Origin of the sequence: Paenibacillus artemisiicola, assembly GCF_017652985.1 — a bacterium.
GTDB classification, from domain to species: Bacteria; Bacillota; Bacilli; order Paenibacillales; family Paenibacillaceae; genus Paenibacillus_Z; species Paenibacillus_Z artemisiicola.
In genome coordinates, this window is the sequence record NZ_JAGGDJ010000025.1 from 1 (window position 1) to 57464 (window position 57464).

The following is a 57464-nucleotide window of genomic DNA, read 5'->3' on the forward strand; positions in this document are numbered from 1 at the left end:
TCAAGATGAGATTTCCCAGTATGTAAGACCCCTTGAAGACGACGAGGTAGATAGGTTCGAGGTGGAAGCGCAGCAATGCGTGGAGCTGACGAATACTAATCGGTCGAGGGCTTATCCAAGGTACATCTTTTCAGCTAAGCAAGACCCTTCGCAAAGGTTCGTATCCAGTTTTCAGGGTGGCAAATACCTGAATTGAATATTATTCCCTGATAGCTCAGTTGGTAGAGCACTCGACTGTTAATCGAGTTGTCACAGGTTCGAGTCCTGTTCGGGGAGCCATTAATGGAGAGCTGTCCGAGTGGTCGAAGGAGCACGATTGGAAATCGTGTATACGTTAACCGCGTATCGAGGGTTCGAATCCCTCGCTCTCCGCCAGATAAGGCCCGTTGGTCAAGTGGTTAAGACACCTCCCTTTCACGGAGGTAACAGGGGTTCGAGTCCCCTACGGGTCACCATTTTGTCCAAATTGTTCAAAAAAGACTTGCATTGAGCATGACTGATAAGCTATAGTATTACTTGTCGCTCAAATGCGGAGGCTTAGCTCAGCTGGGAGAGCATCTGCCTTACAAGCAGAGGGTCGGGGGTTCGATCCCCTCAGCCTCCACCATAATAGTAACATTAATAATGACGCGGGGTGGAGCAGCTCGGTAGCTCGTCGGGCTCATAACCCGAAGGCCGCAGGTTCAAATCCTGCCCCCGCAACCAATTTACCTTCGGTTTACTACCGAGGACTAGCCTATAATGTGGAGCCGTGGTGTAGAGGCCTAACATGCCTGCCTGTCACGCAGGAGACCGCGGGTTCGAATCCCGTCGGCTCCGCCATTATAACCATGTCAGGCTCGGTAGCTCAGTTGGTAGAGCAGAGGACTGAAAATCCTCGTGTCGGCGGTTCGATTCCGTCCCGAGCCACCATTCAGACAAGCTATGAACGACGCATCAATTGCCGGTGTAGCTCAATTGGTAGAGCAACTGACTTGTAATCAGTAGGTTGGGGGTTCAAGTCCTCTCGCCGGCACCATTCTTGGAGGATTAGCGAAGTGGCCAAACGCGGGAGACTGTAAATCTCTTCCTTCCAGGTTCGGTGGTTCGAATCCATCATCCTCCACCACTTTATTATTTAGGGGCATAGTTTAAAGGTAGAACAGCGGTCTCCAAAACCGTTAGTGTGGGTTCAATTCCTGCTGCCCCTGCCAATTTCATAAGTTGTATGGCGATCGTGGCGAAGGGGTTAACGCACCGGTTTGTGGATCCGGCATTCGTGGGTTCAAGTCCCATCGGTCGCCCCATTTCAACTTAAATTTCAAAAGTGTTGGGGATTAGCCAAGCGGTAAGGCAACGGACTTTGACTCCGTCATGCCTAGGTTCGAATCCTAGATCCCCAGCCATTTTATGCGGAAGTGGCTCAGCGGTAGAGCATCGCCTTGCCAAGGCGAGGGTCGCGGGTTCGATTCCCGTCTTCCGCTCCATTTTTTGTCTGGCGCCATAGCCAAGTGGTAAGGCAGAGCTCTGCAAAAGCTTTACCCCCAGTTCGAGTCTGGGTGGCGCCTCCACCATTTTTTATTTTGTGCCCTTAGCTCAGCTGGATAGAGCGTTTGACTACGAATCAAAAGGTCAGGAGTTCGAATCTCTTAGGGCACGCCATCAAATAAGCCGGTGTGGCGGAATGGCAGACGCGCGCGACTCAAAATCGTGAGGGAAACCGTGGAGGTTCGAGTCCTCTCACCGGCACCAACTTGTGAAATCAAAACGCTTTAAAATAAACGTTGATCGGTCTATGCCGATCAACGTTTTTGTTTTATCTTTAGATGGCTGCGTGCGACAGGCTTTACTGACCCTTCATAAGATCTTGCTATTCGGCGCTTTCCTTTTCCTGTAAAATGAAGAGGAACTCGATATTATCGTCAAGGGAGCGCGCGTAGGTGCAAGCAGAAGCGACTGTAAGTCAAACCGATGAAACGTATCAAGCCTGTCCGTCATGCGGCAGGCGCATCCCGGCACATGCGAACTATCGTTCCTGGTGCGAGTGCGGATGGAATTTGGAGCCGTCAGACCAGGACGCGCCCCAAGGTCGTATTGAGGCGACGTACCTCAAGCTTGGCCAGCGTATAGGCAAGAAATTGCTGCAGGACATGATACAGGATTCGGATGCGCAGGGGAAGTTATTTAGAGGCAGGCTGCTGACGAACCTGTTCTCGGGGCTTGTCCATGCCGTGACGGCGGCTCTGTTGATAGGCTGTTGTTACTTGATCGTCAAGGGCATGCAAGGTTATTACTTCTTTTATTTGCTGGCAGCGGTGGTGGCGTTAGCCGTTTGGTTCTCCATGCCTCGCATTCCCAAGCTTTCCTATGACGGCATTCTGCTGTCCCGACAGGAATACGCCGCGCTTTATGCGCTCGTCGACGAAATTTGCGAAGAGATGCGGCTGCCGCGAATCGACGGCTTGATCCTCGACCATCGGTTTAATGCTTCGTATGCGCAAGCGGGCTGGCGCATGAAACGCTACGTAACGCTCGGGTTGCCGTTGTTCGGGATTTTGGATCGGGAAGAAAGGATCGCCCTGATCGGGCATGAGATCGCGCACGGGGTCAATCGCGATGCGCGTCGCTCTTTCTTCACGTTATCCGCTTACCGTACGCTGATTCGATGGCATGACCTATTGAATCCTCAAGATTCGTTAATCTTGGAACGGAACTGGGCGGTATTCCTTTCAAAAAACGTACTTAAGCTGTTATCCTACATTCCGCTGTACATGGCCGTCGGTTTCATTCACCTATATTATTACGAGTCGCAGCGAGCAGAATATTTGGCGGATGCGTTGAGCGCGGAGATGAGCGGTACCGAAGCGATGATGCGTCTTAATGACAAGCTGTACGGCGAACAGACGTTCAGTATGGCGCTGCAGCGGTATGTGCTTAATGGGCAGCAAGGCAGCTTTTTCGAGGCCTATAAAGCGATAGCGCTAGCAATGCCTGAACGCGAACGAGAACGAATTCGCCGCGTGGAACTGCTGGAAGGCTCCAGACTCGATTATACGCATCCCCCGGGCGCCTACCGGATTCAGTTTCTGCAGCGGCATTATCGGTCGTCGGCTAAGGTCGCTCTAACCGACGAGCGATCGGACCGGATCGAGGCCGAGCTCAAAAAGGCGGAGCCTCGAATCGAAGCGAGGATGATTCAGGATTTTCAGGCGTCGCTCTACTAAGCATTCATAACCTCTGCCTGTGAAACGGAGCGTCTCACGGGCTTTTTTTTGTAGGATTTGGCAGGGGCGGCCAGCCTGCGCGAAACAGCGGACCTGGCGGGTTTCTCGAGTCGTAGACGCGTTCGGTCTAAGGGTCTGCGAGCACCCCGCCTGAGGTCTAGGGTCAAATACCGTCGCGGGTCCGTTTTGGGAAATCCGAAAACAACCTAGAATAAGGACATAAGCAAGAAACGAAACATCCGCAAGACCAGTACGTAAAGCAAGGAAAAGCGAAAAACGAAAGGCGGTGACAAAACATGGGGAAAAATGCACTGGGCGCATTCTTGGTCGTCATTGGCGGTTTGATGGTGATGAAGTTTCTCGGCATTCACCTGGGCTGGATCGTCGGCCTGCTGATGCCGTTCATCCTGATCGGCCTCGGCGTGGTCGGCGTTCGCAACAACAGCAAGGTGATCGGTTCGATCCTGATCGTCGTAGGCGGTCTGATGCTGCTGCCGAAACTCTTCGGCCTGCTCTCGCTGCTGATCGCGATCGGCTTGATCGTGTGGGGCGTGGCAATGTTCAAAAATCGCGAGAAACGCGTCTAAGGCTAACGGCACTAATCGTCATTGAACGTTCGGAACGAAGGAGGATCAGGCAATGAGCATTATGCGGAGAGTAAGGGACATGACGGTCGCGACGCTGAACGAGCGGTTGGAGAAAGCCGAAGATCCCGTCAAGCTGATCGACCAGTTTCTCTGGTCGACGCGGGAAGAGATCATTCAGGCCGAGAAGCTGTACCAGCAAGTGAACGGACACGGCAATCATTTGAAGGCCCAGTGGCTGCAAGCGGAGCAATTGAAGGAGAAGCGCGAGCAGCAAGCGATCATCGCCCTTAAAGCGGGCGAAGAGCACGTCGCCCGCATCGCGCTGATGGAAAAGGCATCGAGCGAAGAGCGCGCCACGCAATACCGGGAGCTTTACGAGCAAGCGGCGCAGAACGTCAGAGAGCTGGAAGAACAGCTTCGGGAGCTGCGCAGCGAATATCAGAGCGTGTACGACAAGCGGGAGTATTTCGCGGCACGGATGGAGTCGCTCCGTCTGCAGCAGCGGCTGAACGAACGTTATGCGCAAGGCGGCGTGTTCAACAATGCGCCGGGTCAGCAATCGGCCGGCATCTTCCGGCGGCTCGACGACCGCCTGAACGATATGGAACTCGAAGCGCGCAGTCTGCGCGATCTCCGCAAAGCCGGGCAGGAATGGGTGAGCGGAGCAGGACAAACGCTGCAATCCAGCATTGAACGCGAAATGGAGCAATTGAAGCGGAAACTGCAGCAGGAAGGATGGAAATCGCAATGAAGAAGCTGTATCGATCGCGACGCGACAAGAAGCTGTTCGGCCTCTGCGGCGGGCTCGCCGAAATGCTGAACGTGGATGCGACGCTCGTTCGGATTCTCCTGATCGTCGTCACGGTCTTTACGAGCGGCGCATTGATTCTGGTATACGTTTTGGCCGGTCTGGTCGTACCGAAAAATCCTTACGATTTCGGCGGCGGATACGGTCCCGGCGCCGGCGGATTCGGCGGCGGCTGGAGCAACAACCATCACAACGGTCATTTCGGCGGCAATCACTTCGGCGGGCACAACAATTACGGCCAGGGCAGCACGTACGGCAGTTCGTACGACGGCGCATCCGGACCGAGCTGGCAAAAGCCGCCCGCTCAAACGCAGGCGACCCCGCCTTCCAATATCGATGCCATGATGGAAGACCTGGAGAAACGCGCATTGAAGAAGGAAATCGAAGAGCTCCGCGCAAAACTGGCTAAACACGAGAAGGGAGATGTTTAACAATGAGTATTTTCAAACGGATGAAAGACATGACGAAAGCGTCCATTCACGAACTGCTCGATAAAATGGAAGATCCGGTCGTCATGCTGAACCAATACCTGCGCGACATGGAGGCCGAGATCCACGCGGCGGAACTGACGGTCGCGAAGCAAATGGCCAACGAGCGCCGCATGCTGCAGCGGTTGGAAGAGGCGACGAGAGGCGGCGCGGACCGCGAGGCGAAAGCCGAGACGGCGCTCCGTTCGGGGCAGGAAGAGCTGGCGCGCAAGCTGCTGGAAGAGAAGCTTTTCTTCGACCAGAAGACGGTCGAATTCACGGAGCTGCACGCGAATGCCAAAGCGCAAGCCGAAGAGCTGATGGGTCAGCTGCACGGCATGAAAGACGAGTACTACCAGCTCCGCAACAAGCGCAACGAGCTCGCCGCCCGCGCCCAAATGGCGAAGGCGAAGAAGCAAATGGCGCAAGTCACCGCGGTGCACACGATCGAAAGCGGCAACGCGTCGCGCGGCTTCGGCCGGATGGAAGAGAAGATCATGCAATTGGAAGCGGAGGCGGACGTCATGCGCGTGCCCTTCAACTCCTACAACCGTCCGGCATCGGCGGCACCGGTCGATCCTTCGAAGCAACTCAAGGTGGAAGAGCAGCTGCAGGCGCTCAAAAACCGGCTGAACCCGCCGTCCGCCGAATAACGCTTGGCAACATACGTCCATGCGATGTGCCTTGGTCGATGCGCTTCAACGGCATCGGCCACTGGCATGTTTTCGCGCGTTCATACATAGGGAGGAGGAACGGCCATGAGCGAACGAACGCCCGAACCGGAACGCGAAGAGGCGCAAGAACAGAACGACATGTTGACCGCGCCCGTCAAACGGAGCGAAACGCCGGTCGGATTTCGGGGCCAAGGGCCGGATCCGCAGATCCCGGCTGAAGCGAAACGCAAAAACGCGGCGGAAACCGTGCTTTGGCTGTTCGTGATTTTGGGTATAAGCGTGCTGGTGCTCCAGGGCACCGGATACGTGAAGCTGTTCGCGCTGCAAAGCAAGGCGGCCTTGATCGGATTATCGGTCATTGCGGCTGCGCTCGTGCTCGCGGCGGTGTATAGTTATCTACAGGGGATGAAGCTCCGCGCGGCGCTGAAACGGCTGGCCGAGCAGCAGCGGCGCAAACGCCAGCGCGTGACGCTCCCGGCGGAAGTCAACGAAGACGATGCCGAAGAAACGCTGTCCGCGGAAGACGAGGCGTGGACGGAGCAGGTCCGGTTCACGGCGGTCATCGAGGAGCGTCAGCGTCTCGCGCGCGAGCTGCACGATGCCGTCAGCCAGCAGCTGTTCGCCATCTCCATGACGGCGACCGCGGTCAGCCGCACGCTCGAGAAGGACTGGGAACGCGCCAAGCGGCAGGTCCAGCTCATCGAGGAGATGGCGTCCGTGGCGCAATCGGAAATGCGCGCGCTGCTGCTGCATCTGCGGCCGGTCCACCTGGACGGCAAGCATCTCAGCCAGGCGCTGCACGGGCTCGTGGACGAGCTGAAGCAGAAGGTGCCGATGGCGATTACGCTGGAGGCCGACGTGGCCGTGAAGCTCGGGGCGGAAGCGGAGGATCATTTGTTCCGGATCGCCCAGGAGGCGCTGTCCAACTCGCTGCGGCATTCCAAAGCGGACCAGCTGAACATTTATTTGCAACAAGCGGGGGCGTACGTACGATTGACGGTGCAGGACAACGGCGTCGGGTTCCACGCCGAGGAGAAGAAGCAGACGTCGTACGGCTTGCTCACGATGGAAGAGCGGGTAAACGAATTGGGCGGCTCCATGAAGCTCATCACGTCGCCGGGCAACGGGGTCGTCATCGATATTTGGGTGCCGTCGGCAGCACCGGATGGAGGAGGAATTTCACCGAATGGAAGCGATCGAACGAATGGACAGCATCGAGCAGCCTATTAAGGTCTTGTTGGTCGACGATCACGAAATGGTGCGGATCGGGCTGGCGGCCGTGCTGAATACGGAGGAAGGCATCGAAGTCGTCGGGGAAGCGAGCAACGGCCAAGAGGGCATTCGCCTCGCGCAGGCGTACCGGCCGGACGTCGTGCTGATGGATCTCGTCATGGAAGGCATGGACGGCGTGGAGACGACCCGGCGGCTGCTGGAGCTGTATCCGGACTGCAAAGTCATCGTGCTCACCAGCTACCTGGACGACGGGAAAATGTATCCGGTCATCGAGGCGGGCGCGTTCAGCTATCTGCTGAAAACGTCGCGCGCGAACGAAATCGCCGAAGCAATCCGCGCCGCGTCCCGCGGGCAATCCGTGCTGGAGTCGCAGGTGGCGGCAAAAATGATGAACCGGTTCCGCCAGCCGAAGCCGGACAACGCGAAGCCGCTGCACGACCAGCTGACCGAGCGCGAAATGGACGTGCTCAAGTGCGTGGGCCGCGGCTTGTCCAACCAGGAAATCGCGGATGAGCTGTACATCGGCATCAAGACGGTCAAGTTCCACGTGACGAATATTTTCGCGAAACTGGGCGTGGAAGACCGGACGCAGGCGGCGATTTACGCGCACAAGCACGGATTGGCGGAGTAAGAAAGGCTGCGGGGAGCAACCCCGCGAGAGGCAGTATATTTCCAGCCTTCGGTTTTTATGGACGGCTGAAGCCGCCGGCGGTGTCGCGTCGAATCTGCGGATGAAATCGAGAGTGATCGGTTGCGGCGAAGGCAGGCGGATGAACCCGCGAGCGATCGGTTGCGGCGAAGGCATGCGGATGAACCCGCGAGTGACCGGTTGCGGCGAAGGCATGCGGATGAACCCGCGAGTGAGCGGTAACGGCGAAGGCAGGCGGATGAAATCGCGAGTGATCGGCTGCGGCAAAAGCCGGCGGTGGTGAAGCGCATGGAGGGTTGCGGCGAAAGCAGACTGCAACCGAGAGATGGCGCGGTAGGAAAGGGCCCGAAAGGAGCGCACGGACGAACGTGAGCTGTTTTCGGGCCCTTTTTAGCGCTCGCGGGCAGGGATACGCGCGAAGACGGCTTGCGCGATGGCGTCGTCCTCCGCGAGGTCGTAGACGGGGACGGCGATCGCCGGCCTTAGGGCGGCGGCTCCCGGCCAGACGACGGCTAGCAGCGGGTTCGCGAGCATGAGCAGCTCCCTGTCCTCCGGCGAACGCAGCAGGATAAGCTTGGGATGCTCGGCCTGCTTGAAACCTTCGACCAGCACGACGTCCAAATGCCGCATATGCGCGAGTAGCACGGACAGCGGTTCGGGGCCTTTGCTGAGGATCGCACTGCCTGACAAGGAGCTAATCGCGGTCATGTCGGCGCCGGCGGCCTGGTGCTTCCACGTGTCCGTGCCCGGCCGGTCCATGTCGAAGTCGTGGACGTCGTGTTTGACGGTGCCGACGCGATAGCCCGCGTGCTTGAGGCGCGCGACGAGCTTGGCGGTCAAGGTCGTTTTGCCGCTGTTCTTGTATCCGACGAGCTGGAGCACGAACGGGATGCGGTCCGCCGATGTCCGGTCGGGAAAACGGTCGAGCATGCGGGGTCTCCTTTCTAGAACGATGAGGATGGCGGTCCGCCGGTCGTCGGGAAGGTTCATAAAGCGTATCCACGGCCCGGCCGGATTCTGCTACAATGATAAGAACATGATAAGCACCCGTGACGATCGTGTAAAGGATTGGGCCGAAGTCGAGGGATGAACCGCGTTCGGAACGGCTCGAGAGCCGGCACGGGCAAGGAATGACGGAAACGAAAAAGTCGGACAGGCGGATGGACGCAAGGTGTGCCGCGTTCGGAACGGCTCGAGAACCGGCACGGGCAGGGAATGACGGAAACGAAAAATCGGACGGTCGGATGGACGCAAGGTGTGCTGCGTTCGGAACGGCTCGAGAACCGGCGCGGGCAGGGAATGACGGAAACGAAAAAGTCGGACGGTCGGATGGACGCAGCGTGTGCTGCGTTCGGAACGGCTCGAGAGCCGGCGCGGGCAAGGAATGACGGAAACGAAAAAATTCGGACGGTCAGATGGACGCAGGGTGTGCTGTGTTCGGAACGGCTCTGATCGTCGGTGGTATGGGAAGCGAATGAACGAAAATCGTCGGGCGGATGGACGCAGCGGAGGTCGCATGAACGAGAGGCAGGAGGAGGCGCGGTTTCGCAGGCGCGCCGTGAAAGTAGACGACGCGATGGAGATGGTCATCGCGGCGGCCGTTCCGGGGCGGCGGGAAACCGTGCCGCTGTGGGAGGCCGGGGGCCGGCGGTTGGCGGAGTCGGCGGCAGCGACGACGGACTGGCCGCCTTTCGCGCGGGCCGGACTGGACGGATTCGCCGTCCGCAGCGCGGATACGGCGCTAGCGTCGCCGGGCTCGCCGGCGATGCTGCGCGTCGTGGACGCCGTCGCCGCCGGCGAGATCGCCTCGGCGGACGTGGCGCCGGGCACGGCCGTCCGCATCATGACGGGCGGCGCGGTGCCCCCGGGGGCGGACGCCGTCGTCATGCTGGAGCAGACGGCGGACGCCCGCCTGGACGGGCAAGCGGCGGTGCGGGTGAAGAGCGCCGCCCGGCCCGGCCAGAACGTCGCGCCGCGGGGCGAGGAGTTCCGCCGCGGAAGCGTGTTTGCGGGGCCAGGCGAGCTGCTGCGGCCGGGCCATGTGGCGCTGCTCGGCACGTTCGGCTATGCCGCCGTGCCGGTGTACGCGCGGCCGCGCGTCGCGGTGCTCGCGACCGGCGCGGAGCTGTTGCCGGTGGAGGCGCCGCTTGCGCCGGGGCGCATCCGCGACAGCAACAGCGCGATGGTCGCCGCGCTGATCATGCAAAGCGGCGGCGTGCCGGTCATGCTCGGCCGCGTGCCGGACGAGCCCGAAGCGGCGGCGCGGGCCGTCGCGGACGCGCTGGCGCGATGCGACATGCTGATCACGACCGGCGGCGTGTCGGTCGGGGATTACGACGTCATGGCGACGCTGCTTCGCGGCCTCGGGCCCGTGGAGGCGGCGGCTGAAGGAGAAGCGCAGCAGCTTCAGCCTCAGTCACGGCTGTCGCCGCAGTTGCCGCCGGACAGCCGGCTGCTGTTCAACAAAGCCGCGATGCGCCCGGGCGCGCCGACGTCGGCCGCGGTCGTCTCCGGCAGGCTGCTCCTCGCCTTGTCGGGCAATCCCGGCGCCTGCTTCGTCGGCTTCGAGCTGTTCGCGCGGCCCGCGATCGCCCGCCTGCAGGGGGCATCGCCGGAGCAGGCGCGGCCGAAGCAGGCGACGGCCAAGCTCGTCGGCGGCTTCGCGAAAGGAAGCCCGCACGAGCGATTCGTGCGGGCGCGGCTCTACGCCGAGAACGGCGTGCTGTACGCCGACCCCCTCGCGTTCGGCAAATCGAGCATGCTGGCGTCCATTCCTTCCGCCGACGGGCTAATCCGCCTGAAACCGGGCGCGTCGGGCGCCGCGGAAGGCGAGATCGTCGACGTCATCCTGCTGTGACGCTACAGCACGGCATCGACCCGCAAGCCGTTTAACGCCGACGGCATCCGCGGCGCGGAGTCGGCGCCAGCATGCTGGCGTCCATTCCCTCCGCCGACGGGCTGATCCGCCTGAAACCGGGCGCTTCGGGTGCCGCGGAAGGCGAGATCGTCGACGTCATCCTGCTGTGACGCTACAGCACGGCATCGACCCGCAAACCGCTTAACGCCGACGGCGACCGCGGCGCGGCATCGGCGCCATATTGGGCAAAGGCTAGAAACAAGCCGCCGTTCAGATCGAGCAGCGCGTCGAGCGGCCGACGCCGCCACCCGTCGATCTCGTCCGCCAGCGCGGCGGCAAAACCGCCCGGCCCGGCGATGCGCCGCAGGCTCTCCGCCATCTCCGAGGCTCCGAACGACGCGCGCAGCTCGGCTTCGTCCACCCGCCACGCGCCGGCGGACGAGCGCCGGAATCCGGCTGCTCCGGCGCCGGCCTGCGCCAGGACGTCATCGATCCGCCGCATCGGCTCCGGAAGAAGGGCGCCGCCGGCGCGGACGTGCAGTTCGCGCAGCGCGTTGGCACCGGCGGCCACCCGGTGCAGCCGTTCAGCCAGCGGAGCGAGGTCGCGCTCGACCCTGACGTTGACGCGGGAGCCGAAGGCCGCCGCCTGCTCGAGATCCAGGACGGCGCCCAGGCGCGGGAGCGGCACCGCATTGGAGCCCGAGACCTTCGCGGCGCCGTCGTCGATCGCATAGACGGCATCGGAAGCGGGCCGCGCGATCCGGCCGATGCCGAGCGCGTTGACGAGGCTGCTTCCCGGCTCGTCCGTCGGCTCGAACGCGTTCGCCGTCCCGGTCGCCGAGGCGGTCAGCGCGAGGCGGACGAACCCCTCCAGCGGAGCCTCCTGCATGGCGGCCGCGACGCCGGAGCACGCGGCATGGACGGCATCGCGCAAGCGCAGCGCGACGTCCGCGTTCGTATCGCCGAGCCGGACCGCGATCGTTAGCGCGGCCGCCGCCTCGGTTGACCCGCGGCGGATGCGCAGGCCATGCTGGCCGGGACGGACCACGGACGGCGCGTCCGCGACAAGATCGAACCCTAGGTTCAACTGGGGCCGCGCGACGGAATGGATGCGGACCTCGAAGCGGCCGGTCGCCGCGCCGGGCTCGGCCCGGCCGACGGCCGCGCCTTCCGCGGCGACGATCCGCCGCGAATCCGGCCGCGACGGAAACCGCTGCGTCAGCGCCTCAAGCGCCGCGCGGAGCTCCCCGGCTTCGCGCAGCCACGCGGCGGCATGCTCGGCGGCCGCGCGCAGCGCCGCTCCGGCGCCGCGCGGCAAAGCAGCCGGCAAGTCCAAGAGACCGGCCGGTTTCGCGCGTTTGACGGACGCGGCCTTGCCTCCTTCTTTTCCGCGGTGAGGATAGCCTTCCTCCCATGCATGCGGATACATCGCGTATCGTTCCAACGGATAAATCGGCTCGTCATTCGGGCGAACGGCCTCGCTGACGGGCGAAACGGCGTAAGGCATGACCAAGGACATCGCCTCCGGCAAAGGATTGTGCTATGCTAAACATAGCAGATTACACGGCAATAACACTAGACGCTTACGAGAAATTTCTCCTCGGAAACGGGGCCAATTCGAGCCATTCCGCGATAACCCTCCCGGCTCGGACCGCATGATCCATATTGTTTCAAGACGCATGTCCCTAACACAGGCGCCGAGCGGACTCGGACAAGCCGTCCGCATGCGAATGCCCGAGTCCGCGGCGGCAGGCTCGGGCGGCGCGAAGGTTTGTTTAGATGAGCAGGAACAGGAAGGCGAGCGCGGCCAAATCGAACGCGAGCACATCGCCGCCGAAACCAAAGCCTCCGTACCAGTCGCCGTAGTAGCCGTAGGGGTCGTAAGGGTAATAGGCCTGCGTCTGCGCGGCGCCCGTCGTCTTGGACTCGGCAGCTGCGGCGGCTTTCCCCTTTTTCTGCTTTTTGCTCTTCTGATTCGTCACCTTGCCTTTGTGGACGCCCGAGGTCGCCTGTCCGCCGAGGCCGCCTTGGCCGTCGGCAGTCGCGGGACGCTCGTTCAGCACGATGCGCCCTTCGTGGCAGCGGCTCAGGATGCCGTAATGGCGCTGTCCTTCGTTCGTCACTACGCAGACGGGCATACCGCAAAAGCGTTTGATATTCTCCTCGTGAAGCGGATAAATTTGTTCCATCGCTTAGTTGACACCTCCCCTAAGTAGACCTGTGACAGTGTATTCACCCAGAGGCGGATGCGTATGGATATTTACCCAAATCGCCCCGCAAAGAACGGGCACAAGGAGTGGATCACCGATGGCAGAAGGGTCCATGACGCCGGTCCCCATCCGGAAAACGAAGCGCGGGCGGCGCCCGCAAATCGGCGTGCTTGCCGCGCTTCTCGTGCTCGCCGCTGCCGCCGCGTGGGCGATCCTGCGGGGAAACGGAGACGACGGCGCGTCCGCCGGGCCGCTGCGCGCGGATTTCGAAACGGTGTGGCGCTGGAGCGACGCGGCATACGCCGGCGGCGCGGGCGGGGCCGCATGGTCGTTTCGCTGGGACGGGGCTGCGGACCTTAAGGCGGCGAACGATTTCGCCTCGGCGCTGGGCTTCAAGCTGAGCGGCCGCTTGAACGCGGACGGCGGGCCGGTCGACGTCGTGGCGTCCGATCCCGACTATAAGCTGACGCTGTGGGTGCGCTCGCAGCCGGCGAAGGACGGAGCGCGCCAGGGCGATCCCCGGTATGACGTGGTGCTGCTGCTGGATGCGGCGGGTCAAGCGGAACGGAGCGTCATCGGCGCGGGGATCGCCAGGGTGGAGAAGGCGATGCGGGCAGCGTCGGACCTGGAGCTGCGCGGCGGATTCACCGTCAAGGGCCGGCCCGCGGCGGAGGGAGCGGGCGCGCGCGTCGCGAAGGCGGCGGAGGCCGAGGAAACGGAAGCCTACGACGACGGGAACACCAGCAGCTTGACGTACTACAGCGGGGCGCTCGGAAGCCGGGTGCTCAGCGGTTCGAAGCCCGTGAACCTGCAGATCGCGGAGTCGCGCGGCACGCCCCGGACGGGGGCGGAATTAATTATCGGCGTTCCACTCATAACCGGGGATTATACGATGCAAGCTAAGTGAGCGCCCCCCAAGCGGCACGTGGGTTTTTCGCCCGGGACGAATAGCTTCTCCAAGCCCGTTATGCTACACTACATTAAAACGACGCGTGTCAGCGGTGCCAAAAAAATACATAGAAAGAATGAGGGACATGACCGACGTGAGCAAACACGATTCCATCGCCGCCGAAGGTGCGGTATATTATTTGTTCGGCGCGACCGGCGACCTGGCGCGCCGCAAGCTGTTTCCCGCGCTGTTCAGCCTGTATAAGGAAGGCAAGCTGGCCGAAGACTTCGCCGTCGTCGGCCTCGCCCGCCGGCCGCGCACGAACGAGCAGTTCCGCGCGGACCTGCTGGAGTCGATCGGCGAATTTTGCCGGTACAAGGCGGACGATTCGCAGCAGTGGGAGCGATTCGCCTCGCATTTCGTATACATGTCGCTGGACATCAACAACGTCGACGGTTTCCGCGAGCTGGCCCGCCTGACGGCGGACTTGGACGTCAAGTTCGACATTCCGGGCAACCGCCTGTTCTATCTGGCGCTCGCGCCCGAGCTGTTCGGGCCGGTGTCGTTCAACCTACGCGACGGCGGCATGCTGGAGTCCAAGGGCTGGAATCGGCTCGTCATCGAGAAGCCGTTCGGTTACGATCTGGAATCGGCGCGCAAGCTGAACGCGCAGCTGAGCCAGGTGTTCAAGGAAGAGGAGATCTACCGGATCGACCATTACCTGGGCAAGGAAATGGTGCAGAACATCCAGGTGCTGCGTTTCGCCAACGCCTTCTTCGAGCCGCTCTGGAACAACAAGCATATCGCCAACGTGCAGATCACGTTGTCCGAGACGGTCGGCGTCGAGGAGCGCGGCGGCTATTACGACAAGTCCGGCGCCCTGCGCGACATGGTGCAGAACCACATGATGCAGATGCTGGCGATGATCGCCATGGAACCGCCGAGCCGGCTGCACCCGGAGGATCTCCGCGACGAGAAGGTCAAGGCGCTTCGCTCGCTGCGTCCGTTCGCTTCTTCGGAGGAAGTGAAGGCGAACGTCATCCGCGGCCAGTATGCCGGCGGCGAGCTGAACGGCAAGCCGCTCAGCGGCTACCGCGAGGAGGATTCCGTGAATCCGCAGTCGGAGACCGAGACGTATTTCGCGGCGCGCGTCCACTTGGACAATTTCCGCTGGGCGGGCGTGCCGTTCTACATCCGGACGGGCAAGCGGCTGCCGGTCAAGACGACCGAGGTCGTCGTCGAGTTCAAAAACGTGCCGGATAACATCCTGTTCGCTCATCGTCACGATCTGGCGCCGAACCTGCTGGTCATCCGAGTGAATCCGATGGAAGGCATCTACATTAAAATCAACGCGAAGAAGCCCGGCGTCGACAACGTCGTGCAGCCGGTTTCGATGGAGTTTTGCCAAAGCTGCATGATCGGCATCAATACGCCGGAGGCCTATGAACGCCTGCTGCATGACGCGGGACGCGGGGAATCGACGTACTTCACCCGTTGGGACGAGGTGGCGGAGGCTTGGGCGTTCGTGGACCGCATCGCCGAAGCGTGGCGCGGCAACAGCCCGGCGCTCGAATTGTATCCCGCGGGCTCGTGGGGGCCGGCGCGCGTCGAGCAGCTGCTGGCCGAGGACGGCTTCCATTGGTGGCCGGTCAACGGACAGGCGGAGGACAACGTCATCTGGATCTCCGGCGGGCCGAAATGAACGGGCCGTCGTCTTGCGCGGCGATGAGCCCCGGAGGATGCGGCGATGTTTAGGATTTACGATATCTCGATGACGATCGAGCCGGCTATGCCGGTGTACAAAAACAAAGAATCGAAAATGCCGAAGATCACGAACGTGGCCTGCCACGAAGGCGGCGAGGCCGTCTACGAATCCCGTCTGGACCTGGACGCGCACGTCGGCACGCACGTGGATGCGCCGCTGCATATGCTGAAGGACGGCGACGCGATCGAGACGATCGGCCTGGAACAGCTCGTGGGCATGGCCCGCGTGGCGGACCTGACGCATTGCGCGGAAGCCGTCACGCGGGACGACCTGGAGCCGCTCGGGCTGCAGCGCAACGATTGGGTGCTGATGAAGACGCGGAATTCTTATGCGGACGCGTTCGAGCCGGACTTCGCGTACTTGCGGGAGGACGGAGCGAGGTACCTGATCGAGCTCGGCGTCCGCGGCGTCGGCACGGACGCGCTGGGCATCGAGCGGGGCCAAATCGGGTATCCGACGCACCGCGCGCTGTTTCGCAACAACATCGTGGTCGTGGAAGGCTTGCGCCTAAAGGACGTCGCGGCCGGCAGCTACTTCATGGTCGTCGCGCCGCTCAAGCTGGCCGGGGTCGAAGCGGCGCCGGCGCGGGCGTTTCTGATCGGCGGCATTTAAAGGGACGAAGGGAACAGACATGAGCAAAACGATTACGGACGAAATCAAGCAGGAAGTCGAGAAACGGCGCACGTTCGCCATCATTTCTCACCCCGATGCGGGGAAAACGACGCTGACGGAGAAGCTGCTCCTGTTTGGGGGCGCGATTCGCGAAGCGGGCTCCGTCAAGGCGCGCAAAGCGAGCCGCCACGCGACGAGCGACTGGATGGAGATCGAGAAGCAGCGCGGCATCTCCGTCACGTCGTCCGTCATGCAGTTCGATTACAGCGGACACCGCGTCAACATTTTGGATACCCCGGGCCACCAAGACTTCAGCGAAGACACCTACCGGACGCTGACGGCCGCGGACAGCGCGGTCATGCTGATCGACGTCGCGAAGGGCGTCGAGGCGCAGACGATCAAGCTGTTCCAGGTGTGCAGCAAGCGCGGCATACCGATCTTCACGTTCATCAACAAGCTGGACCGCGAGGGCCAGAATCCGTTCGAGCTGATGGAAGAACTCGAGCGCGTGCTCGGCATCCGGGCGGTTCCGATGAACTGGCCGATCGGCATGGGCCGCGAGCTGTGCGGCGTCTATGACCGGATGAAGAACCAGGTCGAGCTGTTCCGGGGCAACGACCATTCCACGATCGAGGTGCAGAAGGTCGAGGACTACCATGATCCGCATATTCGCGAGATGGCCGGCGATTATCTGACCGATCAGCTGATCGCGGACCTGGAGCTGCTGGATGTGGCCGGCGACCAGTTTGACTACGAGAAAGTGCGCGCGGGCGAGCTGACGCCGCTCTTCTTCGGCAGCGCCGTCAACAACTTCGGCGTGCAGACGTTCCTCGAGAACTTCCTGCAGCTAGCGCCGGCGCCGACGCCGCGCCAAAGCACGTCCGGACCGGTCGATCCGATGAGCGAGAAGTTCACCGGCTACGTATTCAAGATCCAGGCGAACATGAACCCGGCGCACCGCGACCGGATCGCGTTCCTGCGCATCTGCTCCGGCCGCTTCGAGCGCGGCATGAGCGTGCGCCACGTGCGCAACGGCAAGGACATCAAGCTGTCCCAGCCGCAGCAGTTTCTGGCCCAGGACCGGGATATCGTCGAGAACGCGTATCCGGGCGACATCATCGGCCTGTTCGATCCCGGCATCTTCCGGATCGGCGATTCGCTCGCGCAGGGCGGCAACATCGTGTTCGACGAGCTGCCGACGTTCTCGCCGGAGCTGTTCGCGAAGGTGACCGTCAAGAACGCGCTGAAGCATAAGCAGTACCAGAAGGGCATCGACCAGCTGACGGAGGAAGGCACCGTGCAGGTGTTCCAGTCCACCGGCAACTTCGACGAGACGATTCTCGGCGTCGTCGGCCAGCTGCAGTTCGAGGTGTTCGAGCACCGGATGCGTTCGGAATACGGCGTCGACATCATGCTGCACCGGATGCCGTTCCAATTCGCGCGCTGGATCGTCGACGACAAGATCGATCCGTCCAAGTACCGGATCAACTCGACGCTCGTGAAAGACAAGAAGGATAATTACGTCGCGCTGTTCGAGAACGAATACGCGATGCGCACCGCCATGGAGAAGAACCCCACCTCCAAGTTTTTGGAGATGGCGCCCTAATAACCAAGCAGGCCCCGCGTCCGGCGAAGTCGGATGACGGGGCTTTTTTCGCTGGGCCGGGCCGAATGGCCGACGGATAAGGAACGGGAGCGCCAGTCCGAAAGGCTTGCCGTTCTTTTCCGCGATTCGACGCGATTCGCCGTTGACAACCAGGTGCCGCCGTGAGAGAATGTACGCGTGTACATTCTAGATGATGCAGAACGGGAGCGAGGACCTATCCGTAAAAAAGTCGCTGAGCTTGCCGGCGTTTCGGAGGCGACGGTTTCGCGCGTGCTTAGCGGCGTCGGGTCGGTCAAGCAGGAAACGGCGAAACGGGTGCTGGAGGCGGCGGAGCGGCTGAATTACGTGCCGAGCGCGCTCGCGCAGCGGTTTGCGCTGCGCAAAAGCGGCAATCTGGGCGTCATTCTGCCGATGCTGCCGAAGGTCAACCTGTTCTCGACGTATTATTTCTCCGAGGTGCTGAGCGGGATCGGGATCGCCGCCAAGCGGCGCGGGTACGATCTGCTGCTGCTGTTCCGCGAGCCGGAGGAGCCGCGGGATTACGCGAACCTGTTCCGGACGCAGAAGATCGACGCCTGCATCCTCATCGGCGCGCAGGACGTGCCGTCCGAGCGCGAGGCGCTGGCGGAGCTGAAGGAAGGGCACCATCCCTTCTGCCTGGTCAATCAGCGGTTCGGCGGCGAAGCCTACAATTCCGTGGATGCCGACCAAGGCGCGGGCCTGCGCGAAGCGGTTCGCCATCTCTTGGCGCGGGGACGCCGGCAGATCGGGTTCCTGAACGGGCCGGCGGTCTATTCCAACAGCCGCGACCGGCTGGACGCGTACCGGGAGGCGCTGGCGGAAGCCGGTGCGGCGTACGAGCCCGAGCGGGTGCTGCTCGGCAACTACAGCCGCAAGACCGGTTACCTGCAAGCGAAAGCGGTTGCAGACCTCGTGCGGGCTGGCCGGCTGGACGCCGTGATCGCCGCGAACGACCGGATGGCGATCGGGCTGCTGCAGGGCTTGAAAGAGCTCGGCATCCGCGTCGGCGACGAGCTCGCGCTGATCGGCTGCGACGATTCCGACGTCGTGCGCATGACGGACCCGCCGCTGTCCTCGATTCGCGTGCCGTTCTTCGACATCGGCCGCGAAGCCGCCGAGCGGCTGCTCGACGCCGTCGCGAACCCGGCGGACGCCGCTCCGTTCGACGTCAAGCTGCCCGTCGAGCTGATTGAACGCGCTTCCTCCATGCCCGACGGCACGACCTGAACTGAAGATTGTTCCAGCTATTCTATTCAACCCAATCATGCGGAGAGGTGGAATTGTACGATGAGCAGCATTCGAGTAGGGATGATCGGTTACAAATTCATGGGGAAGGCGCATAGCAACGCCTATCGCGCGCTGCCGATGTTTTTCCCGGACGTGAAGCGTCCGCAGATGGTCGCGATTTGCGGCCGCGACGCCGCCGGCGTGGAGCAGTCCCGCGCGCAGTTCGGTTGGGAGAGCGCCGAAACCGACTGGCGCAAGCTGGTCGTCCGCGACGACATCGACGTCGTCGACATCAACGCGCCGAGCGACGCGCATAAGGAAATCGCGATCGCCGCGGCGGAGGCGGGCAAGCATATTTTCTGCGAAAAACCGCTGGCGCTGAACCTGGCGGATTCCGTCGAGATGCTGAACGCCGCCGAGAAAGCCGGCGTCAAGCACATGGTCGGCTTCAATTACCGCTTCGCGCCGGCCGTCCAGCTGGCGAAGAAGCTGATCGCGGAAGGCCGCATCGGCAAGATATTCCACTTCCGCGGCTTCTTCCTGCAGGATTGGATCGTCGATCCGGAATTCCCGCTCGTCTGGCGGCTGCAGAAGGATATCGCGGGCTCCGGCGCCCATGGCGACCTGGGCGCGCACGTCATCGACATGGCCCGGTTCCTCGTCGGTGAATTCCATGAAGTCATCGGCATGAGCGAAACGTTCGTCAAGGAGCGTCCGCTGCTGACGGCGACGACCGGCGGCCTCACCGCTAAAGGCGACGCGGGCGCGCCGAAGGGCGAAGTGACGGTCGACGACGCGACGCTGTTCCTCGCGCGCTTCGACAACGGCGCCCTCGGCAGCATCGAAGCGACGCGCTTCGCGCCGGGCCACCGCTGCACGAACTCGTTCGAGATCAACGGCAGCAAAGGAAGCATCAAGTTCGACTTCGAGCGGGTGAACGAGCTGCAGGTGTTCTTCTCCGACGACGCCGACGACGTGCAGGGCTTCCGCCGCGTGCTGGCGACGGACGGCGCCCACGCGTACAGCCAAAACTGGTGGCCGCCGGGCCACACGATCGGCTACGAGCATACGTTCACGCACGAGATGGTCGAGTTCATGAACGCGATCGCGGAAGACCGCCAGCCGGTGCCGAACTTCGCGGACGGCGTGGAATGCCAAGCGGTGCTCGAAGCGGTCGACAAGTCGATCGAGGAACGCCGTTGGGTCGCAATCTCGGAGCTGCGCTGAGCCGCCGTTTCGGGCGGGGCGGAGGTCATCGAAGAGCAAACGGCGCTGCGACGCAGACGGCCATAGCGGGCTTAGACCGCATTTGAATACGCGACAGAGGAAGGATTTTGGACGATGAAAAAAGCGCTTATCGTATGGGGCGGATGGGACGGCCATCAGCCGAAGGAAGTCGGGGAAATTTTCACGGGCCTGCTGCGCGAGGAAGGGTTCGACGTGACGGTGTCGGACACGCTGGACGCGTTCGCGGACAAAGAGCTGATGGCGAGCCAAGACTTGATCGTGCCGGTATGGACGATGGGACAGATCACGCAGGAGCAGCTGCGTCCGCTGCTGGACGCGGTGCAAGCGGGCTGCGGCATCGCCGGCTGCCACGGCGGCATGGGCGATTCGTTCCGCAACGAGACGGACTTTCAGTTCATGGTCGGCGGCCAATGGGTGGCGCATCCGGGCAACGACGGCGTCCGCTACGACGTTAACATGACCGACGCGAACGATCCGCTTACGAGCGGAATCGGCGACTTCGAAGTCGTCTCCGAGCAGTACTACATGCATGTCGATCCGGCGGTGAAGGTCCATGCGACGACCAACTTCGGCGACGTCAAAATGCCGGTCGTCTGGACGAAAACCTGGGGCCAGGGACGCGTCTACTACAACTCGCTCGGCCATCAGGCGAACATCGTCGCCATGCCGCAGACGCTCGAGCTCATGCGCCGCGGCTTTCTGTGGGCGGCACGCTGAACGAACGATTATCATAAGGATTCCAGCAGGGAGGCATATTACCCATGAAGCCAGTTAAAGTCGGCATTATCGGCTGCGGCAACATCAGCCGGATTTATTTCGCGAATTTGAAGAAATATCCCGAGGTCGAGCTCGTCGCGGCGGCCGACATCGACATCGAGCGCGCGAAGGAGCGCGCGGCCGAATACGGCGTGCCGAACGCGTATACGGTCGAGCAGCTGCTCGCGGATCCCGAAATCGAAATCGTCGTCAACCTGACGATTCCGAAGGCGCACGCCTCCGTCTGCCTGCAGGCGCTCGAAGCGGGCAAGCACGTCTACGTCGAGAAGCCGATCGTCGTGACGCGCGAGGAAGGCAAGCAAGTGCTGGAGCTGGCGGCCGCCAAAGGCCTCCGCGTCGCGAGCGCGCCGGAAACGTTTCTCGGCGGCGGCATTCAAACCTGCCGCAAGCTGATCGACGACGGCGCGATCGGCCAGCCGGTATCGGCGACGGGCTTCATGATCGGCGGCGGCCACGAGAGCTGGCACCCGGATCCGGAGTTCTACTATGAAATCGGCGGCGGCCCGATGTTCGACATGGGGCCGTACTACTTGACGGCGTTCGTGACGCTGTTCGGCCCGATCGAACGCGTGACGGGCTCCGCGCGGATCTCGTATCCGGAGCGGACGATCACGAGCGAGAAGAAGCGCGGCAAAACGATCGTCGTCGAGACGCCGACGAACATCAGCGGCGTGCTGGATTTCCGGAACGGCTTGATCGCCACGCTGATCACGAGCTTCGATGCCAAAGGGGGCACGTCCCTGCCGAACATAGAGGTGCACGGCAGCGCCGGCTCGCTCCTCGTGCCGGATCCGAACGGCTTCGGCGGCACCGTCAAGCTGCGCCGGGCGGGCGGCGAGTGGGAAGAAATCGAGCTGACGCACGGGTACGTAGACAATAACCGCGGCATCGGCGTTGCCGATATGGCGCGCGCGATCCGCGAAGGCGGCCAGCACCGGGCGAACGGCGAGATGGCGTACCATGTGCTGGAGGCCATGCACGGCATTCACGACGCGTCTCGCGACGGCAAGCATTATGTCATGGAAAGCACGTGCTCGCGTCCGGAGCCAATGCCGGCGCTGGAGAAGCAGTCCAACTGACGACCGGCGCCGCGAATGCGGCGACGATGAAGAAGGAAGACGAAGGAAGACAGCCCGTCCGTCATGGCGGGCTGTTCCGCGTACCGGGCCGCGACCGGCAGCCGCGCAAAGCGGAACGGAAGAAGCGCAGCGTCACGGAACAACAGGTTGAACCGCGAACCAACACGATAAGGCCGCGCCGGCAACGGCGACCATCCGCGTCCGGAGCGGCCAAAAAAAGGGAGCATGCGACGAATGAAGCCAGTGAAAGTAGGCGTTGTCGGCTGCGGCAACATCAGCCAGATTTACTTTGCGAATCTTAAAAAATATCCCGAAATCGACCTTGTCGCGGCCGCCGATATCGATCTGGAGCGCGCGAAGATGCGGGCCGAGGAATTCGGCCTGCCCAAGGCGTACACGGTCGACGAGCTGATGTCCGATTCCGAGATCGAGATCGTCGTCAACCTGACGTTCCCGAAGGCGCACGCCACGGTCTGCCTGCAGGCGCTGGAAGCGGGCAAGCACGTCTACGTCGAGAAGCCGCTCGCGGTGACTCGCGAGGAAGGCCGCAAGGTGCTGGAGCTGGCGAAGGCGAAAGGGCTTCGCGTCGCGAGCGCGCCGGAGACGTTCCTCGGCGGCGGCATCCAGACCTGCCGCAAGCTGATCGACGACGGCGCGATCGGGCAGCCGATCTCGGTATCCGGCTTCATGATGGGCGGCGGGCCGGAAGGCTGGCACCCGGATCCGGAATTTTTTTATGAAGTCGGCGGCGGCCCGATGTTCGATATGGGGCCGTATTACCTCACCGCGTTCATCGCGCTGCTGGGACCGATCCGGCGCGTGACGGGCTCGGCCGTCATCTCGTACCCGGAGCGGACGATCACGAGCGAGAAGAAGCACGGCAAAGTGATGAAGGTGGAGACGCCGACGCACATCGCGGGCGTCCTCGACTTCGCGAGCGGCGCCGTCGGCACGCTCATCACGAGCTTCGACACGAAGGCCGGCACGTCGCTGCCGAACATCGAAGTCCACGGCAGCGCGGGCTCCCTGCTCGTGCCGGACCCGAACACGTTCGGCGGCACCGTGAAGCTGCGCCGGCTGGGCGGCGAGTGGGAAGAGATCGCGCTCACCCACGGCAACACGGACAACAACCGCGGCATCGGGGTCGCCGACATGGCGCGCGCGATCCGCGAAGGCGGCCCGCACCGGGCGAACGGCGCGATGGCGTTCCACGTGCTCGAAGCGATGCACGGCTTCCACGACGCGTCCCGCGACGGGAAGCACTACGTCATGGAAAGCACCTGCGAGCGTCCCGAACCGATGCCGGCGCCGGAGGGCTCGGGCGACGGTCTGACGGCCGCGCGACGATAGGCGGGGTACCTGCCGGCTCGCCGGCTTCGCGGCAAATAAACAGCCTGCCCCTACAAGGGGGCAGGCTGTTATCGTTATCGGCGCTCGGCTGCGGCGCTTCTAATCGCGCCGTTTCGGCGCGTCGTACATGAAATCGGCCGGGGCCGGGCACCTTGTAAGCAAGCCAAACCGAACGCTCGCGGCGTCCGCCGTCAGCTCGGACTCGGGTTCGCCCCGGTCGCCTGGTTCAGGTGGTTGTACAGCAGTTCCACCATCCGGTTTTGCTCCGGCGCCTTGCTGCTTTGCCAGATCATTTCGAACAGCACGCCGAGGCCGGGAAGCGCCCGTTCGTCGCTGTTGATGGAGCTTTCGATCACGTCGGTCAATTCCGCGCCGGATTTGTTTTGCACACGTTGCACGATAGCCTGCCGCAAATCAAGATTGTTCAAGCCTATCCCTCCATCACTTGAATTCCCGTTTAATATCTCCTTCGCGCGGGCAATTCATGCCGGACTGACGCGGCCCGTCATTCGGTTATCGCCGGCAGGTATGCTATAATAAGCTAACTTTACATCGCGCGCGGGAGGGTTGCGGATTGGCGAAGAAGCAATACGCCGTCATCGGCATGGGGAGATTCGGGTCCAGCGTGGCGCACGAGCTGTCCGAGCTGGGCTTCGAGGTGCTGGCCATCGACGTCAGCGAGCAGAGGATCCAGGAGGTATCGAGCTGGGTGACCCACGCGGTCTCGGTCGATACGACGGACGAGGAAGCGCTGCGGGCGCTCGGACTGCGCAATTTCGACGTCGTGGTCGTCGCGATCGGCGAGGATATCCAGGCGAGCATCCTGACGACCATCATCCTGAAGGAGCTCGGCGTGGCGAAGGTCATCGTGAAAGCCCAAAACGAGCTGCACGGCAAGGTGCTGAACAAAATCGGCGCGGACAAGGTCGTGTTCCCCGAACGGGACATGGGGCTGCGGGTCGCGCATCACCTCCTGTCGCCGAACGTCTTGGAATACATCGAGCTGTCCAGCGATTACGGCATCGTGGAAATGAAGGCGCCGGACTTCATGGTCGGCCGGAATTTGCTGCAGCTCGAGATACGGGCTCGTTACAACTGCAACGTCCTCGCCATCAAGCGCGGGACGGAGATGAACGTCGCGCCGTCGGCGGAGGACGCCATTCGGGCGGGGGACGTGCTCGTCATCGTCGGCCGGACCGAGGACGTGGCCGAACTCGAGATTTCGTATGCGGAAGGCTGAGGGGAACGTGCGGAATTCAATGAATCGAACGACAAGCATTACGTCGCTGCAAAACGAAAAAGTGAAAGCGATGGCCGCCCTGCTGGACAAGAAGCATCGGGACCGGAGCGGGCGTTTCCTGATCGAAGGCGTTCATCTCGTGCTGGAGGCGCTGCAGGAGGGAGCGGACGTGGAGACGATCGTCATCGACGCGCAGCGCGGCGTGCCCGCCGAGCTGCGGGCGCCGCTCGGACAGGCCGACTGCGAGCTGATCGAGGCGACGCCGGCGATCATGGCGAAGTGCACCGGCACGGATTCGCCGCCGCCCGTCTTCGGCGTCGTGGCCAAGCCCCGCGCCGACGCTTCGGCGCTCTACCGGCCGGATTCGCTCGTCGTCGTTCTTGACGGCGTGCGCGATCCCGGCAACGCGGGCACGATCATCCGCAGCGCGGACGCCGTCGGCGCGGACGCGGTCGTGCTCGGCCGCGGGAGCGTCGATCTGTATAATCCGAAGACGGTGCGCTCGACGATGGGCTCGCTGTTTCATCTGCCCGTGGTGGAAGGCGACTTGGCCGAGCTGCTGCCGGAAGCGAAGACGCGCGGCATTCATCTGGTCGGCACAAGCCTGCAGGCGACCGCGACGTGCTATAGCTACGACTGGCGGGGGCCGACCTGGCTGCTGCTCGGCAGCGAATCGACCGGCTTGTCGGACGAGGCGCTCGCCATGGTGGACACGCGCATGATCATTCCGATGCACGGCCGGTCGGAGTCGCTCAACGTCGCGATGGCGTCGACGGTGCTGCTGTACGAAGCGCTGCGGCAGCGGCGGTATGCAACGTAAGGATGGGTGCGGGTTATAAAGAAAGGCGACCAACGATAACGTTATCGTTGGTCGCCTTTTTGCCGTCCTGGAAAGGGAAGCGATTATCGGCCCGCCTCGTCCTGCTTTTCCGCCTCGAAATCGCTCAGGCTTTCCTTGCGCCGCTCGTTCTTGGCTTCGATGATTCCCTTCTCGTCCGCGCTGATTTCGCCGGCGTGTTCATCCAGGTAGCTCTCCGCTTCGCGCATGTTCGCTTGCGTATGCTCGATATGCTGCTGCAGATGAACCTCGTTATCCGCGCGGTTATCCGGGTTTGCCATGCCGCATCCTCCTCCCGCCCCATTTTGCCGAACCTGCTCTATCATGTCCGGAAGCGGGCCGGGCTATTCCGCGAGAGCCGTGTCAGTGACACGCCGCCAAGGCCGCTCCGGAGCCCGGGGAATCGGTAGTTTTACCATAGATTTTGGAGGATTACCATATGTAAGTGCTTTCAGGTTTTCTTTATAATGATGGAGGACATGCGCGGAAGCTGTCCGATTCAGTCGCGAAGGGGGAGGGTTCCGGTTAGGGCGCCCGTACGGCGAACGGGCGGAACTGGCACCGTGTCAGACAGAGGGGAAAGACGCATGACGCAAGACAAGGACAACGATGGATGCAGGGAGGTAATGAAATGAGAAACAAGCGCGGATGGAGCCGGAATCGCCGGTCCATGGCGTTATTGCTCACGTTTTCCATGCTTATATCGGCTTTTGTCGGCTTCGGCTTTCCACGATCGGTTCGGGCTGCGGACAGCGACGCCGATCGGATCACGTCGGTCCTCTCGCCGGCGTATCGCTCGGACATCACGGAGGATACCGTCACGATCGAATTCTACAATAAGCTCGGCACGACCGCGAAGGTCTATTCGCAGAAACAGCCGGGCGACTTGAACAATACCGCCAACGGCACGAAGGAGCTGGTCGGCGAAGTCACGCTGGCGGACGGGCACGGAAGCGTGGACTTCCCGGCGTCCGAGTACCCGTACGGCCCGATTTCGGTGCGCATTCAGGTATTCCGGAACGGCACCGAGCTCGACAATGCCTACCTGCAGCTGAACAACAAGGCCGGCGTGCAGTGGCGGAACGGGCTTGACAACGCCCCGGCCAACCCGGTCACGAGCGGCATGGACGTCGTCTATACGGACGACTTCAAGACAATGCCGACGATCAACAAGTCCGGCATCGGCGCTACATACGCGTCGGCGAAGGTCGACGAAGCGCGCGGCGGCATGTTCGGCTGGGCGGCGTTCGAGGATTACGACGGCGCGTACAACCCGTTCTCGATCGCCGACAACGAATTCATGCAGCTGACGACGACGTACCACCCGACGGGCTACGTCCGCAACGATTATTGGAAGCAGAAGGTCAGCACCGGCTACCTGTCTTCCATGAACCAGGCGGGCGGCGGCTTCCATACGGAGGGCGGCCGGAACCAATATTTCGAGGCGCGCATGTTCTTCGGGCCGAACCCGGGCATGTGGCCGGCGTTCTGGACGCTGACGGCCAACGGCTACGTCCAGAATCCGGACCTGGCGAACCAGCCGAGCGACGAGCTCGACATCCTCGAAGGTTATATGGGGACGCCGCAGGGCTATCAGATCGCGTGGCATCCGTGGGGCTACGACAAGCCGGCGGCCGCGGACTACGACGCCAGCAAGCTCGGCGGCGGCTACAAGGTCGACCTCGATACCCCGGCTTTCAACAACATCAACCTGGCGATGGGCTTCCATACGCTCGGCGTGTACGTCACGAAAGACTGGACGTACTACTACTGCGACAACATCGAAGTCACGCGTCACAAAACGCTGCCGTTCAGCTGGCAGTACGGCAATTATTTCATCCTGAACGCGGCGGTGTCCGATCATTACGGCATCAACGGCAACGCGGCGGATCCGTTCGAGAACTTCGACGTGCCGGGCGGCTTCACGCGCTACGGCAACGAAAGCGACACGTACGTCGACTGGGTCCGCGTGTACCAGGACGCGCCGGACGCGGTGCGATTCGAGAGCGATGCGTCCGTGAAGGCGCTCTCCGGCGACGTCGTGCGCGTCAACGTGACCCGCAACGACGCGGCGGCCGCGCTGTCGGGCGCGTACCATGTCGATGCGCCGGACGGCTGGAAAATCATGAGCGGCGACCGGTTCGTCGACATGAACGGCACGTACAACGCCGCGTTCGCGGCGGGCTCGGCAAGCGACACGCTGACGTTCCTCGTGCCGGGCGACTACGCCGAGACGTCCAACATTACGATTACGCCGGTGGCGAGCGACGATACGTCCTACGCGCCGATCGTCGTCAGCGCGACGGCGACCGGGGCGGAAGGCGAACTGATCCGCATCGACGCGACGACGTACCCGTATCGCAATACGACCGGGGGCGATCAAGGATCGTGGGCTTCTTACGATCCGGGCACGAATCCCGAGACGTATTTCAATTTCATCGACGGCGGCTGGTGGCGGGACGGCTGGAGCTGGATGTACGTGAACGAGAACGCGTCGACCGCCATGGAGTTCAAGTTCAACGGCACGACGATCGGGCTCGACATGACGAAGTGCAGCGAGTGCGGCGAAGGCGACATTTACTTGGACGGCCAGCTGCAGCAGCATATCGACACGAACGCCCCGGCCGATCAGACCGTCCGGATCTTCGAGAAGAGCGGGCTCGCGGACGGCGACCATACGCTCAAAATCACGGGCGCGAACAGCTCGGTCACGCGGTATTTGCGGATCGTCGGCTTCGAGTTCCGTCATTTCGAGGATCCGAACATGCCGAAGTTCTGGAGCGAGGATACGTTCTTCAAAGCAGGCGGAGGCAGCGAAATCGCCGTGAACATCAGCCGCAACGGCGCGGCGGGCACGCGCTTCGGCACGTATGAGCTGACGTTTCCGACGAGCGGTTGGCAGGTGAAGGCGGGCGACGAATGGCAGACGGCGACGAGCCAGTCGTTCTCGACCAACCACTACACGGACACCCTTCAATTCAAGGTGCCGGCGAATTACTCGGGCAAGGACGGTAAAATCACGATTACGCCGACCATCAGCGACGGCACGTATCCGCCGATCAAGGTGACCGTGCAGGCGCCGGATGCGCCGGAAGCACCGCCGATCACGGGCAGCGGCGAGATCCGCACCGTCGATTCGGCGACGTATCCGTACGTGACGTCCACGGGCGGGACGGACGGCGCGTGGACGTCGTTCGATCACAGCTCGCAGCCGAACGATTACTTCGCGTTCAACGGCAACTGGTGGAAAGACAGCTGGGCGTGGATGTACATCACGGCCGGCACGAACCAAGATCTGACGTTCGCCTTCGAAGGCGACGCCGTCGGGCTGTATGCCCGTTATATCGACGGCGGCAGCACGTTCGACGTGTACATCGACGACGTCAAGCAAGGCTCGGTCGACACGAACGGCAGCAGCGGCAAGCGCCGCGTGTTCAGCAAGAGCGGCCTTCCGGCCGGGAATCATACGCTCAAGCTGGTCGTCACGAAGCCCGGCGGCTCCATCGTGCTGGAAGGCTTCGAGTACGATTACGCGAAGTCGAACGAAGCCCAGACGATCCGCGTCGATTCGTCGACGTACCCGTACGTCGGCAAGACGGACGGAACGGCCCCGGCACCGACCAGCGGTCCGTGGACGAACTTCGATCCATCGACCCAAGGGAAGGCGTATTTCACGACGACCGGCGGCTGGTGGAACGATTCCTGGGGCTGGATGTACGACAACGCCGGCAATAACGGCGACGTGACCGCGTTCACGTTCGACGGCACCGCCGTGTCGGTGTTCATGCGCACGTACAGCAAGGGCGGCTTGCTGGACGTCTATCTGGACGGCGCGTTCCAGTCGACGGTCGATTCCAGAAGCGACGCGGAGACGAACAACGCGAAGGTATTCGAGAAGACCGGCCTGCGCGGCGGCGAGCATAAGCTCGAGCTGAAGGTCAAGAGCGAGAGCGGGCGGGAAGCCGTCGTCATCTCCGGCTTCGAATACGTGCACGACCCGAGCGCGGCCGTTCCGGGCTTCGCGGCGCCGGCATCGGTCGACGTCGTGCAGGGCGAGAACGCCAGCATTACGATTGCCCGCGACGAATTGGCGCAGGAGCTGGCCGGCACGTACGAAGTGACGTTCCCGGACGAGGGCTGGTCCGTCGTGTCCGGCGGCAGCTTCGCGGCGGGCAGCGCAAGCGACACGATCGTCGTCGGCGTCCCGGCTGACTACGCGCTGCCGAACGGCCAGATCAAGATCGCGCCGATCGCGGACGGCGTCAAGTACGCGGCGCAGACGGTCTCCGTCGTGGCGCCGAAAATCGCGCTGCCGAATCTGGTGACGCTGCTGTCGCCGGCGTACCGCGCCGACATCGACGGCGAGACGACGCTGAACTTCAGCGCGAAGGGCGGCTACGTCAAGGCGGCGGCCTACATGCTGCATCAGCCGGACGCCCAGCACGCGGATGCCTCCGGGTATATCGTCAAGCTCGGCGACGCGACGCTGGACGCCGACGGCAAGGGCTCGATCGCGTTCGATGCCGATCAATTCCCGCACGGCCCGGTCGCCGTGAAGGTGACTGCGACGAAGGCGGACGGCACGACGGCTATCGAAGACTACTTCCAGTTCTATAACACGGGCGGCGCCGATTGGAACATGGGCCTGGACAACGCGCCGATGCCGGCGCAATTGAACGGCTTGGACATGGACGTGACGTTCCAGGACGATTACAAGACGATGCCGACGATCTCCAAGACGGGGAAGGACGGCGAGGGCAACCGCACGACCTACGCCTCGCACAAGCCGGACTATAAGGATTACGGAAACGCTTTGTTCGCGGACCGCGGCGGCGCGTACGATCCGTTCCAGCAGGTCGAGGATTACCTGAAGATCAAGACGACGTATTACGAGGACCCGCTTCCGTCAAGCGTGGACGGTTACCAACGCCATTATACGACGGGCTTTCTCAGCTCCGTCGGCGACGACGGCGTCGGCTTCCGCACGAAAGGCTACGCGGACCAATATTTCGAAGCGCGCTTCTTCGTCGGCGCCAACCCGAATCAATGGCCGGCCTTCTGGACGCTGACCGGGGTGAACGACGAGGCGACCGACGAGCTCGACATCATCGAAGCGTACCCGCCGAACGTCTCGGGCTACTCGATCGCGACCCATCCGTGGGGCTATGACAACCTCGACGGCGGCGGCAAGGCCGTCAACACGGTCGATCTGATCGGCAGCGACGCCGGCAACATTTCGATGGGCTTCCATACGTACGGCGTGCTGATCCAAGAAGACTACACGACGTACTACTTCGACAACAAAGAGGTGTATAAGCAGAAGACGCTGCCGCTCTCGTGGCGCAAGGGAAGCTACTTCCTGATCAACAACGCCATGACCCAGAGCGACGCGTTCCCGCCGGGCTACGGCTTCGAGCGCTACGGCGACCAGTCCGACATGTACATCGACTGGGTGCGCGTATACGAGCATCCGCAAAGCAGCTCGGACGTCGTTTTCGATACGGCAGCCTTCAGTCCGGTGAACGTCACGCCGGGTGAAGACCTGAGCGTGGACATCAATCGCGTGACCGATGGCGCGAAAGCGCTGAGCGGCACCTATCAGGTCGACATGCCCGAAGGCTGGACGGTCGTCTCCGGCGGCACGTTCGCGGCGGGCGCGTCGAAAGACACGCTGGTGCTGCACGTGCCGGACAATTACGCGAAGTACATCTACGACCTGAACATCACGCCGGTCGGTGCGAACGGCACGCCCTACAAGACGATGACCGTGCAAACGAAAAACACGGACGATTCGCTCGGCGTGGAGATTTATCCGGCGCAAAACGCGGATAAGACCGGCTGGGACGTCAAAGTCGCGCTGACCAACAAGAACGATTCCGGCAGCATTGCCGGCGGCACCGTTCAAGTCGAGGAGCCGGCAGCCGTGGCGGGCAGCTACGGCTTCGGCGACATCGCCGGCGGCGCGACGCAATACGTGACGATTCCGGCTTCGATGCTGTCGCCCGACAGACGCACGCACTTCGCGTTTCGCGTCACGAACGCGGACGGCTACGACCGTACCTTCGCGAAGGACCTCACCGACTTGACGGCGACGCGGGTCGATCCGGAGCACCCGATCGCCGTGAACGGCACGATCGATCCCAATCAGTGGGCCGGCTCGCAGGCCATTCATCTGGGCGAGGGGCAATCGACGTCGACCGACGGCAAACCGTACAGCGCAAGCGACCGGTCGGCCGACCAATACGTGAAGTGGGACGACGATTATCTCTATCTGGCCGTTCAAGTGACCGACGACGTGCACAGCATGGCGTCCGACAACGTTTACGACTCGTGGGGCTCCGACAGCCTGCAGGTGTCGTTCGACCCGGAACGTCCGGGCCGCACGGCCTCGAGCGACAGCCACCCGCGCTTCATCGCGTCGCTGAACGCGGCGACGGGCGCGTCCGCGCTCGGCGTCGAGACTTGGGGACCGGTCACGACCGGCAACCTGGATGACATTGAGTACAAATTCACCCGCGACGAAGCGCATCACCTGACGAACTACGTGATCGCGTTTCCATGGAGCAGCCTGCTGACCGACGCCCGCAAGCCGGCGACGGCGGACTTGACCGATCTCGGCATCTCCGTGCTCGTCAACGACAACGACGGCGGCGGCCGCGAAGGCTGGCTGGCTTACATGGACGGCATCTCGAGCGGCAAGGATCCGCTGAAGTTCGGCGACTTGATCCTGTCGTCCGAGTCGTCGCTGCAGCCGCAAGAGCCCGCGGATTCGCCGCACGCGACGATCGCGGCTCCGGCTTCGGCGACCGCCGGCCAGCCGATCGATCTGCAGGTCGGCGTGGCGGGCGTGACCGACCGGTTCTCGATCGCGGATCTGACGATCCATTACGATCCGGCGAAGATCGCGTTCGAAACGACGGACAACGGCGACGGCAAGCTTAGCCTGGCCGAGAGCGCCATCACCTCGCTGAAAGACCGTTTCGTCGTGCTCGGCACGGCGGTCAAACCGGAGCAGGGCCAGATTCGTATCCTGATGGCCGGCGAAGGCGCGGCTAACGGCGTCCAGACGGACGGCGACCTGCTCGTGCTGCACGGCACGGTCAAAGCGGACGCCGGGACGGGATCGACCGCGGTGTCCCTCGCGGACTTTACGGTCGGGGACAACGGCGAGACCGTGACGGTCGATACGGCCGCCGCATCCGCCTCCATCGCCGTCGGCAACGTCGACAAAGGCGAACTGAGCACGGCGATCGCAAGCGCGCGGAACAAGCACGACAATGCCGTCGAAGGTTCGTCGCCGGGTCAATACCAGGCGGGAGCCAAAGCGGCGCTGCAAGCCGCGATCGATAGCGCGTCCGCCGTATTGAACGACGCGTCGGCGACCCAAACGGCGGTCAACGAAGCAGCCGCGGCGCTGGCTGCGGCGGTAGCGGATTTCGAAGGGAAAGTCGTCGTCGCCCATGCCGACAAGACCGCGCTCAACGCGGCCATCGCGAGCGCGAAGAGCAAGCTTGACGCCGCGACGGAAGGCACGAAGCTCGGCAAGTACGCGGCCGGCTCGAAAGCCGCGCTGCAAACGGCGATCGCGACCGCGACGTCGGTCCGCGACAGTTCCTCGGTCAGCCAAGGCCAGGTCGATCAGGCCGTGACCGATCTGAACGCCGCGGTGCAGACGTTCCAATCGAAGCTCATTACGCTCGTACCGGGCGAAACGGGCATTACGATCAAGGACCTGTCGCTCATCGTGAAGTACTTCGGCAAGAAGTCGACGGACGAGGGCTGGGCGGATATCGCCGCGGCCGACCTGTTCGACAACGGCGAAATCACGATTCAAACGCTGGCCGCCGTCGCCCGCATGATTCTCGACGACTGGCTCGCGCAATAACGAAACGACCGACGAACCGGAGGAAGGCTTTCGAGCCTTCCTTTCGGTCGATTAAAGGAAGGGACGTGCCGCTCCATGACGCGCAAATCGTTTTTCGGAATACTTCTTAGTCTGCTGCTCGCCGTTCAAGTCGTTCCGGCGCCCGCGCGGGCCGCGGCAGCTCCGTCCTATACGCTGACGGCGGAACCGTCATCGCCCGGGGCCGGCGGCGAAGTCAAGCTCGTCCTGCAGGGGCGCGACCTGGCCGACGTCTACGCCTTCGACGTGACGCTTAGCTACGATGCCGCCAAGCTGCGCTTTAAGAAGGCGGAGTCCGGCATCGCCGGCATGTCGACCGATCCGATCCTGGGCGAGGGCGAGGTTCGCTTCGCGCATACGAAGGTCGGCCAGACCGCGGGCGTCAGCGGCAGCGCGGCGCTGGCGACGTTCGTCTTCGAGGCTGCGGGCGCGGGGGAGACCGGCGTCGCCGTGAAGGAGCTGAAGCTGGTCGACTCCAAGCTCAACCTGACGGCGCTGCATCCGGACGCCAAGGCGGCGCTGCGCATCGGGGCGGCGGTCCGATTCGCCGATCTCGGCGCGAAGTGGTCCTGGGCCGCGGACGCGATCGGCTACTTGGCCGGGAAGGGCATCGTCGGCGGCACGGGGGGCGGCAAGTACGAGCCGGCCCTGCCGGTGAAGCGCGGCGACCTGATGCTGATGCTCGTGCGGGCGTTCGGCCTGCAGGCACCGGCGGGCGCGGACGCAAGCGCGGGCAACTTCCCCGACGTTCCGAAAAGCAAGTATTACGCGGACGCGATCGCGGCGGCGAAGGCGCTCGGCATCGCCGCCGGGGACGGCGCGGGCTTCAAGCCAGAAGCGCCGGTCACGCGCCAGGACTTGATGGTGCTGTTCGAGCGCACGCTGCAGACGCTCGGCCGGACGCTGCCGAAGCCGGACGGCACGGAGCTGAACGGGTTCGCCGACAAGGACCGGGTCGCCGGCTACGCCAAGGCGTCCGTCGCGGCGCTGGTCAAGGCCGGCGTCGTGAAGGGCGGCGCCGCGGGCATCGAGCCGCTCAAGGCGACGAACCGGGCCGAGACGGCGGTGTTCCTGTATCGCCTGCTGACGCTGCGATAAGAGCGGGCGAAGGCGCGGGGCCGGCGGTCCGGCCGGAGTCGTTCCCCTGTAAAAGCGAAAGCTCCTCCGAGACGGAGGAGCTTTCGCTTGTTATATGGTTGATTTACCGTTGTTATTACGGCATTACGGCGTTGCGTGTTTCCGGTTTTGCTCTTTTACGGCAGCGGTTTACGATGTTGGCTTTCAGGGCGTTGCGTTTATACGGCGTTGCTTTTTTACGGTTCTTCGGATATGCGGAGCTCCCGTTCCCCGGTGTTCCCGTGCTGCCGTCTTGCGCGGAAGCGCCCGTTCAGCCTTCCGACCGCGCCTTGACGGAGCGCGCGTATTCCGAAGGCGACATGCCGGTCGCTCGCTTGAAGTCGCGCGAGAAATAATGAAGACTGCCGTACCCCAGCTGGGCCGCGATCTCCGTCAGGTTGTACTGCTTCTCGCGAATCAAGGTTTTCGCCTCCGCGATGCGCAGCTGCTTGAAGAACTCCATCGCGCCCGTGCCGACGCGGGATTGGAACAGTTCCTTCAACCGGGTCCGGCCCACGTGCGCGGCCCGGCACAGCCGGTCGAGGGTCAGATGATCGGCCAGATGCTCCTTCATGAAGGCGACGACGCGTTCCAGCAGCTGCTGGTCGGCGTTGTCTTTCTGGGTATAGGTCGGCTTGAGCGCGTCCGGCTCCGCCGCCGTCTCACCGCGCAGCAGCAGGATCAGCAGCGTTTCCAGATACGACTTCATCAGCTGCTGCCCGCCGAACGGGGCGTCGGGGCGCGGCGTCAGCCGATGGAAGAGCGGGTCGTCGAAGGGCGGGGCGAACGCGCCGAAGCCCTCCTTCAGGACGAGCGCCAGCAGCTCCCGTTCCCGCTTGCCGAGGTCCGTGACCCGCTCCTCGAACCCGGTCATGGCGTCCGACGCGCATGCGAACGAGATGACGACGAGGTTCGGCGGCTTGTGCCGCTCCGCGACCCGGACCGTATGGAACTCCCCGGGCTTGTGGAAGATCATCTCCCCTTCGGAGAGCTGGACGGTCCGGTCGTCGGCGCGGACCTCGACCTCGCCTTTGTCGACGTACAGCAGCTCCCAAAAATCATGCGCTTCGCCCTCGAAGACGTAGCCCTTGGCATATTCGAAATAGTGAAAGGAATACAGCTTCGCGATCGTGATCGATTGTTGCAGCGCGACCGAAGTGAATTCCATGGCGCGTCATCCTTTCGTCCGGCGGGGTTGTCTTCCGTTGTCTTCTTCTCATTTTACCATAGCGCGCTAACCGGACGCGGTGCAAATAATCCGGCCGAATGGCTAAATCCAGTCCGCCGCCGCTTTCCTATAATGAGAGTCAAGACGGAACGGGAGGGAGCAGGACGATGAAAAAAGGCATCAACGTATGGTCGTTCGGGGAAGGCGCGACGATCGCCGAGTGCATGGCGATCGCCAAGGACGCGGGCTTCGAAGGGATCGAGCTGTCGTTGGACGAGACGGGGCCGCTCAGCTTGGCGAGCGGCAATCGGGAGATCGAGGACGTGCGCAAGCAGGCGGAGGACGCCGGCATCGCGCTGACGAGCCTGGCGAGCGGCCTCTATTGGAGCTATTCGATGACGAGCGCGAAGCGGGAGACGCGGGAGAAGGCGAAGGATATCGCCAAGAAGCAGCTGGAAGCCGCGGCCATCCTCGGCGTGGACACGATTCTGGTCATACCCGGGGCGGTCGGCGTCGACTTCATTCCGGGCAGCGAAGTGGTGCCGTACGACCGCGCCTACGAGTACGCGCTCGAGGCGGTGACGGAGCTGGCGGGCTCGGCGGAAGCGGCGGGCGTGTCCATCGGGATCGAGAACGTATGGAACAAGTTCCTGCTGTCCCCGCTCGAGATGCGGCAGTTCATCGACGCGGCGGGATCCGCGTACGTCGGCGCGTACTTCGACGTGGGCAACGTCGTGTACGCCGGCTACCCGGAGCATTGGATTCGCATTCTGGGGCCGCGGATCAAGAAGGTGCATTTCAAGGATTACCGGCGCGAGAGCGGCGGGCTGTCCGGCTTCGTCGACCTGCTCGCCGGGGACGTGAACTATCCGGAGGTCGTCCGCGCCTTGGAAGAGATCGGGTACGACGGCTACGTGATCGGCGAGATGATCCCGCCGTATACGCACCACGCCAAGCAAATCATTTATAATACGTCCGCCTCGATGAGCGCGATTTTGGGAAGGAGCTAGACCGCATGCTGAACATCGGATTAATCGGCCTGGGCTTTATGGGCAGAACGCATCTGGACAACTACTTGCGCCTGGAAAAGGAAGGCGTGCCGATTCGCGTGACCGCGATCTGCGACATCGATCCGGACAAGCTGGAAGGGCGGGCCACGGGCGGCAATATCGACACGTCGTCCGGCGAGGCGGCGGATTTCGGCCGATTTCGCAAGTACGGCTCCGTGGAGGAGATGCTGCGCGAGGAACGGCTGGATGCGGTGGACATCGCGCTGCCGACGTATCTGCACAAGGACACGGCCATTCGGTGCCTGGAAGCGGGCCTTCATGTGCTGTGCGAGAAGCCGATGGCGCCGAGCGCGGCGGATTGCGAGGCGATGATCCAAGCCGCCGAGGCGAGCGGCAAGCAGCTGATGATCGGCCAATGTCTCCGGTTCTGGCCGGCGTACGAATACTTGAAGGACATCGTGGACCGGAAGCCGTTCGGGCGCGTGACGAGCGCGTCGTTCTTCCGGGGCAGCGGCACGCCGACGTGGGGACCGTGGCTGCTGGAGCGGGACAAGAGCGGCGGCGCCCTGCTCGACATGCACGTGCACGATACGGACGTCGTGAACTGGCTGTTCGGCGTGCCCGTCGCGGTCTCCTGCCAGGCGCTGAACGTCATCCCGGGTTCGGGGTACGACATCGTGTCGACGAACTACCGGTACGGCGACGGCAAAGTCGTGAACGCGCAGGTCGACTGGACGCTGCAGGGCGATTTCGGCTTCGAGATGAGCTACCGGGTGAATTTCGAAGGCGGCAATCTGCTCTTCCGGGGCGGCGCCGTGCGGGTCAACCCGAACGACGGAGCCGGGTACGACGCCGAGCTCCCCGAAGATCAAGGCTACTATTTCGAGCTGAAATATTTCGCGGAAACGCTGATCGCGGGGCGGGCGCTCGACGCCGCGACGCCGCGGAGCACGCAGGAGACGATCCGGATCATCGAGGCCGAGATCGCGTCCGCCTCCGCGTCCGGCGAGTGGGTAGCCGTGCAGCGCTGACCGTCTTGCGGGCGCGGGCGCGGTTCGCCGCGAGGGCGACCGCCGCGCGGCGATCATGCTCAAACGTAAGCGAAACGGGCGGAGGCATGCCTCCGTCCGTTTCGTCGTGTTCGCCTGCGCGCGAGGCCGCTTCCGGTCTTGGGCGCGGCGCGCGAAAGGCGCTTCCGGTACCGGCTGCCGGCCATCCGAAGCGCCTTTTTGGCATGGGATGTACTTTGCGGCAATAATACCTGACAAGGAAATAACATGTCTTCCAATTGCGCAAATGGGACAATTATTTGCGCGCAAAATCGTCGACACACGTAACCGTATACATTGCTGAATAGGCTGGGATAGTAGCGTTTTCACGCGCAAATTGCGGAAATGCGATGTTTTCATTATATTTGCCGCAAATATAGCGATATATTTTAGCCAAAAACGGTTGACATTATCCTAAAATTGCATTAAGATCATATCAAGTCCTTATCTGTGTTATATTAACTGACATTGAAGGCGAATTGCCGCAAATACGAGACAACGGAGTGTGCGCGAATGGGAAAGTTACGAATGGGATTCATCGGCGTCGGCGACATGGGCTCGCATCATTGCATCGGCTTCGATCTGTTGGACGGCGTCGAGGTCAAGTATATCTGCGACATGAACGAAGCGAACGTGGCCCGTACGCTGGCCGAGCTGAAGCACGGCCAACCGGCCGTTTGCGCGGACTACCGCGAGCTGCTGGATAAGGACGACCTCGACGCGGTCGTCGTCAGCGTGCCGAACTATAAGCACCGGGAAGTGGCGGTCGCGTTCCTGGAGGCCGGCAAGCACGTCTTCCTGGAGAAGCCCGTGGCTCATACGCTCGCGGATTGCGACGCCATCATCGAGGCGGCGGCCAAGCACGAACGGGTCCTGCAGATCGGCCTCGTCTACCGGTACTCGAACTTGTACCGCCGCATGGCGAAGGAAGTGGGGAACGGCCGGCTGGGCGGCGTGAAGCTGATGTGGTGCAAGGAGTTCCGCGATCCGTTCCCGCCGGCGGACTGGTTCTACGACAAGGACAAGTCGGGCGGCGCCATCGTCGAGAAGGATTGCCATCATTTCGATATTTTCAATTGGATGATCGGAGCGAATCCCGTCCGCGTCTTCGCCTCCGGAGGGCAGCACGTCATGAAGCAGGGCGAGCGGAATCTCATCACCAACTCGTACACCCATTACCCGGCGAAGACGATCACCGATACGTCGATCGTCGACCACGCCTTCATCACCATCGATTACGACAACGGGAGCAAGGCGAATCTCGGCCTGTGCATGTACTTGAAGCCGAAGAACCTGATGGGCGAAGGGCTCGAGATCGGCCTCATCGGCGATAACGGCGGACAGATGGTCGCGAGGAACGACAAGGTCATCGACATCGCGGGCGGGACCGATTTTACAAGAGAGCGTCTGGACATGGACGTGACCTCGGATTCGATTCTGGGCGGCCACACGGGCGGACAGACCCAGCGCATTGAATTCGTCCGCTGCATCGCGGAAGGCGAGCGGCCGTTCGCGTCCGGGGAGGTGGGGCGCAGCGCGCTGCTGATCGCCCTGGCGGCGGAGAAATCCATCGCGGAAGAGCGGTACGTGTATTTGGAGGAGCTAGCCAAGTAAGGGGTGTTCGGGATGAATCGCCTGAGGAGATACGACACGCTGTTGTTTTTCTTGTTCATAATGCCTTGGATCGTCGGCTTCATCGCCTTTTTCCTGATTCCGTTCGGGACGTCCTTCTTCTATGCGTTCACGGACGCGAGGCTGCCGGGCGCGGTCGACTACCGTTTCGTCGGCTTCGATAATTTCGTACATATGGCCGGCGACGCGATCTTCATGAAGAGTTTGTTCAACACGCTTTATTTCGTGGCGATCGGCGTGCCGGTCGTGACGGCGGGCATGCTGTTGCTGGCGCTGCTGCTGAATCTTAACGTCAAGGGCATCGCCGTGTTCCGCACGTTCTACTACTTGCCGACGCTCGTGCCGATCGTGGCGACGGTCATCATCTGGCGGCTCGTGTTCAACTCGGAATTCGGCATTCTGAACGCCGGCCTCGGCCTGCTCGGCCTCGGCAAGACCGATTGGCTGGGCGGCGAGCACACGATCAAGCCGGTCATCATTCTGCTGCAGGTCTGGATATCCGGCAGCGGCGTGCTGATCTTCCTGGCGGCGCTGAAGAACGTGCCGGGCCATCTGTACGAAGCCGCCGAGATCGACGGGGCGGGCAGGCTGCGCCGGTTCTTCGCCATCACGCTTCCGATGATCAGCCCGTCGATTCTGTTCGTCGTGATCATCCAGACGATGTACAACTTTCAGATGTTCACGGAGGCGCTGCTGCTCTCCAAGGGCGGACCGAATTACGCGTCGTACACCTTCGTGTACAACATCTACAAGTCGTCCTTCACGGATCTGAAGTTCAGCATGGCGATGTCGCAGTCCATCTTCCTGTTCGCCGTCATCGCGCTGGTGACCTTCGTGCTCATGAAAGCGTCGAACCGGTTTGTGTACTACGAAGGCGAGAGATAGGGGGGGGAACCGAATGAACGGCAGACGAAAGAGCGGCGCCGCAAGCACCGCCTTGAAATACTTCTTGTTAAGCGCGGTTTTCCTGCTCTTCGCGGGGCCGCTGGCCTGGATGCTCTCGACCATGATGAAGACGAAGGCGGAGACCTACAAAGCGCCGCCGTCGCTGCTGCCGGAATCGTGGAATGTCGACGCGTTCCACCGGTTGTTCGCCATTCAGCCGCTCATGTGGAAGTGGATCCAGAATTCGTTCTCGATCTCGATCCTCGTCGCGGCGGGCGCGGTGATCTCGAGCTCGATCGTGGCTTACGGATTCTCGCGGTTTCAGACGAAGTGCCGGGACCGGCTGTTTCCGATCGTGCTGGTCACGCTGATGATTCCGCCGTCCATCATGATGATTCCGTCCTACGTCCTGTTCGTGAAGCTGGGGTGGATCGATACGTGGCTGCCGCTGATCGTGCCGGCCTGGCTCGGGGGCGCGTACTACATTTTCTTGTTCCGGCAATTCTTCTTGACGATTCCGCAGGAGCTGGACGAGGCGACCTACCTCGACGGCGGCAACCGGTGGACGGTATACGCCCGCGTGGTCATGCCCTTGTCCAAGCCGATCATCATCACGACGGTCATTTTCGCGTTCGTGAACTCCTGGCTCGATTTTCTCGGGCCGTTCCTCTATATCAAGAACAGCGGGCTGTTCACGCTCAGCGTGGGCCTGCAGCTGCTCATCGGCCAGACCAGCCAGGATTTCCCGGCGCTCGCCGCCGGAGCGTTCATCAGCATCATCCCGATCGGCCTGCTGTATTTCTTCGCGCAGCGTTACATCGTAGAGGGGGTCGTGCTCACGGGCTCGAAAGGCTGACGCAAGGCAAGACCGGGTTCCCGGGAAGCAATCATCGGTTGGATCATCGGGTGGATCATTGTTTTTACTATGGGGCAAAGGGGAACTGACGAAGATGAAGAGCATGCGCAAATGGCGGTTCGGCACGACGGTCTTGACGCTGACGGCGGCGCTCGCGCTGGCGGGCTGCGGGCAATCCGGCGGCAACGGGGACGGGGAAAGCCCGGCGGCGAACGCGGACGCGGGCAACGGCGGCGGGAACGCCGCGACCGCGGAGAAGGAGACGATCACGTACTCGCAGTGGGGGACCGCGGAGGAGCTGCAGCGCACGCAGGAGCTGCTGGACAAGTTCATGGCCGCCAATCCGAACATTACCGTCAAGCTCGAAGGCAAGGACTGGGGGAGCTACTGGGACGGCCTGACGGCGAACGCGGCGGGCGGCACGCTGCCGGACGTCTTCAAGACCAGCTACGCGTATATCGAGAAGTACGGCCAGCTCGGCATTTTCAAGGAATTGGACGGCTTGCTCGCGCAGAACGGCTTCGATCTGAACAATATCGACAAGAGCTTGCTCGGGCTGCACCAGTATCAAGGCAAACAGGTATCCCTGCCGATCGACGCCAACGTCATCGTCTGGTACTACAATAAAGCGTTGTTCGCGGATCCGAAGACGAATCCGAAAGGCGCGGCCGTGCCGACGCTCGAGCCGGCCTGGGACGAAATCGTGGACATCGCGGCCAAGATGACGCTCGACAAGAAAGGGAAGAGCGCGGGCGATCCCGGCTTCGATCCGAAAAACATCGTGCAATGGGGCTTGTCCCTGTCGCCCGGCTCCTCGATGGACTGGTTCCTCGAGCCCGAGCTGTGGTCGAACGGCGCCAAGCTCGTGAACGAGGACGACACGCTCGCCCTCGATACGCCGGAGGCGCAGGAAGTGCTGAACTTCTTCATCGACCTGACGAAGAACAAGAAGATCAATACGACCCCGGCGCAGATCGAAGGGCTCGGCGGCGACGTGAACCTGACGCTGACGACCGGCAAAGTCGCCATGAACCCGGGAGGCAGCTGGAATACGACCAACTATAAGGAAGCGAAGGTCGATTACGGCATCTCCTACCTGCCGAAATTCAAGACGAACCAAACGGTCGTGCAGCCGGCGGGACTCGCGATCAGCGCGAGCACGAAGCACGAAGCGGCGGCCTACAAGCTGCTCGCGTGGCTGGCCGGCCCGGAGGGCGAGACGGAGCTGGCGAAGCAGGGCTATTCGATCCCGGCGAACAAAGCCGCGGCGGACGCGTACGTGCAAACCGTCGGCGAAGCGAACAAAATCTTCCTCGACGCCCAGAAGTACGGCATCGTATCGCCGTTCACGGCGAAGAAGACCGACCTCGTCTGGACGTACGGGGAGCAGGCGCTGAAGCTGCCGCTGTCCGGCGACGGCGATCTGCAGGCGGCGATCAAGGATTTGGCTTCGAAAATGCAATAGGGCGGCCGTTCCGGAGGAAACGTCCGGACGCCATGAACGGCGAGCGAGGGGATGCCCTCGCTCGTTCGCCGTTTTCCGCCGCGGTCGCCGGGCGGAGATCGGCAAACGGCCGGCAGCGGCCGGCCAGCGGCGGCCGGATCCTGAGACGGCGCCGCTTCGCCCGCGGTTGACTTCCTCCCGCAGGACCGATACAATGAATTTGCCGCAAATTTGTGCGCTGCGGAACGAAATTGCCCCAACAACGTGACTGACCGGATTCGGTACTGTGGAGAGGAAGAAACGATGGCAAAACTGAAAGATATCGCGGAACGCGTAGGCGTCTCGATCTCGACGGTATCGCGGGTCATGAAGAACGACGCGAACCGCTCCGTCAGCGACGAGACGCGCCGGAAAATATGGGAGACCGCCGAAGCGCTCGGCTACACGGCGACGCGCCCGTCGAAAACCAAAAAGCAGGAGCCGACGCACGCCTTCCGCATCGGATGCGTCGTCGCGATGCCGCAGAATAAATACAACAATCCGTATTTCTCGGTCATCCTGGAAGGCATCGAGAAGACGCTTGCCGATGCGGGCATGCGGCTCGAATTCGTCAGCAGCATCGAGAAGCACGCGGACATCGAGAACCTGAAGTCGCTCGTCAAGGAGAACCGCGTCGACGGCATGCTCGTGGTCGAACGCATCGACGGGGAAGCCTACCAGTGGATCAAGGCCAACGTGCGGACCGTCGTCGGCGTGGACATCGCGGACAACGACATTCCGATGATCAGCTACGACCGCGCCGCGGCGGCGAAGGAGGCGGTCGCCTACCTGATCGGACAGGGCCACCGGAGCATCGCCTACATCGGAGGCGCGGAGTTTCATGACGATTTTCGCGGCGAACGGCGTTATCGGGGCTATCGGAGCGCGATGGAAGAGGCAGGCCTGACGGTCGACGACGATTGGGTCATCGACGTGAAATGGGACGTCTCGCTGAGCTACGAGCTGACGAAGAAGGCCTTCGAGACGAGCGGGCGCGCGCCGACCGCGATTTTTGCCGCAAGCGACATGATGGCCATTGCCGCGATGCGGGCGGCAACGGAACGCGGGCTGCGCATTCCGCAGGACATCGCCTTCTTCGGCGTGGACAATATCGAGATCTCCGAGTTCACCTCGCCGCCGCTGTCGACGATTCACGTGCCGAAGCTTGAAATGGGCATGTTCGCGGCGAAGCTGCTGCTGGATTACATGGAGCATCAATACGCCATTCCCGTCAAAATGATCATTCCTTATAAAATGATGCTTCGGCATTCGACGAACGGCAAACCGGCGCGGCCGTAAGCCGGTTTCGCCCCGGGGGCGCGCCGCAAACGCGCAGGGAAACAACAAAGACGGCACGACGCCCATGGGCGCCGTGCCGTCTTTGTTGTTTTTTCGTATCCGCGCGGGACGCCGGGGTCAAGCCGGCGGTCCCGCGTACCCGAGCTTCAGCGAGACGCCGTGCGCGGCCTCCTTGACCAGGCGGATCCGCTCGGCCAGGCCGTCCTCGCCGAACCGCACCTCGGGACCGGCGATGCTGAGGCCGGCGACCATTTTCCCCGTATGGTCGAATATCGGGGCGCTCAGCTCCGCCGTGTAGTTCTCCAGCTCGGACCGGCTGAACGCGTAACCGTGCGCGCGCGCCTCCTCCAGCGCCTCGCGCAGCTTCGGCTTGCTGACGATCGTCCCGAGCCCGATCGCTTCCGGCTCGACCTCGTCCAAGTACGCGTCCCGTTCGCCCTCCGGCATGAACGCGAGCAGGATCCGGGACGACGCGCCGGCGTAGAGCGGGGCGCGCCGCCCCATCTTGGTGAACAGCCGGACGGGATGGTCGGTGTCCAGCTTCTCGATGTACATCGAGGAGTCGCCGTCGCGCACGGCCAGATGGACGGCTTCGCCGATTTCGTCCCGCAGCCGCCGCATCTCCGCCGCGGCCACGCCGCGGATGTCGAGCCGCTCGGCGACGAGGTTGCCGAACTGCAGAAACAGCAGGCCGAGCGAATACAGCCCTTCCTCGTCCTTGTGCAGCAGCCCCATGTCCGACAGCGATCCGATCATGCGGTGGACCGACGATTTGGGAATGCCGGACAGGCGGATCATATCGTTCATGCTCAGCTTCGTATGCGTAAGAAAGAGATGCAAGAGATCCATGGAGCGGATCACGGTTTTGTTCTTGTTCTGCACGGTTGCCTCCCCGGATAGCCGCTTCGAGCGGCAATGCCCGCCACGCTGCAAGGCATGTCCAAACCAGTATACTCCGAATGGCGGATACTTGAATATGCGCTTACATTTTCCATGGCGGTTATTTTCGGCGTTCCCCTTGATTTTTGTCGAATCCCGACTATAATTATCGTATATATTGGGTTTGAAATTCGGGATTGTTGTACCGAATTTCGGGATTAATTATAACAGGGCGTTGATATCATGCGCAAGACGAAAGTAACGGCAAAAGAAGACGCGATAGAGAAGACAATAGAAACGGGAATAGAAACGGGAATAGAAACGGGAATAGAAACGGGAATAGAAACGCCGGTAGAGACGGGAATAGAAATGGAAATCGAAACGGCAACAAACGATTCCTACGCCCGTTACGGCGCCGTCCGGGCGAAGCTGTTCCCGCTCGGCGACAGCGCCGTCGCGGTGCAGTTCGGCGAAACGATCGAGCTCGAGACGCACGAACGGGTGCGGCAGCTGGCGGATTACCTCGAACGTCATCCGTTCGAAGGCATGGTCGAGTACGTGCCCGCCTTTTTGTCGGTCACGGTGTATTACGAGCCCTTCGCGCTGCTGGCGGCCCATGGGGGCATGGACGATTCCCGCGCGAACGCGGATCCGTTTGGCCTCGCGGCCCGGCTGCTGGCCGGCATCCTCGCCAAGCTGGGCGACGCGGAGAAGCGGCCGGCGCGCATCGTGGACATTCCCGTCTGCTACGGCGGCGACCTTGGGCCTGATCTTGCGGAGGTCGCCGCGCAGCACGGGCTGACCGAGCAGGACGTGATCGACATTCATGCCTCGGCCGACTACCTCGTCTACATGCTGGGCTTCGCGCCGGGCTTCGCTTATTTGGGCGGATTGCCCGCGCGCATCGCGACGCCGCGCCGGACGACGCCCCGCCTGTCCATTCCCGCCGGCACCGTCGGCATCGCCGGGGACCAGACGGGCGTGTACCCGATCGTGACGCCCGGGGGCTGGCAGCTGATCGGCAAGACGCCGCTGCCGCTGTTCCTGCCCGAGGCCATGCCGCCGACGCTGCTGAGGGCCGGCGATCTCGTGCGGTTCCGCCCGATCTCCCGGGCGGAATTCGACCGGTTGGAGGTGGAGCGGACATGAGTCTCGCGATCTTGAAGCCGGGGTTGCTGACGACGGTTCAGGATTTGGGCCGCCACGGCGCGCAGAAGTACGGCGTCATCGTCGGCGGCGCCATGGACGCTTTCGCGCTCCGCGTCGCCAATCTGCTGGTCGGCAACGCGGAACACGACGCCGGGCTGGAAATCACGATGGTCGGCCCGGAAATCTATTTCTCGGAGGCGGCGCTGATCGCCGTCTGCGGGGGCGACCTCGCGCCCGAGCTGAACGGGCGCGAGCTCCCCGCGTGGCGGACCGTCTACGCGCCGGAGGGAAGCCGGCTGCGGTTCGGGCCGGCCCGGCTCGGCTGCCGCGCCTACTTGGCGGTCGCCGGCGGCCTTGACGTCCCCGAACGGATGGGCAGCCGGTCCACGTATCTGCGCGCGGGCATCGGCGGTCACGAGGGCCGCGCGCTGCGCAAAGGCGACCGGCTCCCCGTTGGCGCGCGTTCGCCGGGCAGCCTCGCGCTGGCCGGGCTGATCGCCCGCGAGGGACAGGACGAAGCCGCGGTCAGCGGCTGGTCGGTCGCGTCCGAGCTGCGGCCGGCTTATGCCGCGCAGCCGACGATCCGGGCCGTCGCCGGCCGGGAGCTGGCGCTGTTCGACGACGAGAGCCGGGGCCGGTTCTTCGGCGAAGCCTTCGCGGTGAAGACCGAATCCGACCGGATGGGCTACCGCCTCGCGGGCGAAGCCTTGCGGTTGAAGGAGAAGCGGGAAATGATCTCCTCCGCGGTGACGTTCGGCACGGTCCAGGTGCCGCCGGACGGCCAGCCGATCGTGCTCATGGCGGACCGGCAGACGACCGGCGGCTACCCCAAGATCGCGCAGGCGGCTTCGGTGGATCTGCCGCTGCTGGCCCAGACCCCGCTCGGCGGAAAGGTCCGGTTCGAAGAAATTTCTCTCGCGGAAGCGCAGCGGCAGTACCTGCTCCGGGAGAAGGGCATCCGCGCGCTGCGCGGCGGGCTCGAGCAGCTGCAGACTAACAGGAACGGGAAGGTGAACGCGCATGGCGAATGACAAAGCCCCGAAGCTGTCCATTCGGGAGTTGGCGGTGGAATATCGGTCGAAGGGGCGGCGGACCCTCGCGCTCGAAGGCGTGAATCTCGACGTCAAGGACGGCGAGTTCGTCTCCGTCGTCGGCCCGAGCGGCTGCGGCAAGTCTACGCTGCTGAAGGTGGTCTCCGGCTTGCTCGAGCCGGCGGCGGGGGGCGCTTATATCGACGGGGAACCGGTGACCGGCGTGCCGGACGGCGTCGGCATGGTGTTCCAGAACGACGCCCTGCTTCCGTGGAAGACGGTGCTTCAGAACATCCGGCTGCCGCTTGCCATTAAGGGCCTGCCCGAGAGCGAGCAGGTGCGGGAAGCGAACCGCCTGCTGCAGGTGGTCGGTTTGGAGGGCTTCGCGGGCTTTTACCCGAAGCAGCTGTCCGGGGGCATGCGGAAGCGCGTCGCGCTGGCGCGCACCTTCGCCTACGATCCCGACATCTACCTGATGGACGAGCCGTTCGGTCCGCTCGACGCCCAGACCCGGGTCAAGATCGGCGAGCAGTTCCTGCATATGTGGGAGGCGGTCGGCAAGAGCGTGCTGTTCATCACGCACGACATCGAGGAAGCGATCGCGCTCTCGGACCGGGTGATCGTCATGTCGCCGCGGCCGGGCCGCATCAAGGCCGAGTTCGACATCCGGCTGCCCCGGCCGCGTCCGTTCTACGACATTCGGTTCGAGCCGGCGTTCAAGGAGCTGCAGAAGGAAATTTGGGCGCAAATGGCGGATGCCGGCGCGGGAGGTGTCGGCTGATGGCGAGTCAAGCGAAAGGCAAGACCCGCGCCGCGTCGTTCCGGGGGCGCGAATATTCCCGGACGTCCGTCTGGCTGGGCCGGATCGCCGTGTTCATCGTGCTGGCGGGCCTGTGGGAGGTGCTGTCCGGCCGGGCGTTCAACGCCTTCTGGCTGAGCAAGCCCTCGCTCATCGCGGGCCGGATCGTCGAGATGCTCGGAGACGGGGACCTGTGGTTCCACATGAGCGCCACGCTCACGGAAGCGGTCGCCGGGCTTATTATCGGAATGGTCGGGGGCACGCTGCTCGGCATCGGCCTCGCGTTCAGCGGCATTTTCGAACGGTGGATTTATCCGTACATGATGGCGATCTACAGCCTGCCGCGCGTATCGCTGGCGCCGCTCTTCATCGTCTGGTTCGGGATCGGCCAGTCGTCGAAAATCCTGATGGTCGTGGCGATGGTCATCTTCGTCGCGTTCTACAACGCCTTCGAGGGGATTCGCAACATCGACAAGGACCTGATGGACATGATGAGCACTTACAAGGCCAAGTGGCCGCACAAGCTGCGGTGGGTGGTGCTGCCGTCGATTACCGTCTGGATTCTGACGAGCGTCCGGCTCAACATCGGCATGGCGCTCATCGGCTCGGTCATCGCCGAGCTCGTCGGCTCCAACCGGGGACTCGGCTACTACATCACGTATTCGTCCAACATGCTGGATACGACGGGCATCTTCACCGGCCTCGTGCTCATCATGGTCATCGCCGTCGCCTTGGAGCAGCTCGTGCTGCTGCTGGAGCGGTGGCTGCTGCGGTACCGGTAGGCGTATCCGGCCTGCCGGGATGAACGAACGGCGGCGATCGTTTGCTCATCGTTACCAAGCTGTACAAGCCATACCCGGCGCTTGCTTCAACCCGACAACGGGAGCGGCCTGATTTGCAATTATTTCAAGGTATCCCGAGGAGGACATATCCATGAAAAGAATGAAATTTATCGCGTTCGCGCTACTGCTGCTCTCGTTGACGGTGCTGGCCGCCTGCGGCAACTCGAATTCGGAGACGCCCGCGAACGGCGGAACGAACGCCGGCGCGAATGCCGGGAACGGCTCGACCAATACCCAAGAGGCGCCTGCGGGCGGCTCGATCCGCCTCGGCCTGGTCGGCGGCGGCATGACGCCGATGGTCGCCCAAGTAGGCATCAGCGACGGCACGTACGAGAAAGCCGGCATCAAGATCGAAGAGAAAGATTTCACCGCGGGCGCGGACATGGTGCAGGCGCTCGTCGGCGGCAGCCTCGACGTCGTGCTCGGCTCTTACGAACACGTGCTGCGTCAGCAGCAGAACGGGCTGGGCGTCAAGGCGTACGGCGAGATATTCAACGGCGTCGGCTATTCGCTGATCGTCAAGAAGGACGCGCCGTACCAGTCGCTGAAGGAGTTGAAGGGCAAGACGCTGGCGGTGACCAAGGTCGGCAGCCTCTCCGACACCGGCCTGCGCGAAGGGCTGAAGCAGGAAGGGCTCGATCCGGAGAAGGACGTGCACCTGATCAACGGCGGCAGCGGCGCGACGATGCTGGCGGCGATCGAGAGCGGCCAGGCGGCGGGCGGCATGGTGTCCGAGCCGACGATCTCGCAGATGCTCGCGTCCGGCGATTACCGGGTGCTGTACGATCCGCCGTTCGACTTCGCGGGCATCGTCATCATGGCCAAGACGGACTGGGTGGCGAAGCACCAAGACCTGATGAAGCAGTTCCTGCAGGTGACCGCCGACGTCAACGAGCAAGCGCATCAGGATCCGGCCGGCGCGGTCGCCGCGATGCAGAAGATTTTCGATAAAATTCCGCAGGACGTGATGAAGACGGCCGTGAACAACCAGCTGGGCAAAGTGCCGGACGGCCTCCAGGTGACCAAGGACGGCGCCGATTACGTGCAGAAGACGCAGCTGGATCAAGGCATTCTGAAGAAGGAAATCGCATTCGAGGACGCGGTGGACTTGTCGCTGCTGCCCCAATAACGAACAGGAGATGATCGCATGGCCCAGGATTTGAGAACGTACCTCCGCCAGCTGGCGGCGTTCGACGAACGCGCCGTCCGGCTCGTGGACAAGGAGGTCGACCCGCGGTTCGGCATTACCGCCTACGCCGCGGCGCTGGCGGAGAAGAACGATTATCCCGCGCTGCTCTTCGACCGGGTGAAAGGCTCGGAATTCGCCTGCGTGTCCAATCTGCTGACCGACTACGACCGCATCGCGCTGTACTTGGGCTGCGAGGTGCCGGACATTCCCCGGGTGTACGGGGAGAAGCTGAAGAAGCCGATCGATCCGGTCGTCGTGCCCCGCGAGCGGGCGAAGGTCAAGGAAAACGTCATCGAAGCGCGGGACGTCGACCTGGCCAAGCTGCCGATTCCCGTGCATAACGAGATGGACGGCGGCCCGTACCTGTCGGCGGGCGTCATGATCATCCGCGATCCCGATTCCGGCCTGATCAACGCGGGCATTTACCGCCACCAGATCTTCAATAAGACGGACATGGGCGTCTGGTTCCTCGGAGCCCATCACGGCGGGCTGATCTACAAGAAATACAAGAAGATGGGCAAGCCCGCGCCGATCGCCATCGCCCTCGGCCATCATCCCGGCTTCGTCATGGGCTCGGTCTCCCGGGTTCAAGGCATCGGCGGGGAGTACGAAGCGGCCGGCGCGCTGATGGGCGAGGCGCTGGAGCTGGTTCAGGCGGAGACGTCGGACCTGCTGGTGCCCGCGCATGCGGAGCTGATCCTGGAGGGCGAGATTCTGCCCGACGAGGATCACGTCGAAGGGCCGTTCGGGGAATGGCCGGGGCATTACTTGGGCGGCGGCTCGGTGCCGACGATCCGCATCACCCGCATCACCCACCGGAATCATGCGATTTTCCAAGATATCGTGGCGTCCAGCCGGGAGCATCTCGTCGTCGGCGGCGTGCCGCGCTCCGGCAGCATCTACCAGACGGTCAAGCAGGCGGTGCCGAGCCTGAAGACGGTGCACGTGCCGTTCTACGCGCGGATGCACTGCTACATCTCGCTGCATAAGGAGCGGGAAGCGGACGTGAAGAAGGCGGCGTTCGCCGCGCTCAACACCGAGCAGGAGAATTTGCGGCACATCGTCGTGGTGGACGACGACATCGACGTATTCAAGGGCGAGGAAGTGGCCTGGGCGATCGGCACGCGGTTCGACGCGGAGCGCGATCTGCTGGTCATTCCGCGGTGGAACGGGCCGGGCGGCCTGCTGCCGACGAACTGGGAATACAACGCGGAGGGCAAGAACACCCCGCGGATGTCCAGCGCCGCCATCGTCGACGCCACCAAGCCGGCGCCGCCGGTCGTCTTCCCGAAACGCGCGGTCGTGCCGCGGGAGTTCGTGGAGCTTGCGGATCTGCAAGCGCTGCGCGAGCCGGGCGACGCCGAACGCGGCAAGTGGCTGGCGCCGTAACCGGGATCGGCCCGCGGGCCGCGTCCGCGCGGTCCTTCGGGACCGGCGGGCGCGGCCGCTTGGCTTGTCCGGCCCGTGGGGGCGAAACGAGCGGTGAACGGAACGAATAGATGGACTCAACACGCAACGGGAGGGCGAACAACATGAAAACCGTGGATTTGAACTGCGACCTGGGCGAAAGCTTCGGCGCCTACAAGCTGGGAAGGGACGAGGAGATTCTCGGCTTCGTGACCTCGGCCAACGTCGCCTGCGGCTTCCACGCCGGCGATCCGGCGACGATGCGCCGGACGGTGCGGCTCGCGCTCGACAAGGGCGTCGCGATCGGCGCCCATCCGGGGCTGCAGGACCTGATCGGCTTCGGCCGCCGGGACATGGACATCAGCCCGGAGGAAGCCTACGATCTGGTCGTCTACCAGATCGGCGCGCTCTGGGGCTTCGTGCGCGCCGAAGGGGCCGCGCTGCAGCACGTGAAGGCGCACGGCTCCCTGTACAATATGGCGGCCCGCGACGAGCGGCTCGCGCTGGCGATCGCCGAGGCGGTCTACCGCGTCGATCCGGCGCTCGTGCTGTACGGCCTTGCCGGCAGCAAGCTGATCGAGGCGGGCCGGCGGATCGGGCTGCGGACGGCAAGCGAGGTGTTCTCCGACCGGACGTACCAGGCGGACGGCTCGCTCACGCCGAGACGGCAGCCGGATTCCGTCATCACGGACGACGATCGCGCGCTCGCCCAGGTCATCCGCATGGCAGCCGAGGGCAAGGTGCGCGCGCAGCAGGGCGAAGACATCGCCATTCAGGCCGACACGATCTGCGTGCACGGGGACGGCGTGCGCGCGGTTGAATTCGCCGGCAAGATCCGCACGGCGCTAAGCGAAGCCGGGATCGCCGTGCAGCCGGTGGGCGCGACGTTGGCGTCGGGCGCTTCGGATTAAGCAGAGAGGAGCGGCGCGCATGGAAACCTTGCAAGTGCAGACGGACGTTCTCATTATCGGAGCCGGCGCGGCCGGCATGATGGCCGCGAGAGCCGCGGCCGACGAAGGGGCGAGCGTGCTGCTGGCCGACAAAAGCTTGATCGGCCGGGGCGGGGCCACGATCCTCGCCCAGATGACCGTCGCGGTGGCGCTCGGCGAGGCCGAGGCGGACGACCCGGACGTTCATTTCGAAGATACGATGAAGGGCAGCCGGGGGCTGGCCGACCCGCGGATCGTGCGGGCGATCGTGGACCGGGGGCCGGAGGTCATCCTGGAAGCGGAAGGCTACGGAGTCAAATGGGCGCGGACGCCGGACGGCAAGCGTTCGCAGGCGTTCGCGCCGGGGCATTCCCGCGCCCGCTGCGTGTACGTGGATATTTTGAATACGGGCGGCGCGACCGTGAACGGGCTGAAGCGGGCCATCTGGAAGGATGAGCGCATCAGCCGGCTCAAGAACGTCATGATGACCAAGATCGTCGTCGAGGAAGGCCGGGCCGTCGGGGCCGTCGGCTTCGAGCTGGAGACGCTGCGGCCCGTCGCCGTCACGGCCGGCTCGATTATACTGGCGACCGGCGGGCTGACGGAGGTGTACGCGCGCAACAGCGCGTCCGCGAACATGACGGGCGACGGCTTCGTCCTGGCGGCGGAGGCGGGCGCGGAGCTGCGGGACATGGAGATGGTGCAGTTCTTCCCTATCGCCCATTTGTTCCCGCCGCTCGTCGGCATCGATCCCATCATGTGGGACCCGTTCCGCTACAAGCTGGGCGGGCGCCTGCTGAACGGGGAGCAGGAGGAATTCATGCACCGCTATAACGGCGAGGTAGCGGGCAAATATACGGCGGCGCGCGATCAGACGACGCTCGCGATCTTCCGCGAGGTGGAGGCCGGGCGCGGCACGCCGCACGGCGGCGCGTACCTCGACTTCCGCATGGTGCCGGAGGACAAGCTGAAGGAAGCGTTCGGGCCGGTCATCGACATCCTGCGGAATCAAGGCGTCGACCTGACCCGCGATATGGTCGAGGTTGCGCCGATGGCGCACTTCATGCTCGGCGGCGTGCGCGTGGACGAAGGCATGCGCACCCGCGTGCCGGGACTGCTGGCGTCGGGCGAGCTGATCTACGGCATGCACGGCGCCAACCGGCTGTCGGGCAACGCGATCACCGAGGCGCTCGTCAGCGGGCGGATCGCCGGCGAGACGGCGGCCCGGGATCGCGCGCTTGCGGAAGGTCCGTCGGCGGGGGATCGCGAGGCGTCGGTGCTTCGCGCGCTGGAGGCGGAGCTGCCTCGGCTGGAAGCGTTCTGGCATCCGGCGGACGTCGAGCGCGACAGCGCCTCGCTGCAGGCGTTCAAGCGAAAGCTTCAGCGGATCATGTGGGACGGCGCGGGGCCGCTCCGGACGGAAGCGGGGCTGACGGCCGCGCTGGCCGGGGTACGCGGGCTTCGCGGCGAGCTGGAGGCGATCGCGCTGGCGAAGCCGTCGGCGTTCGCCCTGTCGCGGGTCGAGAAGCTGGAAGCCGCGAACATGCTGAAGGTCGGGGAAGCGGTCATCTTAGGCGCGATCGAACGGCGCGAATCGCGCGGGGCGCACGTGCGCCTCGATTACGAGGAGACGATGGAGAACGCGGGCGGGTTCAGCTTGTCGCTGGACGACCGCGGAGAATGGCTGCTTGCGCAAGCGAAGCAGGACGAATAAGCGCGGCTCAAGAAGAGAAGCGGCGCAACGCCGAGATCGATATCGTTAAGCTGATAAACGGAGCTAGGCTGACAGACGAAGGAGGAATGCGGCATGTCCACCGTGAAGCTGCGGGTGACCCGCGGCGAGGCCGGCTCGGAGCCGGCCGTCGCGTCGTACGAGGTGCCTTACCGGGACGGAATGAGCTTGCTGGACGCGATCTTCTGGATCCGCGAGCACGAGGATCCTTCCTTGGCGGTGCGGTATTCGTGCCGCTCGGCTAACGCATGCAAGGAGTGCTCGGCCATCGTGGACGGCAAGGCCGGCTTCCTGTGCAGCATTCGCGCGCAGGCCGGCAGCGAGGTGCGCGTCGAGCCGCTGACCGGGCGGCCGTGGATCAAGGATCTGGCGACTTCGCTCGATTAGCGAAGGGCGCCGGTCAGCCGGTGAATCGAAACAACGATAGACGGAAGGAGCCGACCGAGGATGACGGAACCTGTACTGACGATGGCGATGTCGGAAAGCGACCGGACGCAGAAGCTGCTGTCCGGCGCCCGCCGCCTGCCCGGCTTCGGGCTGGAGGCGCGGCACGAGACGATCGAGCAAATATTCATCGAGCAAATTTCCAACGCGGCGTACGATATTTCGGAGCTGTCGCTGGCTTCGTATTTGATCGCCAAGGGGGGCGGAGACGAGCGGCTGACGGCCGTTCCCGTCTTCCTCTCCCGCGCGTTCCGGCACAACGCGATCTACGTGCGCGCGGACAGCCCGTGGCGTCATCCGTCCGAGCTGAAGGGGCGGCGCTTCGGCTTTCCCGAATACCAAATGACGGCCGCCGTGTGGGTCAGAGGCCTGTTCCGGGAGGAATGGGGCATCGGCACGGACGACATGGAATGGTTCACGTTCCGGCCGGAGCGGGTGCCGGTGGACATTCCGGCGACGCTGGCCGAGGGCGATCTCTTCGAAGCGCTGCTCGAGGGCCGCGTGGACGCCGTGATGTCGGCCCGCCGCCCGCCGGCGAAGTTTTTCCCGGCGTCGGGCGATGGCGGCGCGATCCGCCGGCTGATGCCGGACGTCTGGGACGAGGAGCGGGCCTACTACGGCCGCACGGGCATTTTCCCCATCATGCATCTCGTCTCGCTGAAGGCGGATACCGTTCGCCGGTATCCGGAGCTGCCGAGGCAATTGTACGACCTGATGCTGGGCGTCAAGAACGACGGCGTCGCGGCGCTGCTGGAGACGATCAAGAACCAGACGTCGGATCCGTGGCTCTGGGAATCGGTCGAGCGCTCGGCGCTGCTGACGGACGGCGATTTATGGCCGTACGGGGTCGCCGCGAATTGGCCGCAGATCGTCAAGTTCATGGGGTATTTGCGCGCGGACGGCCTGCTGAAGCGGGAGCTGGCCTTGGAAGAGGTCTTCCATCCGTCGGTGCTGCATACGTGATACGCGCGAGGCTGGCGGCGCCGATCGCTTAGCGGGGATCGGTCCGCCGCCATATTTTTTTCGGATAGGAGTAGGTACACGATGAGCGCATCCCAACAATCGGAAACGCAGCTTTGGGCGGCCGAGGAGCCGCAGAACCATCCGAACAGCCCGCTGTCCAAGGCGTTCGCCCAGCCGCTCATGCTCGGCTTGTTCCTGCCGCTGCAGACGGGCGGCTGGTCGCAATCGACGCTGCCGCGGGGAACCGACTGGACGTTCGATTATAACGCGCGGCTGACGCAGCAGGCGGAGCGGCTTGGCTTCGACATCGCCTTCGGGCTGTCGCAGTGGCTGCCGAAGGGCGGCTTCGGCGGGGAAACCGGCTACCGGGAAAACTTCCTCGACCCGTTCGTGTCCGCGGTCGCGCTGGCGTCGGTGACGAGCCGGATTCTGCTGATGGGGACGATCCACGTGCTGTACGGGCCGTGGCATCCGATGCATCTGGCGCGGTTCCTGGCGACGGCCGACCACATCTCGCAAGGGCGCTTCGGCGCGAACATCGTCACGGGTTACGCGGAGAACGAGCCGCGCATGTTCGGTATGAGCCGGGCCGACCACGACCGGCGCTACGCGCAGTCGGCGGAGTTCACCCGCATCTGCAACGCGCTTTGGTCCGGCGTCGACAATTTGACGTATCAAGGCGAATTCTACTCGCTCGAGAACGCGTACGTCTCGCCGCGCCCGAAATACGGCCGGCCCGTGCTGGCGACGGCCTCGGGCTCGCCCGCGGGCTTCGACTACGCGTCCCGGTACTCGGACGTCGTCTTCGTCTCCAGCCCGGCCGGCGAGCAGCTCGCGGACGCGCTGCCGAAGCTGCCCGCGCACGTCGCGACGGTCAAGAACGCCGCGGCAGCCCGCAACCGCCAGGTGAGGGTCATCATCAACCCGACGATCATCGTGCGTCCGACGCGCGAAGAAGCGTTCGCCTATTACCGGGCGATCATGGACCACGCCGACCTCGGCGCGATCGGCAACTTCTCCGCGCGCCACGCCGCCGGGGACAGCCAATCCTGGCTGGAGCATTCGGCGCGGGGCCGCGCCGTCGGCGGTCATCTGCACATCGTCGGCTCGCCGGAGGACGTGGCGGAGCAGCTGAAGCAGCTCCACGCGACCGGCATCGACGGCATCCAGATCACCTTCTACGATTACGAGCCGGAGCTGGCCTACTTCGGCGAGAGCGTCATCCCGCTGCTTGAGCAGGCGGGGCTGCGGCTGCCGGTCGAGCCGGTCGTCTGACGCGGCTGTTAACAATTTGAAATGGAAGAACCGAAATGGAATAATCGCAATGGAAAAACCCTTCTTGTCCCGGACAAGAGGGGTTTTTCCATTGCTGCGGGCGGCGTCGCGGTCGGCGTTGCGGTCGGCGCCGCGGCCGCAGCCGCGTGCTCAGGGTTTCTCGACGATCGCGACGGTACAGCGGGAAATGCAGACGAGCTTGCCGGCTTCGTCGGCGATTCGGATATCCCACACCATCGTCTTGCGCCCCCGGTGAAGCGGGGTCGCCTCGGCGGTGAGGCGTCCGTCGGTCTTCGGGCGCAAGTGGTTGGCGTTGATCTCCAGCCCGACCGCCGCGTATCGCGTCTGGTCGATGTTGAGCTCGGACGCGATGGACGCCGCGGTCTCGGCGAGCAGCACGGAGACGCCGCCGTGCAGGATGCCCGCGGGCTGAAGGACTTTCGAAACGACGGGCATCTCGAGCACGACGCGGTCCAGGGACAGTTCGGCGAACGAAATGCCCATCAGCCCGATGACGGAGTTCGCGGCTTTCTCCCTCATCCAATCGGCGAACGCCTCGTAGGTCATCCGGTGCGCGTCTAAAACTTCCTGAGCGACGATCATATTGCGGATCCCTCCTTCGGTTAGGCTTGTTCCAGGATTACTTCATCGTATGGAGGGGCGGCGGGGTTCATGACGGGGAGCGGGGAAATTTCAAAGCGGTTGTTCGAGTTGAGTCCGATCAGGCACGAACGCTATAATAATCCAAAGCAAAACGTTCGAATTTGCCAGCCCAGGGAGGTACGCCCATGTCCATGAGAACCGCCAAAGTCGTCAAGGCGCCGAGGGAGCTCGCGGCGGCGCCGATCAGCCGCAGCCAGCTGAAGCTGAACGGACTGACCGTCATCGAATCGTGCACGTACACGGAAGGGCTGACGGGCGAGCTGTTCTTGGAGCATCATCTGCTGCTCTTCGTGCTGAAGGGCAACTACACCGTCCGCCACGGCAGTCAATCCTACGTCGTGCGGGAGAACGAAATGGTGCTGCTGCAGAAGGCCATCGTCGTCGAATACGAGAAGCATGGCGAGCCGGGCGCCGACTATTT

General features: G+C 63.2%; 47 protein-coding genes, 16 tRNA genes, 1 rRNA gene and 2 pseudogenes (1 of these 66 running past the window's edge). 58 read left to right on the forward strand and 8 right to left on the reverse strand.

Going from position 1 to position 57464, the window contains the following annotated elements; genetic code table 11:
* The 24 genes from I8J29_RS22125 to I8J29_RS22240 form a co-directional block, all read left to right on the forward strand.
* A 23S ribosomal RNA gene (locus tag I8J29_RS22125) occupies positions 1-119 on the forward strand; the annotation flags it as partial.
* An 84-nt stretch (positions 120-203) separates the two neighbouring features.
* Positions 204-279: transfer RNA gene (locus I8J29_RS22130), tRNA-Asn, on the forward strand.
* Between the two features lie 5 nt (positions 280-284).
* Positions 285-375, forward strand: a tRNA-Ser gene (locus tag I8J29_RS22135).
* 5 nt (positions 376-380) lie between these two features.
* A tRNA-Glu gene (locus tag I8J29_RS22140) sits at positions 381-455 on the forward strand.
* A gap of 76 nt (positions 456-531) precedes the next feature.
* Positions 532-607: transfer RNA gene (locus I8J29_RS22145), tRNA-Val, on the forward strand.
* A 21-nt stretch (positions 608-628) separates the two neighbouring features.
* Positions 629-705, forward strand: a tRNA-Met gene (locus I8J29_RS22150).
* A gap of 40 nt (positions 706-745) precedes the next feature.
* A tRNA-Asp gene (locus tag I8J29_RS22155) sits at positions 746-822 on the forward strand.
* Positions 823-836: 14 nt separating this feature from the next.
* Positions 837-912 (forward strand) — tRNA-Phe (locus I8J29_RS22160).
* A 30-nt stretch (positions 913-942) separates the two neighbouring features.
* Positions 943-1018, forward strand: a tRNA-Thr gene (locus I8J29_RS22165).
* Between the two features lie 5 nt (positions 1019-1023).
* Positions 1024-1108: transfer RNA gene (locus I8J29_RS22170), tRNA-Tyr, on the forward strand.
* Between the two features lie 11 nt (positions 1109-1119).
* Positions 1120-1193 (forward strand) — tRNA-Trp (locus I8J29_RS22175).
* 17 nt (positions 1194-1210) lie between these two features.
* Positions 1211-1286, forward strand: a tRNA-His gene (locus I8J29_RS22180).
* Positions 1287-1310: 24 nt separating this feature from the next.
* A tRNA-Gln gene (locus I8J29_RS22185) sits at positions 1311-1385 on the forward strand.
* A 6-nt stretch (positions 1386-1391) separates the two neighbouring features.
* Positions 1392-1466: transfer RNA gene (locus tag I8J29_RS22190), tRNA-Gly, on the forward strand.
* A gap of 10 nt (positions 1467-1476) precedes the next feature.
* Positions 1477-1550 (forward strand) — tRNA-Cys (locus I8J29_RS22195).
* A 14-nt stretch (positions 1551-1564) separates the two neighbouring features.
* Positions 1565-1641, forward strand: a tRNA-Arg gene (locus tag I8J29_RS22200).
* Positions 1642-1649: 8 nt separating this feature from the next.
* Positions 1650-1731 (forward strand) — tRNA-Leu (locus I8J29_RS22205).
* Positions 1732-1919: 188 nt separating this feature from the next.
* Positions 1920-3203: a M48 family metallopeptidase gene (locus I8J29_RS33905; protein WP_208849662.1), complete on the forward strand. Its 1284-nt coding sequence runs from the start codon at positions 1920-1922 to the stop codon at positions 3201-3203.
* Positions 3204-3499: 296 nt separating this feature from the next.
* On the forward strand, positions 3500-3790 hold the full coding sequence (locus I8J29_RS22215; protein ID WP_090641049.1) for a LiaF transmembrane domain-containing protein: 291 nt from the start codon (positions 3500-3502) through the stop codon (positions 3788-3790).
* A 52-nt stretch (positions 3791-3842) separates the two neighbouring features.
* Positions 3843-4541, forward strand: a complete 699-nt coding sequence (locus tag I8J29_RS22220) for a PspA/IM30 family protein (protein WP_208849663.1) — start codon at positions 3843-3845, stop codon at positions 4539-4541.
* Positions 4538-5029, forward strand: a complete 492-nt coding sequence (locus I8J29_RS22225) for a PspC domain-containing protein (RefSeq protein WP_208849664.1) — start codon at positions 4538-4540, stop codon at positions 5027-5029. Before I8J29_RS22220 ends, I8J29_RS22225 begins: the two co-directional genes overlap by 4 nt.
* A 2-nt stretch (positions 5030-5031) precedes the next feature.
* The gene (locus I8J29_RS22230; RefSeq protein WP_208849665.1) at positions 5032-5718 is read left to right on the forward strand and encodes a PspA/IM30 family protein; all 687 of its coding nucleotides are present in this window, start codon (positions 5032-5034) and stop codon (positions 5716-5718) included.
* 105 nt (positions 5719-5823) lie between these two features.
* On the forward strand, positions 5824-6969 hold the full coding sequence (locus I8J29_RS22235) for a sensor histidine kinase (RefSeq protein WP_240546401.1): 1146 nt from the start codon (positions 5824-5826) through the stop codon (positions 6967-6969).
* Entirely contained in the window at positions 6926-7603 is a 678-nt protein-coding gene (locus I8J29_RS22240; RefSeq protein ID WP_090641059.1) for a response regulator, read from the forward strand. The genes I8J29_RS22235 and I8J29_RS22240 overlap by 44 nt, the downstream gene beginning before the upstream one ends.
* 408 nt (positions 7604-8011) lie before the next feature.
* Here the strand turns inward: I8J29_RS22240 and mobB are convergent, their stop codons facing one another.
* The gene (gene mobB / locus I8J29_RS22245) at positions 8012-8551 is read right to left on the reverse strand and encodes a molybdopterin-guanine dinucleotide biosynthesis protein B (RefSeq protein WP_208849666.1); all 540 of its coding nucleotides are present in this window, start codon (positions 8549-8551) and stop codon (positions 8012-8014) included.
* Between the two features lie 586 nt (positions 8552-9137).
* Here mobB and I8J29_RS22250 point away from each other — a divergent pair.
* Positions 9138-10478 (forward strand): molybdopterin molybdotransferase MoeA, encoded by a 1341-nt coding sequence (locus tag I8J29_RS22250; protein ID WP_208849667.1) that lies wholly within the window; start codon positions 9138-9140, stop codon positions 10476-10478.
* A gap of 65 nt (positions 10479-10543) precedes the next feature.
* Positions 10544-10648 (forward strand): annotated as a pseudogene (locus I8J29_RS22255) (hypothetical protein); the annotation flags it as partial.
* 2 nt (positions 10649-10650) lie between these two features.
* Here the strand turns inward: I8J29_RS22255 and I8J29_RS22260 are convergent.
* Together I8J29_RS22260 and I8J29_RS22265 are read right to left on the reverse strand one after the other, a co-directional pair.
* Positions 10651-11991 (reverse strand): hypothetical protein, encoded by a 1341-nt coding sequence (locus I8J29_RS22260; RefSeq protein WP_208849669.1) that lies wholly within the window; start codon positions 11989-11991, stop codon positions 10651-10653.
* Positions 11992-12253: 262 nt separating this feature from the next.
* Positions 12254-12667, reverse strand: coding sequence for a hypothetical protein (locus I8J29_RS22265; protein WP_208849670.1), 414 nt, complete (start codon positions 12665-12667; stop codon positions 12254-12256).
* 118 nt (positions 12668-12785) lie between these two features.
* On the opposite strand from I8J29_RS22265, the gene I8J29_RS22270 reads away from it, so the two are divergent.
* The 9 genes from I8J29_RS22270 to I8J29_RS22310 all read left to right on the forward strand — a co-directional run bounded on the left by I8J29_RS22270 (position 12786) and on the right by I8J29_RS22310 (position 23262).
* A complete protein-coding gene (locus I8J29_RS22270; protein WP_208849671.1) occupies positions 12786-13595 on the forward strand; it encodes a YwmB family TATA-box binding protein in 810 nt (269 codons plus the stop codon).
* A 136-nt stretch (positions 13596-13731) separates the two neighbouring features.
* The gene (gene zwf, locus I8J29_RS22275; protein ID WP_338113262.1) at positions 13732-15279 is read left to right on the forward strand and encodes a glucose-6-phosphate dehydrogenase; all 1548 of its coding nucleotides are present in this window, start codon (positions 13732-13734) and stop codon (positions 15277-15279) included.
* 45 nt (positions 15280-15324) lie between these two features.
* The gene (locus I8J29_RS22280) at positions 15325-15954 is read left to right on the forward strand and encodes a cyclase family protein (protein WP_208849673.1); all 630 of its coding nucleotides are present in this window, start codon (positions 15325-15327) and stop codon (positions 15952-15954) included.
* Positions 15955-15973: 19 nt separating this feature from the next.
* Positions 15974-17560: a peptide chain release factor 3 gene (locus I8J29_RS22285; protein ID WP_208849674.1), complete on the forward strand. Its 1587-nt coding sequence runs from the start codon at positions 15974-15976 to the stop codon at positions 17558-17560.
* A gap of 177 nt (positions 17561-17737) precedes the next feature.
* A complete protein-coding gene (locus tag I8J29_RS22290; protein WP_338113263.1) occupies positions 17738-18808 on the forward strand; it encodes a LacI family DNA-binding transcriptional regulator in 1071 nt (356 codons plus the stop codon).
* 60 nt (positions 18809-18868) lie between these two features.
* Complete coding sequence (locus tag I8J29_RS22295) at positions 18869-20035, forward strand: Gfo/Idh/MocA family protein (RefSeq protein ID WP_208849675.1); 1167 nt, start codon at positions 18869-18871, stop codon at positions 20033-20035.
* A gap of 114 nt (positions 20036-20149) precedes the next feature.
* A complete protein-coding gene (locus I8J29_RS22300) occupies positions 20150-20773 on the forward strand; it encodes a ThuA domain-containing protein (protein ID WP_208849676.1) in 624 nt (207 codons plus the stop codon).
* Between the two features lie 44 nt (positions 20774-20817).
* Complete coding sequence (locus I8J29_RS22305) at positions 20818-21912, forward strand: Gfo/Idh/MocA family protein (RefSeq protein ID WP_208849677.1); 1095 nt, start codon at positions 20818-20820, stop codon at positions 21910-21912.
* 234 nt (positions 21913-22146) lie between these two features.
* Positions 22147-23262, forward strand: a complete 1116-nt coding sequence (locus tag I8J29_RS22310; protein WP_208849678.1) for a Gfo/Idh/MocA family protein — start codon at positions 22147-22149, stop codon at positions 23260-23262.
* Between the two features lie 191 nt (positions 23263-23453).
* On the opposite strand, the gene sspI is transcribed toward I8J29_RS22310, so the two are convergent.
* Positions 23454-23690, reverse strand: a complete 237-nt coding sequence (gene sspI, locus I8J29_RS22315) for a small acid-soluble spore protein SspI (RefSeq protein WP_208849679.1) — start codon at positions 23688-23690, stop codon at positions 23454-23456.
* A gap of 131 nt (positions 23691-23821) precedes the next feature.
* Between sspI and I8J29_RS22320 the strand changes: the two are divergent.
* Positions 23822-24502, forward strand: a pseudogene (locus I8J29_RS22320) (potassium channel family protein); the annotation flags it as partial.
* 19 nt (positions 24503-24521) lie between these two features.
* Complete coding sequence (locus I8J29_RS22325) at positions 24522-25322, forward strand: TrmH family RNA methyltransferase (RefSeq protein ID WP_208849681.1); 801 nt, start codon at positions 24522-24524, stop codon at positions 25320-25322.
* 83 nt (positions 25323-25405) lie between these two features.
* Here I8J29_RS22325 and I8J29_RS22330 read toward each other — a convergent pair whose 3' ends face one another.
* A complete protein-coding gene (locus I8J29_RS22330; RefSeq protein ID WP_208849682.1) occupies positions 25406-25621 on the reverse strand; it encodes a small acid-soluble spore protein Tlp in 216 nt (71 codons plus the stop codon).
* Positions 25622-25971: 350 nt separating this feature from the next.
* On the opposite strand from I8J29_RS22330, the gene I8J29_RS22335 reads away from it, so the two are divergent.
* Together I8J29_RS22335 and I8J29_RS22340 are read left to right on the forward strand one after the other, a co-directional pair.
* Positions 25972-33225: a sugar-binding protein gene (locus I8J29_RS22335; RefSeq protein ID WP_208849683.1), complete on the forward strand. Its 7254-nt coding sequence runs from the start codon at positions 25972-25974 to the stop codon at positions 33223-33225.
* A gap of 75 nt (positions 33226-33300) precedes the next feature.
* Positions 33301-34341: a cohesin domain-containing protein gene (locus I8J29_RS22340; RefSeq protein ID WP_208849684.1), complete on the forward strand. Its 1041-nt coding sequence runs from the start codon at positions 33301-33303 to the stop codon at positions 34339-34341.
* 289 nt (positions 34342-34630) lie between these two features.
* Here I8J29_RS22340 and I8J29_RS22345 read toward each other — a convergent pair whose 3' ends face one another.
* Positions 34631-35527, reverse strand: a complete 897-nt coding sequence (locus I8J29_RS22345) for a helix-turn-helix domain-containing protein (RefSeq protein ID WP_208849685.1) — start codon at positions 35525-35527, stop codon at positions 34631-34633.
* A 167-nt stretch (positions 35528-35694) separates the two neighbouring features.
* Here I8J29_RS22345 and I8J29_RS22350 point away from each other — a divergent pair, with 167 nt between their 5' ends.
* The 7 genes from I8J29_RS22350 to I8J29_RS22380 all read left to right on the forward strand — a co-directional run bounded on the left by I8J29_RS22350 (position 35695) and on the right by I8J29_RS22380 (position 43741).
* Positions 35695-36537, forward strand: a complete 843-nt coding sequence (locus tag I8J29_RS22350) for a sugar phosphate isomerase/epimerase family protein (RefSeq protein WP_208849686.1) — start codon at positions 35695-35697, stop codon at positions 36535-36537.
* Between the two features lie 5 nt (positions 36538-36542).
* The gene (locus I8J29_RS22355) at positions 36543-37568 is read left to right on the forward strand and encodes a Gfo/Idh/MocA family protein (RefSeq protein ID WP_208849687.1); all 1026 of its coding nucleotides are present in this window, start codon (positions 36543-36545) and stop codon (positions 37566-37568) included.
* A gap of 531 nt (positions 37569-38099) precedes the next feature.
* Entirely contained in the window at positions 38100-39200 is a 1101-nt protein-coding gene (locus tag I8J29_RS22360; protein WP_208849688.1) for a Gfo/Idh/MocA family protein, read from the forward strand.
* 12 nt (positions 39201-39212) lie between these two features.
* Positions 39213-40103 (forward strand): carbohydrate ABC transporter permease, encoded by an 891-nt coding sequence (locus I8J29_RS22365; protein WP_208849689.1) that lies wholly within the window; start codon positions 39213-39215, stop codon positions 40101-40103.
* Positions 40104-40116: 13 nt separating this feature from the next.
* Positions 40117-40959, forward strand: coding sequence for a carbohydrate ABC transporter permease (locus I8J29_RS22370; protein ID WP_208849690.1), 843 nt, complete (start codon positions 40117-40119; stop codon positions 40957-40959).
* Positions 40960-41053: 94 nt separating this feature from the next.
* On the forward strand, positions 41054-42424 hold the full coding sequence (locus I8J29_RS22375; RefSeq protein ID WP_208849691.1) for an ABC transporter substrate-binding protein: 1371 nt from the start codon (positions 41054-41056) through the stop codon (positions 42422-42424).
* 282 nt (positions 42425-42706) lie between these two features.
* Positions 42707-43741, forward strand: coding sequence for a LacI family DNA-binding transcriptional regulator (locus I8J29_RS22380; RefSeq protein WP_208849692.1), 1035 nt, complete (start codon positions 42707-42709; stop codon positions 43739-43741).
* 117 nt (positions 43742-43858) lie between these two features.
* On the opposite strand, the gene I8J29_RS22385 is transcribed toward I8J29_RS22380, so the two are convergent.
* Positions 43859-44623, reverse strand: coding sequence for an IclR family transcriptional regulator (locus I8J29_RS22385; protein ID WP_208849693.1), 765 nt, complete (start codon positions 44621-44623; stop codon positions 43859-43861).
* A 366-nt stretch (positions 44624-44989) separates the two neighbouring features.
* On the opposite strand from I8J29_RS22385, the gene pxpB reads away from it, so the two are divergent.
* From pxpB to I8J29_RS22440, 11 genes are all read left to right on the forward strand, one after another.
* Positions 44990-45769, forward strand: a complete 780-nt coding sequence (pxpB, locus tag I8J29_RS22390) for a 5-oxoprolinase subunit PxpB (RefSeq protein ID WP_208849694.1) — start codon at positions 44990-44992, stop codon at positions 45767-45769.
* A complete protein-coding gene (locus tag I8J29_RS22395) occupies positions 45766-46800 on the forward strand; it encodes a 5-oxoprolinase subunit C family protein (protein ID WP_208849695.1) in 1035 nt (344 codons plus the stop codon). Before pxpB ends, I8J29_RS22395 begins: the two co-directional genes overlap by 4 nt.
* A complete protein-coding gene (locus tag I8J29_RS22400) occupies positions 46790-47581 on the forward strand; it encodes an ABC transporter ATP-binding protein (RefSeq protein WP_208849696.1) in 792 nt (263 codons plus the stop codon). Before I8J29_RS22395 ends, I8J29_RS22400 begins: the two co-directional genes overlap by 11 nt.
* Complete coding sequence (locus I8J29_RS22405; RefSeq protein WP_208849697.1) at positions 47581-48381, forward strand: ABC transporter permease; 801 nt, start codon at positions 47581-47583, stop codon at positions 48379-48381. The genes I8J29_RS22400 and I8J29_RS22405 overlap by 1 nt, the downstream gene beginning before the upstream one ends.
* Before the next feature lie 151 nt (positions 48382-48532).
* On the forward strand, positions 48533-49570 hold the full coding sequence (locus I8J29_RS22410) for an ABC transporter substrate-binding protein (protein ID WP_208849698.1): 1038 nt from the start codon (positions 48533-48535) through the stop codon (positions 49568-49570).
* A gap of 18 nt (positions 49571-49588) precedes the next feature.
* Positions 49589-51019 carry a UbiD family decarboxylase gene (locus I8J29_RS22415; RefSeq protein ID WP_208849699.1) on the forward strand — a complete coding sequence of 477 codons (1431 nt, stop codon included), beginning with the start codon at positions 49589-49591 and terminating at the stop codon, positions 51017-51019.
* A 143-nt stretch (positions 51020-51162) separates the two neighbouring features.
* Positions 51163-51948 carry a LamB/YcsF family protein gene (locus I8J29_RS22420; protein WP_208849700.1) on the forward strand — a complete coding sequence of 262 codons (786 nt, stop codon included), beginning with the start codon at positions 51163-51165 and terminating at the stop codon, positions 51946-51948.
* 19 nt (positions 51949-51967) lie between these two features.
* Positions 51968-53680 carry an FAD-binding protein gene (locus I8J29_RS22425; RefSeq protein ID WP_208849701.1) on the forward strand — a complete coding sequence of 571 codons (1713 nt, stop codon included), beginning with the start codon at positions 51968-51970 and terminating at the stop codon, positions 53678-53680.
* 93 nt (positions 53681-53773) lie between these two features.
* Positions 53774-54085: a 2Fe-2S iron-sulfur cluster-binding protein gene (locus I8J29_RS22430; RefSeq protein ID WP_090641132.1), complete on the forward strand. Its 312-nt coding sequence runs from the start codon at positions 53774-53776 to the stop codon at positions 54083-54085.
* Positions 54086-54145: 60 nt separating this feature from the next.
* Complete coding sequence (locus tag I8J29_RS22435; RefSeq protein WP_208849702.1) at positions 54146-55105, forward strand: substrate-binding domain-containing protein; 960 nt, start codon at positions 54146-54148, stop codon at positions 55103-55105.
* An 81-nt stretch (positions 55106-55186) separates the two neighbouring features.
* On the forward strand, positions 55187-56380 hold the full coding sequence (locus tag I8J29_RS22440) for an LLM class flavin-dependent oxidoreductase (protein WP_208849703.1): 1194 nt from the start codon (positions 55187-55189) through the stop codon (positions 56378-56380).
* Between the two features lie 150 nt (positions 56381-56530).
* Here I8J29_RS22440 and I8J29_RS22445 read toward each other — a convergent pair whose 3' ends face one another.
* Positions 56531-56983 (reverse strand): hotdog fold thioesterase, encoded by a 453-nt coding sequence (locus I8J29_RS22445; RefSeq protein WP_420831147.1) that lies wholly within the window; start codon positions 56981-56983, stop codon positions 56531-56533.
* 185 nt (positions 56984-57168) lie between these two features.
* Between I8J29_RS22445 and I8J29_RS22450 the strand changes: the two genes are divergently transcribed.
* Positions 57169-57464 carry the beginning of a helix-turn-helix domain-containing protein gene (locus I8J29_RS22450; protein ID WP_208849704.1) on the forward strand. It continues 598 nt past the right edge of the window, so 296 of the gene's 894 nt are visible here — the first part of the coding sequence; it begins with the start codon at positions 57169-57171; its stop codon lies off the right edge, out of view.

Coding starts and splice junctions, on each gene's coding strand:
- I8J29_RS22215 (WP_090641049.1), top strand. CDS start 3,500: ATGGGGAAAAATGCACTGGGCGCATTCTTGGTCGTCATTGGCGGTTTG.
- I8J29_RS22220 (WP_208849663.1), top strand. CDS start 3,843: ATGAGCATTATGCGGAGAGTAAGGGACATGACGGTCGCGACGCTGAAC.
- I8J29_RS22225 (WP_208849664.1), top strand. CDS start 4,538: ATGAAGAAGCTGTATCGATCGCGACGCGACAAGAAGCTGTTCGGCCTC.
- I8J29_RS22230 (WP_208849665.1), top strand. CDS start 5,032: ATGAGTATTTTCAAACGGATGAAAGACATGACGAAAGCGTCCATTCAC.
- I8J29_RS22235 (WP_240546401.1), top strand. CDS start 5,824: ATGAGCGAACGAACGCCCGAACCGGAACGCGAAGAGGCGCAAGAACAG.
- I8J29_RS22240 (WP_090641059.1), top strand. CDS start 6,926: ATGGAAGCGATCGAACGAATGGACAGCATCGAGCAGCCTATTAAGGTC.
- mobB (WP_208849666.1), bottom strand. CDS start 8,551: ATGCTCGACCGTTTTCCCGACCGGACATCGGCGGACCGCATCCCGTTC.
- I8J29_RS22250 (WP_208849667.1), top strand. CDS start 9,138: ATGAACGAGAGGCAGGAGGAGGCGCGGTTTCGCAGGCGCGCCGTGAAA.
- I8J29_RS22265 (WP_208849670.1), bottom strand. CDS start 12,667: ATGGAACAAATTTATCCGCTTCACGAGGAGAATATCAAACGCTTTTGC.
- I8J29_RS22270 (WP_208849671.1), top strand. CDS start 12,786: ATGGCAGAAGGGTCCATGACGCCGGTCCCCATCCGGAAAACGAAGCGC.
- I8J29_RS22280 (WP_208849673.1), top strand. CDS start 15,325: ATGTTTAGGATTTACGATATCTCGATGACGATCGAGCCGGCTATGCCG.
- I8J29_RS22285 (WP_208849674.1), top strand. CDS start 15,974: ATGAGCAAAACGATTACGGACGAAATCAAGCAGGAAGTCGAGAAACGG.
- I8J29_RS22295 (WP_208849675.1), top strand. CDS start 18,869: ATGAGCAGCATTCGAGTAGGGATGATCGGTTACAAATTCATGGGGAAG.
- I8J29_RS22300 (WP_208849676.1), top strand. CDS start 20,150: ATGAAAAAAGCGCTTATCGTATGGGGCGGATGGGACGGCCATCAGCCG.
- I8J29_RS22305 (WP_208849677.1), top strand. CDS start 20,818: ATGAAGCCAGTTAAAGTCGGCATTATCGGCTGCGGCAACATCAGCCGG.
- I8J29_RS22310 (WP_208849678.1), top strand. CDS start 22,147: ATGAAGCCAGTGAAAGTAGGCGTTGTCGGCTGCGGCAACATCAGCCAG.
- I8J29_RS22325 (WP_208849681.1), top strand. CDS start 24,522: ATGAATCGAACGACAAGCATTACGTCGCTGCAAAACGAAAAAGTGAAA.
- I8J29_RS22330 (WP_208849682.1), bottom strand. CDS start 25,621: ATGGCAAACCCGGATAACCGCGCGGATAACGAGGTTCATCTGCAGCAG.
- I8J29_RS22335 (WP_208849683.1), top strand. CDS start 25,972: ATGAGAAACAAGCGCGGATGGAGCCGGAATCGCCGGTCCATGGCGTTA.
- I8J29_RS22340 (WP_208849684.1), top strand. CDS start 33,301: ATGACGCGCAAATCGTTTTTCGGAATACTTCTTAGTCTGCTGCTCGCC.
- I8J29_RS22345 (WP_208849685.1), bottom strand. CDS start 35,527: ATGGAATTCACTTCGGTCGCGCTGCAACAATCGATCACGATCGCGAAG.
- I8J29_RS22350 (WP_208849686.1), top strand. CDS start 35,695: ATGAAAAAAGGCATCAACGTATGGTCGTTCGGGGAAGGCGCGACGATC.
- I8J29_RS22355 (WP_208849687.1), top strand. CDS start 36,543: ATGCTGAACATCGGATTAATCGGCCTGGGCTTTATGGGCAGAACGCAT.
- I8J29_RS22360 (WP_208849688.1), top strand. CDS start 38,100: ATGGGAAAGTTACGAATGGGATTCATCGGCGTCGGCGACATGGGCTCG.
- I8J29_RS22365 (WP_208849689.1), top strand. CDS start 39,213: ATGAATCGCCTGAGGAGATACGACACGCTGTTGTTTTTCTTGTTCATA.
- I8J29_RS22370 (WP_208849690.1), top strand. CDS start 40,117: ATGAACGGCAGACGAAAGAGCGGCGCCGCAAGCACCGCCTTGAAATAC.
- I8J29_RS22375 (WP_208849691.1), top strand. CDS start 41,054: ATGAAGAGCATGCGCAAATGGCGGTTCGGCACGACGGTCTTGACGCTG.
- I8J29_RS22380 (WP_208849692.1), top strand. CDS start 42,707: ATGGCAAAACTGAAAGATATCGCGGAACGCGTAGGCGTCTCGATCTCG.
- pxpB (WP_208849694.1), top strand. CDS start 44,990: ATGGAAATCGAAACGGCAACAAACGATTCCTACGCCCGTTACGGCGCC.
- I8J29_RS22395 (WP_208849695.1), top strand. CDS start 45,766: ATGAGTCTCGCGATCTTGAAGCCGGGGTTGCTGACGACGGTTCAGGAT.
- I8J29_RS22400 (WP_208849696.1), top strand. CDS start 46,790: ATGGCGAATGACAAAGCCCCGAAGCTGTCCATTCGGGAGTTGGCGGTG.
- I8J29_RS22405 (WP_208849697.1), top strand. CDS start 47,581: ATGGCGAGTCAAGCGAAAGGCAAGACCCGCGCCGCGTCGTTCCGGGGG.
- I8J29_RS22410 (WP_208849698.1), top strand. CDS start 48,533: ATGAAAAGAATGAAATTTATCGCGTTCGCGCTACTGCTGCTCTCGTTG.
- I8J29_RS22415 (WP_208849699.1), top strand. CDS start 49,589: ATGGCCCAGGATTTGAGAACGTACCTCCGCCAGCTGGCGGCGTTCGAC.
- I8J29_RS22420 (WP_208849700.1), top strand. CDS start 51,163: ATGAAAACCGTGGATTTGAACTGCGACCTGGGCGAAAGCTTCGGCGCC.
- I8J29_RS22425 (WP_208849701.1), top strand. CDS start 51,968: ATGGAAACCTTGCAAGTGCAGACGGACGTTCTCATTATCGGAGCCGGC.
- I8J29_RS22430 (WP_090641132.1), top strand. CDS start 53,774: ATGTCCACCGTGAAGCTGCGGGTGACCCGCGGCGAGGCCGGCTCGGAG.
- I8J29_RS22435 (WP_208849702.1), top strand. CDS start 54,146: ATGACGGAACCTGTACTGACGATGGCGATGTCGGAAAGCGACCGGACG.
- I8J29_RS22440 (WP_208849703.1), top strand. CDS start 55,187: ATGAGCGCATCCCAACAATCGGAAACGCAGCTTTGGGCGGCCGAGGAG.
- I8J29_RS22445 (WP_420831147.1), bottom strand. CDS start 56,983: ATGATCGTCGCTCAGGAAGTTTTAGACGCGCACCGGATGACCTACGAG.